This is a genomic window from Nostoc sp. KVJ20, assembly GCF_001712795.1.
In the GTDB taxonomy this organism is placed as follows: Bacteria; Cyanobacteriota; Cyanobacteriia; order Cyanobacteriales; family Nostocaceae; genus Nostoc.
Window position 1 is genome coordinate 1 of the sequence record NZ_KV757593.1, and the last position, 41,719, is coordinate 41,719.

The 41,719-nt window shown below is 41.4% G+C and carries 32 protein-coding genes; 19 read left to right on the forward strand and 13 right to left on the reverse strand.

From position 1 onward, the window contains the following. Positions 1–221 precede the first annotated feature (221 nt). On the forward strand, positions 222–896 hold the full coding sequence (locus A4S05_RS10730; protein WP_069069821.1) for a response regulator transcription factor: 675 nt from the start codon (positions 222–224) through the stop codon (positions 894–896). A 131-nt stretch (positions 897–1,027) separates the two neighbouring features. On the opposite strand, the gene A4S05_RS10735 is transcribed toward A4S05_RS10730, so the two are convergent. From A4S05_RS10735 to A4S05_RS41485, 6 genes are all read right to left on the reverse strand, one after another. Further along, on the reverse strand, positions 1,028–2,401 hold the full coding sequence (locus A4S05_RS10735; protein WP_069069822.1) for a hybrid sensor histidine kinase/response regulator: 1,374 nt from the start codon (positions 2,399–2,401) through the stop codon (positions 1,028–1,030). A 268-nt stretch (positions 2,402–2,669) separates the two neighbouring features. After that, a complete protein-coding gene (locus A4S05_RS10740) occupies positions 2,670–4,505 on the reverse strand; it encodes a GGDEF/EAL domain-containing response regulator (protein WP_069069823.1) in 1,836 nt (611 codons plus the stop codon). Then, positions 4,502–8,098, reverse strand: coding sequence for an ATP-binding protein (locus A4S05_RS10745; protein WP_069069824.1), 3,597 nt, complete (start codon positions 8,096–8,098; stop codon positions 4,502–4,504). The genes A4S05_RS10740 and A4S05_RS10745 overlap by 4 nt, the downstream gene beginning before the upstream one ends. 551 nt (positions 8,099–8,649) lie before the next feature. Next, a complete protein-coding gene (locus tag A4S05_RS10750) occupies positions 8,650–9,432 on the reverse strand; it encodes an MOSC domain-containing protein (RefSeq protein WP_069069825.1) in 783 nt (260 codons plus the stop codon). 239 nt (positions 9,433–9,671) lie between these two features. Next, a complete protein-coding gene (gene lepB / locus A4S05_RS10755; protein WP_069069826.1) occupies positions 9,672–10,313 on the reverse strand; it encodes a signal peptidase I in 642 nt (213 codons plus the stop codon). A 92-nt stretch (positions 10,314–10,405) separates the two neighbouring features. After that, complete coding sequence (locus A4S05_RS41485) at positions 10,406–10,582, reverse strand: hypothetical protein (RefSeq protein WP_176726970.1); 177 nt, start codon at positions 10,580–10,582, stop codon at positions 10,406–10,408. Positions 10,583–10,706: 124 nt separating this feature from the next. On the opposite strand from A4S05_RS41485, the gene A4S05_RS10760 reads away from it, so the two are divergent. Then, on the forward strand, positions 10,707–12,026 hold the full coding sequence (locus tag A4S05_RS10760; RefSeq protein WP_069069827.1) for a dihydroorotase: 1,320 nt from the start codon (positions 10,707–10,709) through the stop codon (positions 12,024–12,026). A gap of 557 nt (positions 12,027–12,583) precedes the next feature. Then, positions 12,584–13,759 (forward strand): patatin-like phospholipase family protein, encoded by a 1,176-nt coding sequence (locus tag A4S05_RS10765; RefSeq protein WP_069069828.1) that lies wholly within the window; start codon positions 12,584–12,586, stop codon positions 13,757–13,759. Positions 13,760–14,555: 796 nt separating this feature from the next. Here the strand turns inward: A4S05_RS10765 and tsaE are convergent. Next, on the reverse strand, positions 14,556–15,011 hold the full coding sequence (tsaE, locus tag A4S05_RS10770; protein ID WP_069069829.1) for a tRNA (adenosine(37)-N6)-threonylcarbamoyltransferase complex ATPase subunit type 1 TsaE: 456 nt from the start codon (positions 15,009–15,011) through the stop codon (positions 14,556–14,558). Positions 15,012–15,406: 395 nt separating this feature from the next. Here tsaE and A4S05_RS10775 point away from each other — a divergent pair, with 395 nt between their 5' ends. After that, entirely contained in the window at positions 15,407–17,602 is a 2,196-nt protein-coding gene (locus A4S05_RS10775) for a lytic transglycosylase domain-containing protein (RefSeq protein WP_069069830.1), read from the forward strand. 108 nt (positions 17,603–17,710) lie between these two features. Here A4S05_RS10775 and A4S05_RS10780 read toward each other — a convergent pair whose 3' ends face one another. Then, positions 17,711–18,334 carry a Uma2 family endonuclease gene (locus tag A4S05_RS10780; RefSeq protein WP_069069831.1) on the reverse strand — a complete coding sequence of 208 codons (624 nt, stop codon included), beginning with the start codon at positions 18,332–18,334 and terminating at the stop codon, positions 17,711–17,713. Positions 18,335–18,610: 276 nt separating this feature from the next. Here A4S05_RS10780 and A4S05_RS10785 point away from each other — a divergent pair, with 276 nt between their 5' ends. Together A4S05_RS10785 and A4S05_RS10790 are read left to right on the forward strand one after the other, a co-directional pair. Next, positions 18,611–18,844 carry an AbrB/MazE/SpoVT family DNA-binding domain-containing protein gene (locus A4S05_RS10785; RefSeq protein WP_069069832.1) on the forward strand — a complete coding sequence of 78 codons (234 nt, stop codon included), beginning with the start codon at positions 18,611–18,613 and terminating at the stop codon, positions 18,842–18,844. Beyond that, positions 18,841–19,245 (forward strand): type II toxin-antitoxin system VapC family toxin, encoded by a 405-nt coding sequence (locus A4S05_RS10790; protein ID WP_069069833.1) that lies wholly within the window; start codon positions 18,841–18,843, stop codon positions 19,243–19,245. Before A4S05_RS10785 ends, A4S05_RS10790 begins: the two co-directional genes overlap by 4 nt. Before the next feature lie 19 nt (positions 19,246–19,264). Here A4S05_RS10790 and A4S05_RS10795 read toward each other — a convergent pair whose 3' ends face one another. The 3 genes from A4S05_RS10795 to A4S05_RS10805 form a co-directional block, all read right to left on the reverse strand. Further along, complete coding sequence (locus A4S05_RS10795; protein ID WP_069069834.1) at positions 19,265–24,451, reverse strand: WD40 domain-containing protein; 5,187 nt, start codon at positions 24,449–24,451, stop codon at positions 19,265–19,267. Continuing rightward, positions 24,427–25,758, reverse strand: a complete 1,332-nt coding sequence (locus tag A4S05_RS10800; protein ID WP_069069835.1) for a P-loop NTPase fold protein — start codon at positions 25,756–25,758, stop codon at positions 24,427–24,429. The genes A4S05_RS10795 and A4S05_RS10800 overlap by 25 nt, the downstream gene beginning before the upstream one ends. A 1,021-nt stretch (positions 25,759–26,779) precedes the next feature. Beyond that, positions 26,780–27,013 (reverse strand): DUF4327 family protein, encoded by a 234-nt coding sequence (locus A4S05_RS10805; protein ID WP_069069836.1) that lies wholly within the window; start codon positions 27,011–27,013, stop codon positions 26,780–26,782. A 274-nt stretch (positions 27,014–27,287) separates the two neighbouring features. On the opposite strand from A4S05_RS10805, the gene A4S05_RS10810 reads away from it, so the two are divergent. Further along, positions 27,288–28,520 carry a cysteine desulfurase-like protein gene (locus A4S05_RS10810; protein WP_069069837.1) on the forward strand — a complete coding sequence of 411 codons (1,233 nt, stop codon included), beginning with the start codon at positions 27,288–27,290 and terminating at the stop codon, positions 28,518–28,520. Here A4S05_RS10810 and glp read toward each other — a convergent pair. Continuing rightward, a complete protein-coding gene (glp, locus tag A4S05_RS10815) occupies positions 28,517–29,800 on the reverse strand; it encodes a molybdopterin molybdotransferase MoeA (protein WP_069069838.1) in 1,284 nt (427 codons plus the stop codon). The two genes, A4S05_RS10810 and glp, sit on opposite strands and share 4 nt — an antisense overlap. Positions 29,801–29,862: 62 nt before the next feature. Continuing rightward, complete coding sequence (locus tag A4S05_RS10820; RefSeq protein ID WP_069069839.1) at positions 29,863–30,489, reverse strand: hypothetical protein; 627 nt, start codon at positions 30,487–30,489, stop codon at positions 29,863–29,865. A gap of 879 nt (positions 30,490–31,368) precedes the next feature. Here A4S05_RS10820 and A4S05_RS44205 point away from each other — a divergent pair. From A4S05_RS44205 to A4S05_RS43155, 12 genes are all read left to right on the forward strand, one after another. Further along, the gene (locus A4S05_RS44205) at positions 31,369–31,623 is read left to right on the forward strand and encodes a hypothetical protein (protein WP_069069840.1); all 255 of its coding nucleotides are present in this window, start codon (positions 31,369–31,371) and stop codon (positions 31,621–31,623) included. Next, positions 31,608–31,856: a hypothetical protein gene (locus tag A4S05_RS44210; protein WP_370684422.1), complete on the forward strand. Its 249-nt coding sequence runs from the start codon at positions 31,608–31,610 to the stop codon at positions 31,854–31,856. The genes A4S05_RS44205 and A4S05_RS44210 overlap by 16 nt, the downstream gene beginning before the upstream one ends. 76 nt (positions 31,857–31,932) lie before the next feature. Further along, positions 31,933–32,205, forward strand: coding sequence for a hypothetical protein (locus tag A4S05_RS44215; RefSeq protein WP_370684423.1), 273 nt, complete (start codon positions 31,933–31,935; stop codon positions 32,203–32,205). 259 nt (positions 32,206–32,464) lie between these two features. Then, positions 32,465–34,417, forward strand: coding sequence for a DCC1-like thiol-disulfide oxidoreductase family protein (locus A4S05_RS10835; protein WP_069069842.1), 1,953 nt, complete (start codon positions 32,465–32,467; stop codon positions 34,415–34,417). A gap of 146 nt (positions 34,418–34,563) precedes the next feature. After that, positions 34,564–35,121, forward strand: coding sequence for an RDD family protein (locus A4S05_RS10840; protein WP_069069843.1), 558 nt, complete (start codon positions 34,564–34,566; stop codon positions 35,119–35,121). A 43-nt stretch (positions 35,122–35,164) separates the two neighbouring features. Then, positions 35,165–35,359 (forward strand): 50S ribosomal protein L33, encoded by a 195-nt coding sequence (gene rpmG / locus A4S05_RS10845; protein ID WP_069069844.1) that lies wholly within the window; start codon positions 35,165–35,167, stop codon positions 35,357–35,359. A 2-nt stretch (positions 35,360–35,361) separates the two neighbouring features. Next, positions 35,362–35,577, forward strand: coding sequence for a 30S ribosomal protein S18 (gene rpsR / locus A4S05_RS10850; RefSeq protein WP_012411240.1), 216 nt, complete (start codon positions 35,362–35,364; stop codon positions 35,575–35,577). Positions 35,578–35,795: 218 nt separating this feature from the next. Further along, positions 35,796–37,856: a ribonuclease catalytic domain-containing protein gene (locus A4S05_RS10855; RefSeq protein WP_069069845.1), complete on the forward strand. Its 2,061-nt coding sequence runs from the start codon at positions 35,796–35,798 to the stop codon at positions 37,854–37,856. A gap of 930 nt (positions 37,857–38,786) precedes the next feature. Then, positions 38,787–39,383 carry a MiaE family protein gene (locus A4S05_RS10860; RefSeq protein ID WP_069069846.1) on the forward strand — a complete coding sequence of 199 codons (597 nt, stop codon included), beginning with the start codon at positions 38,787–38,789 and terminating at the stop codon, positions 39,381–39,383. Between the two features lie 18 nt (positions 39,384–39,401). Beyond that, a complete protein-coding gene (locus A4S05_RS10865; protein ID WP_069069847.1) occupies positions 39,402–39,806 on the forward strand; it encodes a VOC family protein in 405 nt (134 codons plus the stop codon). Between the two features lie 344 nt (positions 39,807–40,150). Continuing rightward, positions 40,151–40,798, forward strand: a complete 648-nt coding sequence (locus tag A4S05_RS10870; RefSeq protein WP_069069848.1) for a Uma2 family endonuclease — start codon at positions 40,151–40,153, stop codon at positions 40,796–40,798. Positions 40,799–41,426: 628 nt separating this feature from the next. Further along, positions 41,427–41,719, forward strand: a 293-nt coding sequence (locus tag A4S05_RS43155) for a leucine-rich repeat domain-containing protein (RefSeq protein WP_256090923.1), incomplete at its 3' end; no start/stop codon positions are given.

Sequence of the window (41,719 nt, forward strand, 5' to 3'; positions counted from 1 at the left end):
AAAGGATCATGTTTTCCAAACGAAATTCCCATAGAGCAACTGTATATCTAAGCGAAATTTTCAAAATCGGAAAAGGGATTGGGGACGAGGAATAGGGGTAGTGGAGAGCGGGGGAACAGGGGAGCAGGGGGAGCAGGGAGAGCAGGGGGAGAATAATAATGCCCAATGCCCAATGCCCAATAACAAATGACCAATGACCAATGACAAATGACCAATGACCAATGACAAAAATCTTACTAGTTGAAGATGATGAATTATTTCGGCTTGGTCTGCGGATGCGGTTGCAACAAGAAACCAGTTTGGAGATTGTCGCAGAAGCAGAAGATGGGGAACAAGCTGTAGAATTGGCAAATCGCTATCCTCTGGATTTGGTCTTACTGGATATAGGTTTACCAGGTATTGGCGGAATTGAGGCTTGTCGCCAAATCAAGCAGAAGCACCCAAATTTACCAATTCTCGTTTTAACATCTCGTTCTGAAAAACCCCTGATTTCGCGGTTAATTGCCGCCGGTGCCCAAGGTTACTGCCTTAAAGGTATTCCTGCTGAGTCTTTAATATTGGCTGTGCGATCGGTTGCAGCGGGCGCTTCTTGGTGGGATCAAACAGCAACAACAGAAATTAGAGCCGCTTTTGAGGGTAATTCTCTGGCGGTGCAGTCTACAAAAACTGACGGAGCTTTAGAAAATCCCTTAACCAAGCGGGAACAAGAAATTTTGGCACTGGTAGCAGCTGGCAAAAGCAATCAAGAAATTGCTGAGATACTCTACATTGCCCCTGGTACAGTACGGGTTCATGTCCATGCTATTTTACAGAAACTAGAAGTACGCGATCGCACTCAAGCCGCAGTCTTAGCTATCCAAAAAGGATTGGTAGCACCAGAATTGTTGATTAATTAGATTTATTGGTTATTTGTCATTTGTCATTTGTCATTTGTCATTTGTTATTGGGCATTGGGCATTGGGCATTATTATTCTCCCCCTGCTCCCCCTGCTCCCCCTGCTCCCCTGCTCCCCTGCTCTCCATCTCCCTAATCCCTAGTCCCCAATCCCTTTTCCGATTTTGAAAATTGCGATGAGATATCAGGTTGCTCTATGGGAATTTCGATCGCAAACTCTGCTCCTTTGCCAACATCTGAGGTACAAGTAATATTTCCTCGGTGTTTTTGCACGATAATCTGATAGCTAATGGATAATCCTAGTCCACTACCTTTACCCACAGGTTTTGTTGTAAAAAATGGGTCAAATAAACGCGATCGCAACGACTCTTCTATACCAAGACCATTATCAGCGATCGCAATTTTGACCATATTCAAGTCTGTCACCTCTGTATGAATCCGAATTTGGGGAGGCGTGAGTAGTGAGTAGGGAGTAAAAGATTGATTCCCCATTTCCCACTCCCCATTCACCATTCCCTCTTCTATTGCATCAATAGCATTATTCAACAGATGCATAAATACTTGGTTTAGTTCACTTGCATAACAAGTGACTAGGGGCAAGTTACCATAATCTTTGACTACAAGAATTGCCGGACGATCGGCTGCTTCCCTGAGTCGATGTTGTAACATCACTAAAGTATTTTCGATGTCTTCATGGATATTTACCCGCTTCATCTCTGCTTCATCATGTCGAGAGAAGTGTTGTAGGGCCAATACAATTTCCCGAATGCGATCGGAACCCCTATACATTGCACCTATCAGGCTTTGTAGATCCTTAATCATAAAATTCAGGTCTACGTCTTTGGCTATTTGCTGAATTTTTGGTGTGGGTTTGGGATATTCCTGTTGATAAACCTCAATAATATTCACTAGGTCTTGCACATATTGGCCAGCATATTGGAGATTCCCATAAATAAAACTGATAGGGTTATTAATCTCATGAGCCAGTCCAGACACTAACTGTCCCAAGGCCACCATCTTTTCGTTCTGAATTTGTTGAACTTGAGAGGCTTTCAAGTCGTCAAGGGCCTGTTGGAGTAAAAAGTTTTTTTCTTGTAGTTTAACTTGGAGCAAACGTAAATTAATCTGATTTTCAATTCGCAATACCACCTCTGCCCCATGAAAAGGTTTTGCAATATAATCTACACCACCAACATCAAAGGCTTTTACCTTATCTACAACATCATCCAGGGCGCTAATAAAAATTACTGGGACTTCACAAGTTTTATCATCAGCTTTCAGTTGTTGACAAACTTGATAGCCATCCATATCTGGCATATTGATATCCAGCAAAATCACATCAGGCAAAACCATTTGACACGCAGTTAGTGCCATTTTACCATTTAAGGCTTTGCGAACTTCAAAGCCTTGTGCAGTCAACATTGCCGATAAAAGCCGCAAATTATCTGGGGTATCATCGACCACCAAAACATTTCTTTTATTATGGTTAGTTTGATTAAAATGCATTATTATCAAAAGCTAGGCGTATTATTATTGAGCTTAGTAAATGCTTCTTTGAAATCCCCTGAAGTTTGTTGACCAATTTCACCGAAATATTTATATTTATAGTTTAACTCCCACGGTGTCTGGAGAGTTTTACAGACTATCAAATCTATGATCTAATTAGAGAGCGTTGTGAACCGAATAATCTGCTTACAGAAGTATAGTAGATAGCACGCGCAGATTATCTAACCGAGCGTCAACAATGGAATTTTTCTCAGGTGGTACTTGATAGCTACCATTGAGGTGCTGAGGCAATAAACTTAAGAACTAATTGTTGTTCCATAGGTTCAGAAAACAGATATCCTTGAGCAAAATTGCAGTTTAAACTTCTCAATTGGGTTAACTGTTCTTCTGTTTCGACACCTTCAGCGATCGCACTCATCCCCATTGAGTTGGCAATGCCAATCATTGCTGGTACTAACCCCATATTCTCTTTGTTCTCCTGCATACGTTTGACGAAAGATTTATCAATTTTTAGTGCATTTAAAGGAAAGCTGTGCAGATAACTCAAAGAGGAATATCCTGTACCAAAATCATCCATAATCAACTTGATTTTTCGTTGCTTTAGTTGCTTAAGAATTATTTTAATAGCATTAGTATTTTCCATAATTACACTTTCGGTAATTTCTAATTCTAAATATGCAGGATTTATTTTATTTTCATAAATTATTCGGTCAATTTGTTCTACTAAATTGGGCTGTAAAAATAACCTAGCACTCAAATTGACACTCATAGTTAGGGGTTCTGGTGTCACTGGATGATGTTGCCAGATGCTTAATTGACGACAAGCTGACTGTAATACCCAAGTATTGATGGCATTAATTAAACCTGTTTCTTCTGCCACAGGAATAAATTCTGTGGGAGAAATCAGACCACGAATCGGATGTTGCCAGCGTACCAAAGCTTCAAATCCAGAGATTCTGCCTGTAGTGAGAGAAATAATTGGTTGATAATAAACAAGAAATTCTTGTCTTTCGACAGCCCTTCGCAGGTCATTTTCTAACTCTAGAAGCTGAATAGCTTCCTGATGCATTGCTGGATTAAAAACGTGATATTTTGCTCTCCCTTGTGCCTTAGCCCGATACATTGCCGTATCAGCATCCCGCAGCAAATACTCTGGGCGATCGTAATCTTTATTGCCCCAACTAATACCAATACTGGCATTCATAAATACTTCATATCTTGACAGATTAAAAGCAAGTGATAGCTGTTGCATAATCCGTTCTGCAACTTGGATTGCTATGTTAATATCTGTGATATTTTCTAGGAGAATTCCAAATTCGTCCCCGCCCAATCGTGCTAAAGTATCAATAGGTATCAGACATGCTTGCAGGCGACGAGCGATGGCAATCAGCAATTCGTCTCCCACCAAATGACCAAGGGAATCGTTAACAACTTTGAAGCGATCGCAGTCCAAAAAAAGTACCGCAAACTGATAATTAGATTCTCGCTTGGCTCGATTGAGAGCATTTTCTAGTCGCCTGATAAATAAAACTCGGTTGGGTAATCCAGTCAGCGAATCATGCAGCGCTATATCTAACAGTTGACTTTGCAACTTTTGGCGGGAATTGATTTCTTGTTGGAGTTTTTGTAGAGTTTTTTCTAGCTCTCCAGTCCGCTGTTTTACCCGATGTTCCAGTTCAACATTTAGTTTCAATATTTCTAATCGCGCCGACCTCAATGCCAGTTGATTTTGCACGCGCACTAAAACTTCTTGAAACTCAAAAGGTTTGGTGATGTAGTCTACACCACCCACTTTAAATGCTTTAACTTTATCAAAAACATCATCTAAAGCACTAATAAAAATTACCGGAATATCTGCTGTTTGCTCCCAAGCTTTAAAAGTCTGACAAATTTCATAGCCATCTACTTCTGGCATCATAATATCGAGTAGAATCAAATCCGGTAATAGTGTTTGAGTGGCTGTCATTGCCATTTGCCAATTCAAGGCTTTACGAACGTTATACCCTTCCCTTGTCAATATGGAGGATAAAACCCGGAGGTTATCCGCCATATCGTCAATGATCAAAATATCTTTTTTATCAGGGTCTAAATGCTCGTAATTCATTCTACGTTTGTTCTAGTCAATTCCATGATTTTCTCAAACTGGTAGTTATTTGCTAAATCCTTAAGAACTTGGAAAACTTGACCACTATCTGATGGAGTTTGCTTGAGTAACTCTAAAATCAGTTCATCGCTACAGCTGGCTGCGGCATAATGGATCTTTTGAAGCCACTCAGGTGGCATTTGTGATAAATGGCTCAGAAGTTCGGCAACACTGACAAACATCTGTGTAGCTTGATCGACAACTGCTGTGTTTGTAGTTTCTATTTGGTTGGTATACTTTACACCCAGATGTTGGCTCAGTTTTTCCAATAATACTTCCTGTGTGAATGGCTTGCGAATAAAATCATCGCAACCAATGGACAAAATTTTCTGGCGTTCTTCCTCAAAGGCGCTAGCAGTTAGGGCAATAATGATCGTATCTGTATTGGAGCAACCCTGCGTTGCTCCAGAGAAGTCGCAAGGGGAAGCCAAGACTGTTGGCGTTGGCGTCCACGATCGCAAATTGGACACACCAGTAGCCTCTTCTGTGTGAGACGCTTTGCGTACAACTTGAAGAATCTCGCAGTCGCCTGAATCGGTTAATCCTGCCGCAAGTCCCTGGCTGCCCGATGACGCCAGTTGTTTCAATTTTGGGAACTTTCGCAACTTACTGGCTCCCCGATGCCCTATTTGTTTAGCTTTAATCATTCTTGTCGCTTCATAACCGTCCATAACCGGCATTCGCATATCCATAAAAATCAAGTGTGGTTGCCAAGATTCCCAATTAGCGATCGCTTCACTCCCATTTGTAGCTTCTTTAACTTCAAAGCCCAAAGATGTGAGAATTTTAAGCAGCAACAGACGGCTTTCTTGGGAGTCGTCAACTACTAAGATCCGGTATGCTTTTTCAGTAGATGCTAAAGCTAGAATTCTCGATTTAATATGGTTTGTCGGAATTTCTCTTGGGCAAGTTAGAGCAATCTGAATATCAAAGGCAAATGTACTACCGATACCAGGCAGACTGCTGACAGTAATATCTCCTCCCATTAGTTGCACATATTTGCGGCTAATTGCTAAACCTAGTCCCGTCCCTTGCTGTGATTTTTTGCCGATTTCGGTTTGCTCAAAAGCCTCAAACAGCAAGTCAATTTCTTGTGGGGTAATACCACAGCCAGTGTCTTGAACCTCGAAGATTAGGGATTGGGAAGAGACTTCTTCAATAATTCCCCCTTGTGCTTGATTCCCAGTCCCCAGTCCCCAATCCCCAGCCCCCAGTTTCACCCGTAGTATCACCATCCCTATATCAGTAAATTTGATGGCATTTCCCAAGAGGTTGATCAAAACTTGACACAGTTTATTTTCGTCAGTTTCTATATATTTAGGAATGTCTTGTGTATATTCAAACCGTAATTCTAAATTTTTAGACGCAGCACGCAAGTGAAACAACTCTTCTAAGTTCTTCAACAGATGAATTAAGTCAAAGCTGCTGCAATTTAATGTGATTCTGCCAGCTTCGATTTTGGACATTTCTAGAATGTCGTTAATTAAGTTGAGTAGGTGTTCGCCAGCACGATTAATAATTGCCAAGTTTTCTTGATGTTCACCAGATAGCGAATAATCCCGGCTCATGAATTGGGTGAAACCAAGAATGGCGTTGAGTGGGGTACGCAGTTCGTGGCTCATGTTAGCCAGAAATTCGCTTTTGGCGAGGTTAGCAGCAGCGCTGCGAGCCGCTTCCCGAATGGCTGCTTGTTGTTCCTGTGCGGCAATTTCTTGCGATTGAATCAGTTCTTCTTGGGTAGTTTGCAGTTGCTCAATAACTTGCTGAAACTCTTCAGTACGTTTTTTTACTTGAGCCTCTAAGGTGCGATTGTATTCTGCTAATAACTTTTCTGTTTGTTTGCGTTGGGTGATATCAAAAAATGTAGCCATCGCAAAAGCCAGATTTCCCGATTCATCATAGATGGGTTTTCCCAAAACTTCAATGGGAATAATCTTGTCACAACAGCGAATTTCCATATCATCAACCCTGGTGCTTTCCCCAAGCAATGCTCTCAAAATCGGCATGTGCTCGCTGGGGTAAAGTTGATCTGTCCCGGTAAGATAAGCTTGATATACCTCTGATAATTCTCCGGTGCTAACTTCTGCGATCGCTCCTTGACCAAGAATTTGCTGCCCAATTTGATTTGTATAATAAGGTTCCCCTTCAGCATCTATGATAAATACACCGACCGGCATGGCTTCTAAAAATTGAGTCAGCCGGCTTTGACTGTGAGATAGCGCCTCATTTAAAACTTGCATCTGAGCATTCTTGGCTTCCAAAGCACTAAAAGATGCTTGGAGTTGCTTTGCCATAGTTTCAAATGACTTGGCTAGTTCCCCAAGTTCATCGGAACGCTGAATTACTGGGGTTTGCTCCCATTCACCTTTAGCAATTTTCTTCGCTGATGTGTTTAATTGTAAAATCGGTTTAATTACCCAGCGAGCAGTCAAAATTCCAATTCTTGTAGCTACTACAAAAGCAATTATGCACAGCAAAATAGTGATTCGGGTGTTGGCGTTAATTTGTTCCATAAATTCGCCTTCAGGAATCACCGCCACGATTAGCCAATCTAAACCCAGTTCGTCCTTCCAGCTTTTTACCTGCACAAAATAATGTATTCCATCGGCGCTAAAGGTTAACTGTTGTTTTCCCACAACGAATCCAAGGCTGTCAAAGCGTTTGATCAAAGATTGTGTTGTGAGTCTAATTAAAGAATTTTGACTATCTAATGCTGATCGACGTTTTACTTCACCATTAATAATGGTATATGGTGGCTCACGAGTAGAAGAAGCCACTATATACCCGGAACGCTCTAAAATAAAAGTCCTACCTGACCGATTGGCATTTAATTTAGCTAAAAAAGTACCGATTTGTGACAATATCAAATCGACACCAATCACCCCAACAAGTTGGTTAGTTTTATCGTAAATAGGATAGCTGGAAGATATTGATAAAACTTCTGGTTTATCTTCCCATTGATAAATTTTACTCCAGACGGGTTTGCCACTCTTGACTGCATCTGCATACCACGCTTCTACACGAGGATCATAATTTTTGACTTGCTGAAGCTGGCGGCGATTCCCTTTCCGGTCTGAATTGTAAATATAAAGTTTCCCGATACCACGCTTTTCGGTAACTTCATTAATTAAGAGCGTGCCATTATCTAAACGTTCAATACCGATAAATTCACCTTTGGGGTTGGCAAAGTTGTTATAGCCAACATTAAAAACCTGCATTTGTTTCCAAAAGTAATTTCCGGTGGTTTCAAAATCAGAAAGGTTGAGCAAACCTAGCTCAACCGCATCTAAGTTAATTTGATTTATTTGTTTCGGAGTTGTTAAATAACTATCAAGATGTTGTTCAATGCGATCGCAGATTTCATTTTCTAATTGAGTAGCAAGCTCCTTTACCGCTTTTTGACCGTTTTGATACGAAAGATAGCCCACAAGTCCTACCGCCCCAAAAATTTGCAATATAAAGGGCACAATTAGAACATACCTCAGAGGCATCTTGGCATAAACTTTGCCAACTAAGCGATTAATAGATTTGACTGGCTGAAGTTTGGATAACATTGTTGTTTAATTCTTCCCCAACATATACTAGGGGCATTTTTGCCATATCAGCTACATTTTCAACTCAGCATAATTACGCCATATCTTCGCTTTAGCGATGACATATCTTTGCATTTTATAGTATAATAAAGCACTAAAACCCTAGTCTATACTTATTTTACTGGCTAAGTACCTCCAACGCTTAATTTTTAAACTTTGCGTAGGCATAGCCCATCGTAGACATCGACTAAGTTGGGCGGATACGCCATCGCACCTGAATTTGCTCAGTTTTATCTGGCAATGTGTCAACAGATTTTTTCGGATTAACTGAAATTTAACCGATAAGCTACAGTATGCCATTCTAAAACTCAGGTCGCCATTAGCACTCAATCCTAAATTTAATTTTTAATTGCTGATGTTTTGATTTCCCGGTCTTAAAACCTCTGGACTAGTACAAAAACTTATATTTAACTACAACAATTTTAAAATTTTCATGCAAACGCACACTATAAACAAAAAAAATCCAAGAAAATTTACTTTGTATTTTTTATTATGAAGAAATGTTAACTTTGTTATGGAAGTATGTCAATCTCATCGCCGATTTGTAAAATTTTTCCAGTTGAGGATGGGGATAATTGGGTATTGACACTCAATCTGTAAAAATGATTAAAAGGCGATGAAGCAACCCAATTTGGCAGAGTTGCTTGTCGCTGGGTTGCAAAGATTTTTTGAAAGTTTGGGTAAGCTTCTCCTAAGTAAGAATCGCGTGTTGGGACTATACAACGCTGACATGGGTTAATCCCAAGAAGGTGAACATCTCCCACTCGAAAGGAGACAACATTACCTTGTTCACCAAATAGCTGATCTTCCCAAAATGCTGGTACACCACCAATCTCGATATTGGCACGCATTCGACGGCGCATTTCATCTACACTTAAACCGGGAAACCAAGAAGCTACTTCTGCCAAAGTTGCTGTACTAATTACCGTTGGGCCTAATGAGTGTGTATCGTCAGGAAAACCCATCAGAGAGTTTTGTCTCAAGATGACAGAAAACTCAAAAAAATCACTCAAAGTTGCTTCTAATGCTTGCCGTTCCTCATCCAGATGAAAATTTTGTTGTGAGTCGCCGCCTGGAATTTGCAACGAGATGGTTCTATTTAAGAGTGCAAATTGCGCCCTTAGTAAATGGATTTTAGCATGACGCTTGCCATTGACAAATCTACCCTGTTCGTCAAAAATGGCAAACTCGCGGTCATGCTGTAATGCGCCACTGGCAAGAACTCTAGCGTTTTGAACTTCAACACCATCCAGTGACTTAACTGGATACAGTAAAATCTTTGCTAGGTAAGGCATCATAGCAATTTTGGATTTTAGATTTTGGACTTCGGCTTCTTTATGAGACGCTACGCTAATGCTCAGTCGAACGATTTTGGATTAAAGATTGGTGATTTAGTAGCCCCCAATCTAAAATCTAAAATTCTTTTGTGACTTATAGCGTTTCCTGCTCCGGAACGAAAGCTATTACTAGATAAGAGTTTTTGTGTATCTTATGCGAGTGAGAACCACTATATCCATTTGAGCAATATTGCTAATTATGGATATACTGGCGATTTATCTATTCCGCCAACATGATTTAGAGGCCAGAAGCGAACTACAGCACGTCCAATAATATTCTGGCGGGGGACAACACCCCAGCAGCGGCTATCGTAACTACTGTTACGATTATCACCTAGTACTAAATATGAATCTGCTGGTATGGTCTGGGGTTTTGCTAAAAAAGGTGGCTGCGGCCCTGATTGGCAAACATCAATGACTGTGCTTTGGTCAGAACTGAGGTAATTTGCTTCTGGGAGGGGTTTGTCGTTGATATAGACTTTGCCATTCCTAAGTTGGATTTTTTCTCCAGGTAAGGCGATTATGCGTTTAATAAAAGCATCGTGATATTGTTCTTTTTGGAGTTCTGCCGTAGGTGAAAATACTACGATATCCCCCCGTTGCGGGTCAGCAAATTTATACTTCAACTTATCGACAATGATTTTGTCTGCCTCCCACTGGTTTGGCGTACCATGCAGAGTTGGTTCCATCGATCCAGAAGGAATCCAGCGTGCTTCCGCAACAAAGGTACGAATTCCCAGAGCTAGAACAATGCTCAAGACAATTGTTCTACCTAGCTCTGCGATCCAGGAATTATCGGGTTGTTGACTAGAGTTGTTATCAGACACTTGATTTTGCATGAAATTACTGAACTGAACGAAAAATGTAGGTAATTAACTCGCCTAGTGAAACTTTATCTGTTAATCTTAACGGGAAAATTTTAATTTCCTATTCATGTTTGCATCCTGACTACCAATTTTAGATTGGAGATTTTAGATTGGGGCGTTTCTTCTGGGTTATGACTCGCCTCTAGTGGGTGGAACCAATGTAAAATACCCAAGCCGTATCCTGGAAAGGATACGGTCAATCCAAAATCTAAAATCCAAAATTGATTGACGGGGTTCTTCATAAATTAAAAATAAACTTTTTTTTTAACGCGCGGCAAAAATTGGTTACTCCGATCGCGAATAAGTTTAACCTAAAAGCATAGTTCTCTGTAATACATAGCTCCCTGTTTAAACAAAGTTAATCCTATGTCATCTCCAAAAAGTTTACTGATTCGCCGCGCTCGCATAATCTTACCCAATGGTGAACTGATGATTGGGGACGTGTTGACGCGCGATCGCCAAATAGTCGAAGTTGCGCCAGAAATCTCCGAAATACCACTAGCCACTGAAGTTGACGCAGAAGGGTTAACTTTGTTGCCAGGAGTTATTGATCCGCAAGTGCATTTCCGGGAACCTGGACTAGAATACAAGGAAGATTTATTCACCGCCAGTTGTGCTTGTGCTAAAGGGGGAGTCACTTCCTTTTTGGAAATGCCCAATACGCGTCCCCTGACAACGACACAGCAGGCTTTAGATGACAAGCTAGAACGTGCCTCACAAAAGTGCTTGGTTAATTATGGGTTTTTTATTGGGGCAACACCAGAGAATTTACCAGATTTGCTGTTAGCAAAACCAACACCAGGAATTAAGATTTTCATGGGGTCGATGCATGGTCAATTGCTAGTTGATGGTGAAACAGCCCTCTCTGCGATATTTGCCAAAGGCGATCGCTTGATTGCCGTTCATGCCGAAGACCAAGCTAGAATTAACCAACGCCGCCAAGAATTTGCCAACATTCACGATCCAGCTGTTCACTCGCAAATTCAAGATAATCAAGCGGCGCTGTTGGCGACTCAATTAGCATTAAAACTTTCTCAAAAATATCAACGTCGGTTGCATATTCTGCACATGTCAACTGCCGAAGAAGCAGATTTGCTGCGTCAGGAAAAACCTAGTTGGGTAACAGCAGAGGTAACGCCACAGCATTTGTTGTTAAATACCAGTGCATATCAGGAGATTGGTACCTTAGCACAGATGAATCCACCTTTGCGATCGCCCCACGATAACGAAGTTCTCTGGCAAGCTTTGCGCGATGGTGTGATTGATTTCATCGCTACAGATCATGCACCCCACACCTTAGAAGAAAAAGCTCAAGAATACCCCAATACTCCTTCGGGAATGCCTGGGGTGGAAACTTCCCTCGCGTTGATGTTAACTGCGGCAATGGAGGGAAAATGTACTGTTGCTCAAGTTGTGAACTGGATGTCTAAGAATGTGGCTGTAGCTTATGGTATTCCCAATAAAGGAGCGATCGCACCTGGTTACGATGCCGATTTAGTGCTTGTAGATTTAAACACATACCGCCCAGTCCGGCGTGAAGAACTTTTAACCAAATGCCGTTGGAGTCCCTTTGAAGGCTGGAACCTTACCGGCTGGGCTAAAACCACCATAGTCGGCGGTGAGATTGTTTATGACAAAGGCGAGGTAAATACGCAAGTGCGGGGTCAAGCTTTAACTTTCTTGTAGTAAATATTTATTTAAGCTTACGTAGTAGACAAATAAATATACGTCAAAGCCATACTTGAACTGGCAAGATTTTCATCTATCCAAAGTTAAGACTAGACCAATGGGTTTGGTTCAAGCTAAAAGACGAAAATCCTTGTTTTTCCTGCTTTACTCTTTTCACCAAAGGGTATTGACTTATTGCTGTATCAAAAATTGCAACTTGAAACCCTGAATTTATTCAGTGTCTCAAGTCAAATCTTCATTCATTGAAGAAGAATTCAAAAGCCAGAATTCAGGAGTAAAGCCGGAGACGTTTCTGTTAGCTCCGGTCAGAATCAAGACGCTCTCTACGAACGCGTTAGCGTCTCCAGACCAAAACACTTGTAGAGACGGCGATTTATCGCGTCTCAAAACCCACGATTTTGTATAAGTAGCGCTTAACCCAAGCGTATTGCGACAGGAGAAGAGAAGGCTTTACGCTGCGCTATCCGCTAGTCATACAGAATACCCGCCTGAATTCTGACTCCTGACTCCTGAATTCTGTTCGATAAGCATAGAAATAATCAAGGAGAATTGCTATGTCCTTCAAAATTTTGGCTTTAGACGGTGGCGGTATTCGTGGAGTCGTTGCAGCACGAATACTTCAACAAGTAGAACAAGAAATTAGAAATCAGGGTAAAGGAAACTTCTTACACGAATACTTTGACCTGATTGCTGGCACTTCTACCGGTTCAATATTAGCAGGAGGGATTGCTGTAGGAAAAGGGAGTGATGAGCTAATTAAACTGTATAGAGATCGGGGTAAAGATATATTCCCACCGGATAGAAAAGATCGCTACAAAAACTTTCCGTCCATCATCAAATCAATTATTGATGTATTTTCCGAATCTAAATATTCTCATGATGGAATTACTAATGTCCTCAAAGATGCCTATAAATCCACAAGAATAAAGGATATTGAAAACCCCATTATTTTGATTCTTGCTTACGATACGCTATATCGAAATACAACCTTTTTTACAAATTGTCATCCCGATTTAGGAGACAGATGGTACGATGACTGTTTTTTATGGGAAATATGTACCGCTTCTGCCTCAGCGCCCACTTTTTTCCCACCATATAAATTAGAACCTGTAGATAAACAAAAATTTGGTAATTGGGAATTCCCACATATTGATGGAGGAATTTCTGCTAATAACCCGGCTCTCGCAGCTTTGAGTCTAGTTATGAGGATTAGTCAGTCTTCAGTCCTTCCAACAATCAAGCAAAAATATAAGCTAGATAATCTCCGATTGGAAGATATTTCTATCCTTTCTATTGGTACAGGTCAAACTGGTGAACCATATCAATATAACCAAATAAGCAAATGGAGAGGCTTCGACTGGGTAAAAAATCTGACTAACATCTTTATGGAACCTACATCTGAGATTGATAGTACGATTTGCCGACAAATCATGGGTGGATACGATTCTAAACGTTATTTACGTCTTCAGTTTGACTTAAATGAGACATTTAAACCCAAGCCAAAAGAGACTTATAAAGATCCTCGCATTGTATTACCTCCAGAAGATCGAAAAAATCGATTTACAGGAGAAAAAGTCAGTGAAGAAATAGACAACACTAATTCCGAGATTCTTCAGCAGTTAATAGATACTACCTCTGCATTTATTGATCAAGGTCTTACGTACTATACCAGAGACAACTCCGGTTCTCCGATCAAAAAAGCGATCGCCTCTTTCATTAGAGATAACTAGTGCATCCACGTAGGCATATTAAGGTTAATTAATTTAGGAGAAAACATCTCGTATTTTTACAGAAATTATCGTAAAAATACGAGATGTTTTAGTTAATATTTTCTTCACATCAGTGCTAATTACAGATGTGAATACAAGAATTTGTTGCTAGTTAAAATTATTAAAATTAGTTTTACAGATTTATAAACTAGTTTCTTTTTTGTATAGATTACTAACCTAAGTTGGGAATACTAAGTGTAAGGGAAGTTAGAGGACTTATACAGAATTGATTATTGTTTAACTTTTCTCTGCTAGCTTTCGCTGCTAAATAATTCAGATTGCTTCTCCAAATGACAGTAGGGAAATAATCTGTTTAACCAAACTGACTAAATTCTGTAAAAACTCTCATTTAACCCAACAACAGTTTATTGACACTTGCTTGATTCGTACACAAACCATCTAAATCAGTTTTTAACTGCTTATTACAGCAATAAAGCTACTAGATGCTAATCCTGAATATATATCCCGTTTAGTTAAGAATTACTGTAGGTTCAATACTATTCGGATAAGATTCCCCCCTGGATTGACTCCCTTTTTAAAGAGAGCCAGGGCGTTGCAAACTTTCCCAAATTTATAGTAACCGGCGTCGGCTTTGCTGACTGCCAATTTTAGATTGAAGAAAAACTGATTTGAGATTTTTGGGTTGAGATAACAATGTTAGTGACTTATAGTGGTGAGCGTGGTAGTGGCAGATAGGACGAGTGTGGAATTCTCCCTCAACTATTTGCAGAAATTTTTTAGTGTTGCGATCAAAAAATTAAATCGCGGCTATGACTTTGCTAATGGCACAATTGAATGGTATTAGTTCGACTTGACGAGTGCCCCCATGCTCATAAGTCAAACTTACGCTTAGATAACTATCTGGCTTGTAGGGCAATCGTTCCGCCCATTCAACTGCCACAATTCCTGGTATGACTTCAACACCTTCCCAGTAAATTTCTAAATTCAGGGCTGCAACTTCTTGTGGTTCTAAGCGATATAAATCCAGATGGTAAAGGGGGAGGCGTCCTTCTGTGTACTCATTAATTAGCGTGAAAGTTGGACTAACAATGGGTTCAGCAATTCCCAAACCTTTGCCAATGCCTTGAACTAGGGTAGTTTTACCAGCGCCTAAATCACCTTCTAGTAGAATTACAGTGCCAGGGGTCAGGGATTCACCAAGAGTAATACCTAAGCGTAGCGTCGCCTCTGTATCTGCAAGAAAAGTTTTCATAATTAGTCATTGGTCATTGGTCATTGGTCATTGGTCATTGGTCATTGGTCATTTAACTAATTTTCATTTTCCGTGATGGCCTCTACCGTACCACCGCAATAACACTTGTGCTAGTTTCTGGAGATTGTGACGTACAGAACCCATTTTATCTTCATACAAAACATTAGCTGGAACAATTCTTCGCCCTAGCTGAATTACGGAGAGGCGGGTTTTTTAACCCAAGATAGATGTAATAGTATTTAATATGTGCTAGTAACTCAATACTGCCAACCGTAGGATTGAAAATTAGTATTTTTCTACATAAAATGAAAAATCTAAAATTAAAAATTGGACACACTGATGGTTAGGAGTGTTAGAGTTTCAGGAAATTCACCGGAACTTTTCAGCGGGTATTCATGCTGAAGAAACTACAAAAAAAGCAGATTTCGATAATTGCGGGTGCGGCACTGTTTGCCTTTTTAGCCGGGGCAATGGTATCAGCACCAGAGATTGGCAAATCCCTTGGACAATGGCTCAAACTGAGTCAGAATCAAGCAGAGTCAACATCAGAGGCTAGCATTGCCCAATCAGCGGTCTTTCCACTGATATCACAATCGCTGCCAGAACGGGCGGCAAAACTAGCAGCGATCGCCCAAGAATCGCGATCGCCAGACCGGAATCGCGCTCGTTATCTTTTGGCGAGTGATTACATTGAAAGAACCCAAGCGCAAAAAGCCTTAGCTTTACTCCAAGGATTAGAGAAAGAATATCCTGTTCTCGCGCCTTATATTTTGCTCAAACAAGCCCAGGCAGAGGATATGCTGGGCGAGGATGGCAAAGCTTCGGATCTGAGGCAAAGTGTGCTGAGACTGTATCCCAAAGAAGCGGCTACAGTAAAAGCGCTATATCTGATTGCCCAGCCAAAGCAACAAGAAACAGCGATCGCTCAATTTCCTTCCAATCCTCTAACTTGGGAAATTATCCGCAAACGCTTACAAGAAAATCCCAATCAGCCACAATTACAATTAATTTTGGCTAAATATGCCTACGATCAACCAGGCATAGTAGGCGTTTTAGATCAGCTAGTAAAACAGCCGAATCTCAAACCCGAAGACTGGGAAATCATTGGTACAAGCTATTGGGAAAATAGTCAATTTCTCAAAGCAGGTAATGCTTATGCCAAAGCACCTAAAACACCGCGCAACCTCTACCGTACTGCACGGGGGTTACAAGTAGGAGGCAAAGATCGAGAAAAAGCGATCGCTACCTATAAACAATTAGTCCAGCAATTTCCAGATACCGAAGAAGCTGGAACTGCCCTACTGCGGTTAGCAGAAACCGCAAAAACAGGTAAAGAAGGCTTACCCTATCTTGACCAGGTAATTAGGAAATTTCCGAAACAAGCTGGTACTGCACTGGTACAAAAAGCTAAAACTCTCCAAACTCTCAAAGACCAAAAATCAGCTAGCGCGGCGTGGCAATTACTCATAGCCAAATACGGCAATTCTGATGAAGCCGCAGAATACCGCTGGAAAATAGCCACAGATAAAGCCAAAGCCAAAGATTACGTCGGGGCTTGGCAATGGGCAGAACCAATTGTCACCAACAACCCCAACAGTATTTTGGCTCCAAGAGCCGGCTTTTGGGTAGGGAAATGGGCAGCTTCCCTAGGCAAACAGCAAGAGTCTAAAACTGCTTATGAGTATGTGATTAGTCAATTTCCTTACTCTTACTATGCATGGCGATCGGCGACGATGCTGGGGTTGAATGTCGGCAACTTTGACAATGTGCGCGTCATGAACCCAGAAGTAATCACACCCCAGCGCCCATTACCGCCTGCTGGTTCTGAAACTTTCAAAGAATTGTATCTGCTGGGTCAAGACCGTGATGCCTGGTTACAATGGCAAACAGAATTTCAAAACAAAGTTCAGCCAACGGTAGCAGAGCAATTTACTGAAGGGTTGATGCGGCTGGCCAGGGGAGAAAATCTCATCGGAATTGACAAAATTTCTAAATTGGAAGACCGGGAAATACCAGCTGAACAAACCCAATACGAGACTCTAAGTAAACAAATCATCTACTGGCAAGCCCGTTATCCATTTCCCTATTTTCGAGAAATTCAAAAGTGGTCTACCGAGCGTCAACTCAATCCTCTGCTAGTAACTGCTCTGATGCGTCAAGAGTCACGGTTTGAACCAAAAATCAAATCTGTGGCTGATGCTACTGGCTTAATGCAGGTGTTGCCGAGTACAGCTAAATGGATCGCTCCACAAATTAAAGTGGATTTCAAAACAATAAGTCTAGAAAATCCCAACGATAACATCATGATGGGTACATGGTATTTGGATCATACCCATGAGCAATATAACAATAATTCCTTGCTCGCGATCGCTAGTTACAATGCTGGCCCCGGTAATGTCTCCAAATGGCTGCAAACTCTAACGACACAAGATCCAGATGAGTTTGTGGAAGAAATTCCCTTTGATGAAACCAAAAATTATGTGCGTCAAGTATTTGGCAACTACTGGAATTATCTGAGGCTTTACAACCCTGAGATTTCTGGCATCGTAGCAAAATATTCGACTACACACCCGAAACTACCGACGCAGTGATTTTGCTGTTTGACGGTAGAAAGGAGGAGAGGGCCTGGGGGAGATTAATAACTCCCTACCAGTACCCAGCACTCCTGAATTCTGTTTGATAAATTTCTTCATTGCTAATCAGCGACTCATTGCAAAAATCTGTTCAGCCGTTAAGGGAATGTTCGGAAACAATCTAGAATCAATTCGATCATGCCCTCGAAACACCTTCGGGGGTAAATACTCTGCATCTTCAAGTTGGTAGATTGTAATGGTTGGCTGCTTGGGAGAGCCAATGAACCGAATGCCACCAAAAGCAGCATAGTCCACAATGATGTACTCGAAAACGCCCAAGTCCTCATATTCAGCAAGTTTTGTCAGATAGTAGTCTTTCCAGTTGTTGCTAACAACCTCAATGATTCCGGGTGGTGGAATATATGCAGCAGCAGAACTAGAGATCGTTTTCATCCTCTGCCATTCAACTCTTGCAAATATGACAATATCTGCTTTCCGGCTTTTTTCCTTTTCGCCTGGTGCTGTTTTGAGCCGAACCTGCTTGGACTGGCGCGATACGTAAGGCAGGTCATTTTCTTGGCAGTGATTTTCTAAGTAAGCACACAGTCGCTCGATCAAATCCTCATGATTTGCATTTGATTCTGATAATGGCACGGGAATCCCATCCAATAGTTCAAACTCTCTGCCTGAACCATCGTCCCAGGAAAGAAATTCTTCAAAAGTCAGTGGTTGTGTGACGGTTGCGTACATCGCCCTTGCTCTCTTGCTGACGGGTACTTTACTCAATGCTACCAAGATGTATAGCTTTGTCTATAAGTCCTGCTTGATTTTCCTGCCGTAGTTCTGAAACAACGGCTTGAGGTTGGGTAATGGAAGGCGATGTCTATGACGGGCTACGCCTACGCAATTGGTGAGTGTAGGTTTGGTTCTAATGAAAAGAGGAAAAAGAGAAATGCAGCGAAGCTATTAGCCAAACACTTCGATCTTAATATAAGAACATAAGAACGCTTGAACAACAAACACACGATGCGGATTACACCTGACGGTCAGATTACCATCCCTCCTGAAATCCGAGAGGTGCTAAACATTTCTCCTGACGTAGAATTAGCATTTGAAATCGAAGGTGATCGTCTCTACCTCAAGAAAATACAACCTACCGATAAAATCTCAACGTGGATTGACACTATGCGGGGTTGCGCTGCTGGAAACCTCACTACCGAACAAATTATAACCCTCACCCGTAGCGACAAAAATCCATGACCGTCTTGGTAGACAGCAACGTTATCCTCGACATTCTGACCAACGATCCCAACTGGTTTGATTGGTCAGCCTTTCAACTAACAACCTATGCCCGTCAAGACCAACTTGCCATCAATCCCATCATCTACGCTGAGATTGCCATCGGCTTTCCTAGAGAACAGGAACTCATCACTGCGTTGCCAGAAGATATGTTTCAACGTCTCTCTTTACCTTGGGATGCGGCATTCCTAGCAGGTCAAAGTTTTCTTAACTACCGTCGTCGTGGTGGCGCCAGAACCTCCCCATTGCCTGATTTTTACATTGGTGCCCATGCTAGTACTGCTAATTTGCCTCTCATTACCCGCGATGTCAATCGCTATTGCACCTACTTTCCCGACGTTAGGCTCATTTCACCTGAATAGCCATCCGCAAATTTCTCCATCATCTACCAGAACATAAGGCGCGTTCGCCCCTGGCGTTGGCGGAGCCATCGCTTTTCATTAGCTTCTGATTAGTCTGCAAATAATCATGCAGCAAATCGCAACCCCGTGCTAGTAATTTTTCCAGTTGGATATCTGCTAAATTCTGGAAAATCACTGTACCATTACCACTACCCGCAGCCAGAGTCTTTCCGTCAGGACTGAAACTAACGCTGGTTAACTCTTGCTTATCACCTTTCAAAGCAATCAGTAATGTCCCTTCTCGGTTCCAAATCCTCACTTTGTCATCACTGCTAGCTGCTAGAGTCTTGCCGTCGGGGCTAAAACTGACACTGATGAAACTATCACCATCGCCTGTAAGGTTACTTAGCAAATTACCGTCTCGATTCCAAATCTTCACCGTGCTATCAATACTAACTGAGGCAATGCTTTGACTATCAGGCGACCAAGCAACCCCATTTACTCGGCGGCTATGACCAGCTAATGTGTATAGTAATTTACCCTCTACACTCCAGATTTTCACGTTTTTATCATCACTGGCTGAGGCTAACAATTTCCCATCAGGGCTAAAACTTACCCAATTCACTGCATCTTGATGTCCTTGCAGGGTGTTAAGTAGTATACCGTTTCGACTCCAAAGTTTTACTGTTTTATCTTTACTAGCCGAGGCAATTATTTGACCATTAGGCGACCAAGCTACACTCAAGACGGTATCATTATGACCCTGTAATGTCTTGAGCAGTTTACCGTTGCGGCTCCAAAGCTTCACTGTTTTATCTTTACTAGCCGAAGCGATCGCTTTACCATCAGGACTGAAACTAACTCCCCAAACTTGACCCTGATGCCCCGTAAAACTACGGAGAAGTTTACCCTCTCGATTGAAAAGTTTTACAGTTTTGTCTCGACTGGCTGCGGCTAAAGTGCGACCTCCAGGGCTAAAACTGATGCTAGTAACCCAGTCATCATTAGCTTTGGGCTTTCGCAGTAACACATCGTCCCAACGCCAGAGTTTTACAGTTTTATCCCGACTGGCAGAAGCCAAGGTACGACCATCTGGGCTGAAACTGACACTGTTAACCCAATTATTATGTCCCTTCAGGGTTCCCAGCAGGACACCTTGAGAACTCCAAAGTCTGATTGTCTCGTCAGTACTTGCAGAAGCGATCGTGTTACCATCACGGCTAAAACTGACGCTGGTAACTCCAGCACTATGCCCCGACAAGGTTCGCACTAGCTTACCCTCTAGATTCCACAGTTTAATTGTTTGGTCTAAACTAGCAGAAGCAATAGTTTGACCATCAGTTGACCAAGCTAGACTCAAGACTGCATCATTATGCCCTGAGAAGGTTTTGAGCAACTCACCATTCCGACTCCAAAGCTTAATGGTGTTGTCAGCACTCCCGGAAGCAATAGTTTGACCATCAGTTGACCAAGCAACGCTCAAAACTGCACCATTATGTCCCTGCAAGGTTTTGAGTAATTTACCGTCCTGACTCCAAATTTTTACTGTCTTATCTGTACTCGCTGAAGCAATGAGTTGACCATCTTTACTGAAACTAACACTATTCACTACACCCTGATGCCCTAAAAGAGTAGCAAGCAGTTGACCCTCTCGACTCCAAAGTTTTACTGTCTTATCTTGGCTAGCGGAAGCAATGATTTGACTATCAGGGCTGAAACTGACGCTATTAACTACATCTTGATGCCCCGACAAGGTTTTGACCAAGCTGCCATCGGGACGCCAGAGATTGATTGTAGTGTCTGCACTAGCTGAGGCAATTAAAGACCGATGGCTTTGCCAACCCCAAGGGGGAACGCTACTAAACGTAGCACTATTTACCCCAGATATATGCCCGTCGAAACGATTATATTCTCTCAACCCGGAAACTGCTTGATAAAGCGCGGTCTGTACTTGCTCTTTTGTATAGGAATCTACCCAGACTGTTTGTTGTAATTTTCTCCCCGCTTTTAAACCTTCCTTTAAAGCATCAATACCTTTTTGGGATGCAAAGAGGGCTTCACTGGATGCACTAAGGGTTTTAATTTCGCTATCAACTGCTGTCACTATAGAAACACTCAATCCTAATATGGCCAGAACGGAAGCAGTTAGGGCTATTTTCAACGAACGATTTAATTGAGCTTCACTGAGTCTTTGTTTCTTTTGACTTTCTGCTAGTTTTGCTGTTAACTCTTTTTCTTTGAGTTCAGCTCGTAATTGCTCAATTTCTAATTGACTCAATTCTTCCCGCTTGTGTAATTCCCGCAATTCTGTTAATAAATCTAATCCCTGTTGGGGATGAGAATCTACCAATTTGGATCGCTGCTTATTTTGGCTAAGTTCGCTCTTAAGTCTCTCAATCTCAGCTTTACTTTGTTCTACTTTATAACGCAACTGATTTAGTTGTACTTGTAAGCTAGATTCTTGTTGTTGCAGGTAACGAATCAAGTCTACTAAATAATCATGAATCAATTGATAGCGTTCTGGTACATCTGGAAATAGAACCACTAAACCAGAGCGCACTAAAATGTCTAATACTAACTCTAATTTGCCAGCATCTTCTAACTCTGCTAGCTGCGCCGCTAATTCAGCACGAGTTTTAAAAGGTCGGTTGTTACTTTCATCTGTTAATAAGTATAAGACGAGTAACGCGGCTCGTTCATTTTCTGGGCCACAGTCTTTAATCAGTTCCTTAAGATATCGCTCAATGAGTTTGTTCGGTCTATACGGCTGATATTCTTCTAGTGTAGTAATGCGTTCATCTTGAATTTGCGCTCCCACAACTTGCAACTCAATGGGGCGAACTTCACCAAATTCTGTAGATAAATCTTCGATTAAAGCATCAATTAAAGCAGGTTCTAAATTAAACTGCGATCGCTCGGTCAATTTTCGGATAATTGCTTTGGCATATTCTGGCGAAAAATTATTTAACTGATAGCGGATATGCTTGTCGAGAATATTGTTATTAATCGCTTCTAGTGCCGAAAGATGTTTAAAGTCTAATAACCGATGTAAATAATCTTCTCGCAAGGAAAGGATGACTTTGACAAATGGTATTTTGAGGCAATCGCTAATAAATTTATCAAACTCTTGCTTCTGATTGCGATCGCTATAACCAAAGAAAAATTCTTCAAACTGGTCAAAAATGATAACTGTGATCAGATGGTTATCAGCATTTTCTTTGAGTTGTTGTAAAATTCTGACAATGGTAATAGGTGTTTCAGAGTAGGGCAAAGCCTCTGCTTCAATGGCTGCTTCTGGCTTGATATCAGCGTAAACGGCAAGGGATGCGTCACTAGACATCGCCTCACTCAAAGATTTGCCTAATTCCCGTGCCCAATCGGTATAAACTTGTAGTACCACAGGCACAGCTATTTGATCGCCAATGGCTCGATTTTGCAGGGCTGGAACTAAACCCGCTGTGACGGTAGAACTTTTACCCACCCCTGATTGACCATGAATCACCGTCAACTTTTGATCGGCGCGGCTAATTCTGCCAATTAAGTTATTAATATCACGCTCTCGACCAGAAGCCGCAATTTCTAAAGCGACGCTGCTGCTACCAGAATGTGACATCAATGCTGGGTTTGTCGCCTGTCTTTGGGGTTGCAAGCGACCTGCACCGATAAAAGCCCGAAAACCGTACTGCTGCTCAACAGAACGCCGTTTCTGTCGAATGTAATAGGCTTCCAAATAGCGCCCTTCTTCAAAGTATAGCGATCGCAGTGTCCGCAATAAGCGAATATAACGATGGGCATCGTATTGATGGGCACTACTTTCTAATGCTGATGACAGTTCTTTTGTTGCCTTGTCTAAATATTCACGAGCGACTTCTAGCTCACCTAAATTTCGCTGTGCTTTCGCCAATACTAAATAAGAAATTTGCCCCAGCAGTAAGGGAAATAAGCAGTTATAAGGGTCATTGTGCTTTTGCGCTTCACCTAATTTCAGCAGTGATACGTGTGCTAAGATACTCGCCTGTACCCACCGCGACTGCTGCACAGCCACTTGCGCGAGAAAACCGTAGTCACAAGCTAATTGGATTTGACTACCATAAGTTTGATGTAACTCCAAAGACTTTTGAGCAACAGTCTGCAACTCTTCCCACTCTTGCAGATATTGCAAAACCTCTGCAAGTTGATTAATAAATCCAGCAACTATATCTAAACGTCCAGCCACCTGCAAGATATTTAAGCATTGCTGAAAATAAGATTTTGCTGTGTACCAATGGCGGCGATTTTCTGTTTGATTTTGTTCTGCAAAACGGCAATAACACAGCCCAATATAAAATAGCAAAATTCCCTGTCGCAGAAGTAGAGGAGATGGGCGATTAGGAGGCATAGGGAAAGAAAATACTCCCTCTCCCTCCCCTGCTCCCCCTGCTTCCCCTGCTCTCTTATCCCCTATCTCCGCAAGCTTTTGCCAAACTTGCAAGCTTTGCTGAAAATGGCTTAAAGCTGTATTGATGCGATCACTAATATAATTATCTAGACCAAAAACAAATTCTAAACTAGCGTATAATTCTGGCTCTAAGGTAATACCACGATTGTGCAACTCTTTAATGGCAAAGTGCAGTTCATAACTATGTTTCCAGACTTGCTCCACAGTGGAATAATGCTTTGCAACTTGAGGAGGTTGGTGTTGTGCAGTATCGGTTGGTAATACCGTAGCAAATAAAGAGTCAGTTTCCTGTTGCAGAAATTGCCGCAATGATTGAGTTGTCATTTCAAACCGAATCGGTGTAGCCGCCCAACTAGCAAAATCTGGTGCTAAACGGACTACCTTTTGCAACACTTCTTCATTCACCCACAAAATCATTGGAAATGGGTGACGCTTGCGAAATTCATCCCGAATATGATTGATAGACCTCAGTAAATCATCGATTCCATCTACTGACTCTAAACCCAAAATCATCAACGCCGATGGCGGATTAGCTTCAGTTACCAGTTGTAAATGAATACTTGTGTAAAGGCTTCTAGCATTATGCGGCAGAACTACCTTTTGAATTTGGTGTACTCCTGAAGAGAGTTCTTCGAGTCGTTGCAGCATAAGTTCTTGCAAAACTCGATAATTGCAGCACACCAAAACCAGGGAGAATTGACCGCTAGAAAGGGCAATTGCTCTCCCCAAACTTCGCAAAGCTCGCTCGTTAGCTACTCTTACATCTACTTGTGGGTGTCGTTCAACCATGATTTAAATTTTTCCGTCTCTGCTAAAACTGGGTTGACGGCAAACCAAGCTCCCTGATGATCGCGGTATTCAAATACAAATAAACTTCGCAATAGAGTGTGGTATTCTATATCACCTCTAACCCTCTGCTGCTGCACTACCTGAAAGATTAATTCCCACTCATGGGGATCGATGGCGTTGGCTCGGTAATCTCGCTGTCTTTGAATCACCAAATCGACACATTCCCGTTCAAATGGTGGATCTTGTTCTCGCAGACAGTCAAATAACAACCCCAGTAAGTCGCGGACATGACCACCACTAATCAGGCATAACCGATCTAGGGTTTCCAGACTATCAAACACTTCTGTAATTAAGCCTAACCGATCGCTTGGCAAAATGTCTGGAAAAGCTCTAGCTAGCACCATTTGCCGCAACATTGTTAGCCCTTGCGGAAAAATCTCGCCAGAGCGTAGACGCACGGGTATCATCGGTAATACTTTTGGTGCGACTCCTCCCCCTAAACGATGCTGAAGTTCGGCGCTATCGTTGGAGAAAGTCAGAGCTAAAGGAATAGTATAGACTACATGACAATTTAGTTTGCGTAACTGTTCGCCACGCTGAATAAACAAGTATTCTGGTAGCGATCGCCCCGATGGTAAAGGTCGAATTGCAACTCTATCCAAGTTATCAACAATTACCACCAATCCTTTTTTTCCCCTGGTTTTCAGTTCCTTGGTGGCACGTTCTAGCAATTCTTGATTAATTGCCTGTAAAATATTTGCTGTTCGGGGTTCTAGATAATCTCTTAACCGCCGCCGCAATTGGGGACTTTCTTTAGTTTTAGCGGTAATTTTGGCAATCCCCACAGACAACTCTGCTTCTACTCCAAAGTCAATTGGTGTTTGCAGAAAATCCACAAGTTCACCAAATAACTTGGTAAAGTAGGTAGGCTTGAGACTGATTCTCATAGCTTCTAAGCTTTCACTTACCTGACCTGCGATCGCCAACAAAATATCAGTCACATCCACATCGGCCATTTCTAAGACATGGGTAGACTCAAAGTATACTACATGAAATTGCTGCACTTCTAATTCAGCTTTGAGGCGCAACAACTCCGTTGATTTACCACAGCCGAGATGTCCGGTAAATAGCTGACAAGTTGGTATATCCGGCGAAATTCTCGCGATCGTCCGCTGTAAAGCTTCGATGATTTTACCACCCCGCACCGCAGCAAAATCGATATAGTATCGGCGATCGCTAGGGTTTCCTATGATTAGAGGTCTGCTCGGATTGCAAGCCTGATAAAATCTTTCTAAATCTAGGAGCATAACTAATCTAGTTCACTCAGGAATAGGGATGACAAAATCTGCTGAATAAATATATTGATTTTAGGGAATTTATCTCTTAATTTAAGTACATTTCAATCAAACTACTAACTAAACTAGCAGCATTCCGGATAATTGTTCATATCTGAAGTTTGATATGACACATAATAATCCTGATATTTTAGTTGAAGTAAGCAGAAATACTACTATAAGTACAAATAGCAAAAATCCCTAATATTAAATAAGTTACTCTTATGAATATTAAAAATATCCAGCACAAAAAAAGGTACGTCAAGTACAATTTTGTAACGCTATTAAATATATAGCGGTACAAAATTGCATGTAATATAGACCATAAGCGGGATAAAAACACGCTAGCGCCAGAAAACGAAGCGATGCCTGTGGCAAACTTCTCTAGGAGAGGCTACACCAATACTAACGCCGCGCAGATGGAGGAGCTATTAACATTACTAATATAAAATAAACCGTCGTATTCCCAGCAGTTAGAACTACGCGACCGGATTCTGGGTTTACTTCTAAAAGGATGTTTTAAAAGTGGTTGGCTGTAATTTTAGGCACTTTTAGATCCCTCCAACCCCCTTAAAAAGGCTACGGTGTACATACAAGTCTAATTACCCCCCTTAATCCCCCCGATGCATTGGGGGGAAATAGAAAATCCAGTTCCCTCCCCTTTGCAAGGGGAGGGTTAGGGTGGGGTAAAAACTTGGTTAATCCGCTATTTCAGACTTGTGTGTACACCGTAGCCTTAAAAAGGGGGAAAATCTCTAAAAGTCCCCCTTTTTAAGGGGGATTTAGGGGGATCTAAAACATTTTGCTACCGACTAGAAGACTTTTTAAACATCCTCTAAAAGACTTGTGTACACTGTAATCTCTAATAGACAATTATTGCTTACTTTAATAATCTCTTATTTATAACCCCCGACTGAATGCGAGGGTTGTTAATGCTGAAAAATTGATTTGTAATTTTGATTTTATTGGGATGCTGCTAATGGGGGTTCAGCTTCTAAATGCAGCCATAATCGTCTTCCCACGATTCGTGATTCAGTAGATCGATAATTCTATCTCTGAGTAGAAATTCGTTTTTTTCTAACTCAAGTTCAAAATTAACCCAGTCACGATGAGGAATATATTTACAGAGGGTATAAATTGGCTGCTGACGGTTAATAAGTCCCTTTTTGACAAGTTGAAGTGCTTCTTCCTTGATAACCTCGATGTCGTATGTAATGGTAGTTTTCATAGGTCGTTCCTTTGTTTTCAATCAAGGAATTAAGAATCAAAACAATAGCTGCTTTGACTCTCCCTTAAACTTATCAAATAAAATTGGCGAGAATTGTGAAGAATCAAGACATTAATCCTTGCTGGAAGTTAGATATGTAAGTAGTATACTCTTTGGGGTTCCAAGTATACCCTCTCTAGATAGATTGTTACAGAGCAAGAAGGCTGGCACATCTAGGCAACTTGCCAAAAGCTAGGCTAGGGTAAAGAACATTCTCTAGAGGACTTATAATAGTATGCTCCTGAATCTTGATAAAGTCCGTCAATATTTTCCTGCTCTAGCTGGTGAATGGACTTTTTTTGATAATGCTGGCGGGTCACAAACTCTGAAAAAAGTAGTAGATAGAATTAGTGAATTTCTCTTAAGTTCTGATGTCCAGTTGGGAGCTTCGTATGGGGTTTCTCAACTTGCAGGAGAACGATTAGCCCTAGCAACTAGGGGAATGGCTAGTTTCATTAATGCCAATTCTTCTAAAGAAGTGGTCATGGGCCCATCTACTACAATGATGTTGAGAGTTCTCTCAATTTGTTTGGGTCAAACCTTCACACCTGGCGATGAGATTATTGTTACTAATTGTGACCATGAGGCTAATATTGGTGCTTGGGTCGCTCTTGAAAAACAAGGAATGAAGGTGAAAGTGTGGCAAGTTCGCCCAGATAGCTTGGAACTTCATTTAGCAGATTTAGAACCATTGATGAGTCAGCGTACCAAACTAGTAGCCTTGACTCATGCTTCTAATGTTCTGGGAACCATCAACCCAATTAAAGAAATCGCTGCATTTGTACACGATCGCAACGCGATGATTTGTGTGGATGGTGTAGCTTATGCACCCCACAGATTAGTTGATGTTCAAGATTTGGATGTAGATTTTTATGCTTTGAGTTGTTATAAAGTCTATGGGCCACATCATGCCTTACTTTATGGCAAAGAAGAACATTTATTAAGATTGCCTGGTCTTAACCATTATTTTATTGAACAGACAGATATACCTTACAAATTTCAGTTAGGGAATGTAAATTTTGAATTAAGTTATGGAATGTTAGGTTTATGTGATTACTTGAGTGAATTAGCACAACTGCACTATGGCAATGAAACTGCACCTGATTTGAGAAATCAAATGGTGCAGGCGTTTGATTTAATTAGCCTACATGAAGAAAAGATTAGCGATCGCCTCCTAAATTACCTCAACAGCAAGTCTAATGTACGAGTGATTGGTCAATCGAAGGCTGATCGTCAATGCCGTGTGCCGACTATATCTTTTATAGTAGATGGAATACATAGTTCAAGCATTCCAGAAAAAATTGACCAACATTTTATTGGAATTCGCTACGGAGACTTTTATGCCAAACGGCTAATTGAATACTTGGGGTTAGCATCCCAAGGTGGAATAGTCCGGGTGAGTATGGTACATTACAACACCCTGGAGGAAGTTAACAGCTTGATTGAGGCTTTTGAGCAGATATTTTAACAGTTACTAAGCTGCAAAACTTGTACCTCTTCTTGTGGGTAAATTAGTGTTTTACCCACCGGAAGAACAGCTAAGGCATTGGTTTGAGCTAAATTAATTAAATTGCCAGAACTATGACTACCACCAGCTTTGTGAAATTGGTAAACTCCATCAATTAAATGCAATTTACCCCAAAGGTAAGTTTCACGCTTACCGTCAGATCGCAATTCATCATGCGATCGCACTTTTAAAAACACTGGTTTCCAATTTTCAGTAATTCCCGAAACTTTCTTAATTGCTGGTAGCACAAACCGCCAAAATGTCACCAGCACAGCCGCAGGGTTTCCTGGTAAACCAAAATAAAGTGGGGAGTTTGTAGAGACGCGATTCATCGCGTCTGTAGGATTAATCGCGTTTCTACTGGGGAAAGTGGCGACAGTTATGGGTTTCCCTGGCCTCATTGCCACAGCCCGAATGTGAATTTTTGCTCCTAGCGATTCGAGAATTTTGTCAACATAGTCATAATCTCCCACTGAGACGCCACCAGAAGAGAGAACTATATCAGCGATCGCAACTGCGTGGGTAATGACTTTCTCCAGAGCAACTGGATTATCTTTCACAATGCCTAAAATTAACGGTTCTGCGCCACTTTGTCTCACCAAAGCTGCCAGTGCATATTGATTAGAATCCACAATTTGCCCTGATTGCAGCGGTTGATCAACTGTCACCAACTCATCACCAGTAGAAAAAATTGCTACACGTGGACGGCGGTAAACACTTAATTGCGGACATTGTGCTGCTGCCAATACGGCAATTTCTGGGGCATTTAACCTAATTCCTGCTGGTAATAGTTGTGTTCCAGCTTGGTAAAAAGATGCTTTGTGTCTGACAAATTCTTGTGGTTTTGGTGCATACAGGATGAATACGCGGTTTTCCTCCCGACGCGTCTTCTCTTGGATAACTATAGTATCTGCACCTGCTGGGATCACCGCACCTGTAAAAATTCGCGCGGCTTGACCTGTTTGAATCGTACACTTGGGCTGATACCCAGCCGGAATATCTTCAACAATTTCTAAAACGGCTGGTTGTTCAGCGTTAGAGTGCTGTACATCTTCGTAGCGAACTGCGTAGCCATCCATTGCCGAATTATCCCAATGGGGAAAATCTAACGGACTGGTGACAGGTGTTGCCAAAATCCGACTATCGGCTGCAAATAAATCTACAACTTCAGTATCCCGCTGATGATCTAACGGCTGCACCAAATTTAAAATAATTGCTTCTGCATCGCTGACTGATAACATAGCGATCGCCTCCGACTTTTTACCTTTATTCCCTGTAAAGTAACACTGACCAATTTTAGATTTTAGATTTTAAATTTTGGATTGAATTTCTGCTTGAGAGTAAATCCCAAACTACACATTGCTAGTAAACCTACAATTATGCTTCCTTCGGGGACTTTGGATACCCGAACCGAATTGTTGCTTAAATCTAGTATTTGCTTTGTGCCTGATACATCTCTATTGTTAAAACCAAATTCTTTAGTTAGAACCTCATCACTAAAACCTTCATCTATGAGTGCAAGATTATTATTAAGCCATGTGTCGCCAGGTAGCTCATCATCCTTGCCAACATCAAAAGGGCCAAAGATTTTCTCAGTCGTGTTATCAAACTTGAATCTCAAATAGCCGTAGTTGGATACACCACTAAGCACTGGAGTGAAACTATTTATGAGATTACTCAAGGGATCAAAGAAGGAAACTGATAGAGATTGCAAGTTCTTCGTAGCTCCCAAACCTGCTTCAGAAATAACGCTGGGAGCAGTTGTTGTATCGTAGTTAAATGAACCTTTAGCTGAATAACCAGTGTCTCCTTCCCAGCTAAAGTTGAACTCAGCAGCATTAGCTAGGTCGTTAGTAGGTATGGCGATCGCTAACGCTAAAGCAGTAGTCGTCACCATACCAATAGCTATTTTAGCAAATAAATGTGTCATAGTAAAACTTCCAAAATAATTAAGATTGAGTTGCCATAACAATATAATATGGCGGTTATCAGCTGAGTAAGGTACAAGAACCCCAACCCCATAAGAGCAAGCGATGAGCAGGGGTGATTCTATACAGGCAGAGAGAAACTAAAACCGGGTTTCAAAATCTCTCTCACCGTGGGTGAGAGGTTTGAAGAGCGGGAAAAAGCCATGCCACAAAAAGAGAAATCAAGACTTATATGTTTTTCTTTTTTTGTATAAAATTACCCAGCTAAGAGTAAGCAATGAGGGGACTATAGCGGTGTACATTCAGTGGGATACAAAAAGTTTGCTGAAATGATTTGACAGCAAGGACTTTGGTGTTCTCATCCAATCGATAACCGCTATATAATGTACATCATTTGATTAAGAAACGCGATACAGTAATTCTGTCTAATTTGTGATCAGGATTTTAGATAAAATCCTGATCACACGGGCTTCTCAGCTTCAGGATATTTTCAAAAATAAAATCGCAATTCTTCCCAAACCTACAATTATACCCCCTACAACTAGTCCAGCACGGCGGAAATGAACCACCCATTTCAAATCAATGAAAGCCTCGCGATATAAAAATTACAAATTACATAAAGCCTACAGTATAGTTCCGCTTAGAGCGCAGCCCATTACGAATTACGAATTCCCCCCTGCGGTACTAATCTAGACAAAAGTTTTACCTTTTATCAGTGTCATTCTAGTAAGTATGGTAATATTACTGTTGTTAACCGATACAGGTTTAACTTTTAAAAAATGAAAAACTAGTTAAAAACTGAAAAATCAGAATCTGCAATTATTTGGGCTAACTGCTACTTCATATCTAGCGGTAAATCGTAATTTACATTTATCAATTTCATGAATGTTACCCCTGCTCAAATTTATATTCTGGGTGGTGGATTTGGTGGACTATATACTGCTTTACAGTTAGATAGATTCTCCTGGAAGACATCGCTAAAACCTCAGATTATTCTGATTGATAAAAACGACCGTTTTCTATTTACACCCTTTCTTTATAAATTTGTTACGCAAGAACTCCAGCAGTGGGAAATCGCACCTCCCTATCTCAAGTTACTGGCAGGTACTCATATTCGGTTTTGTCGAGGTCAGTAGAGCAAGTTTATCTCGACAATCGTCAGTTACGATTGCAAACAGGGCAGTTATTAAACTACGATCAATTAGTTTTGGCAGTAGGAAGAGAGACTTCGCTAGACATTGTTCCTGGTGCTGCCACCTATGCTTTACCCTTTCGCACACTCGCTGATGCAAACCGACTTAAAAAAAAACTGCGATATCTAGAAACTTCTGAACAGTCTATTAGCTCAGTCTGCTTGTCAACAGGCTAATTGTGCTGTTTATAACCTCCGAGCTTCTCTTGCCAAGCATTCTCTGCGCCATTTTCACTATCTACATTTAGGAGAAATGCTCACCTTATGTATAAACACAGCGATTGTTTCTAGTCTCGGCTTTATTAATCTGAATGGATATATAGGACATCTAACTCGCCGATTAGTTTATCTGCTACTGCGAATGCCAACTCTTAGACATCGCATACAAGTAGGCAAGCATTGGTTATTCAAATTCTTTCAGATGTGGTTGTCTGGAAACAGAGCAAAGCGCAGAGTAAGCAAAAATCGCTGGCAGTCAGCTACTGATGCTGACGAAGACTCACACAAAAATGTAAATAACAGTTAAGTTAACCAACAGAAGTAGGCATTACAACTATTGAAGAAGAATGCAGAATTCAGAAGTAAAAGACCGATTTGCACAGAATTCAATTCCGAATTCTGGCAACTGATATTGTGTCTGCTTAAAGACTTAGCATCAAAACCGCACAGGGCAGAGGGGAAGGGAAGGGTTTTTGGGCTTTCTGCATGATTCGGGAATTATAAATTAGCCGGATATAATATTACTCCTGAGTTCTTGCTTGTTAAACCATTAAGGTAGGAAATTTATGATATATGACGTATCTTTAAAATTAAAAATAGAGAGATTTTATAAACAGCATAAAACTCTTTTACTGATTCATTCATCACTTGCTATTCTGTGGGCCATAGCCATTTGGTTGACGTACGTCCTTTTACCCAATGAACTGAAAATTAGAATACTGCTTTCAAGAGCCATCTTCAGCGGCATTTGCATCCAACTCCTTGTGCTGGCAGTTCAAAAACGCGATTACGCACTCAAAACAATTAGGGAGTTTTTTGCAGGAGCAACATATCCCATTAACCTAGCTATATTTCGGATTATTCATTTTGAAATAATATTTAGTTCCGATATTTCACAAGTTGTATGGTTTAGCCAATTACCTAAAGAGCTTCTATTTCCGCCCGCTGGCTTAGAATGGCTAATTAATTTTATTCCAATAAATGCAACAATAGCTCAGATAGCTAGTTTACTATTAAAAATCTGTTCATTTACAGCCATGATAGGACTTTTTACCCGTACCTCTGCATGGCTAACCGTAATCCTCTGTTTCTACGTTCTTGGTATCCCCCAGTTTTATGGAAAGGTAGATCACTACCATCATTTATTATGGTTTGCTGCCATTTTAGCTGCTAGTCGATGTGCCGATGTTCTATCATTAGATGCTATTCTTATGGCCTGGAAACGGGCTGATCGCGGTCAATTAGAGCCTCCTGGTTTATCTAGAGCCTATGCACTACCGTTACGTTTTATCTGGCTTTTACTAGGTATAATTTATCTTTTTCCAGGACTTTACAAATTATTTGTTGGTGGTTTTGATTGGGCATTCAGCGAGAATCTAAAGTATCGACTCTATGAAAAATGGCTGGAACTAGACGGGTGGACACCAGCATTTAGATTAGATCAATATCCGGTCTTGTATCAACTGTCAGCCTTTGGGTCAATCTTTTTTGAATTGTCTTTTATTATTCTAATATTCTTTCCTCGAACTCGATATGTAGCGTCTTTTTCAGGAATAGCTTTTCATTCTATGATTTATCAGTTAATGAACATTAACTTCGTAAGTCTTATGAAAGTTTACGTGACATTCTTTGATTTAAATGCTATTTTTCATGGGATTGGGCATCGACTTTTCCCCAAAGATATGTATGTTGTCTACGACGGAAACTGCCAACTCTGTCGTCGAACAATTGCTACTTTAAGAGTATTTGATATTTTTGGACGGTTAACATTTGTCAATGCTTTGGATAATCAAGCTCTAAGCACCCACAATCTCCTTTGGTTAGACTCCCAGGCACTGATGGCTGATATGCACACAGTTCTCGAAACAAAGTCTTGGAAGGGTTTTTTAGCCTATCGTGTCTTATTACAGAGAATGCCGATTCTGTGGCCAATCTTACCTTTGCTGTATGTTTGGCCTATACCAATAATTGCCAAAGGAATTTATCGGCGTGTTGCTGATTCTCGTACTTGTAGTCTGCATCAGGCAGAGATTTCTAAGATTTCAAGACCAAATTACCAACCACGAACTTCTTCGGCAGTACTTATGGTAGTTGGCATTTCATTGTGTATCGGCAATCTTCTAACTGGGTTTGCTGGGGTTTACACTGGTTGGCCCTTTTCCGCTTATCCCCCATTTGCCAAACTTTCAGGCCCCCAAGCAGTAATTCTTGAAATTGTCCCTCTAAGCTCAACTGCTATACCTATTCCTTTTAATCTAAAAGATGTAAAAACAGAATTCGCGCCTCATAAATTTACCGGTTTGACTAAATCCATTCTTGAAAAAACTCACGACCCAATTAAGAAACAGCAAAAACTCAGCGCACTTTGGCAGGCGCTTACCCGTAGTTACCCCGACTTCCAGCAAGCCAAGTCAGTTCAATTTTATGAAAACACAATATGGAAAGCTCCTCAAAAGCGACTAGAAAAGCCGATTAAGCGATCGCTAATATTTGAACTAACTTTAAACTCATCTGAGTAAGTTGGCGGGAAAATTTTACAAGTAGGCAACGAAATGTTAAGCAGAGCTATTGAATGCATTAGCGCTGCAAGTAGCCAAGTCATCACCTTAATATTAAAAACAGGAGCAATTATTTCCCAACCCCTAACTAAAAATACCTATTTTGTATGACTATCGAACGACTTCCCCAAAAACACTATCCCAAGGCTGAAATTGGGCGGCGAGGTATGGCATTGGGACTTGATTTCCTTGGTGTCTGGTTAGTCAGTTCCCTACTGGGAGGCGGTGATATCGGTATTCAATTTGTGCAAATCCTAGTTTTTGTCATACTTTGGCTATTTTTGCGGGTGTTAGTGGTATACAACAATCAAGGGCAAAGTTTAGGGCGTTGGGCATTCGACTTAAAGGTGTTGGAAGTCGAAGATGGGGAAATAATGGGCAGAATTCCAGCTTTACTCTCGCTGATGAAGCGAGAGACAATCATCGGCTTGGGTGCGCTTTTAGTATCAATTGCCCTGAGCAATATTAGAGCCAATCCCACTGCTATACTGCTAGTACTTCCCCTAGCAATTGATTGTGGGACTGCCTTATCTGATGCTCAGATGCGGCAGGCTTTACACGATCGCTATTGTGGAACTTTCATCGTTTCGTCGCGTCGTGGCTACTCGCTCGATATAAAAATCAAAAGATTAGTTGAAAATATGCGGCAGAATGTGAGAAGATAGTCATTTGTGTTAATTCTCTTCAGGCTTCACTGTTTGTAAGATTATGGCTAAGAGTAAAGGTGCCCGCATTATTATCACACTAGAGTGTACTGAGTGCCGGACAAATCCAGATAAGCGTTCTGCTGGTGTTAACCGTTATACCAGTACCAAGAATCGCCGCAACACCACTAATCGGCTAGAACTGAAAAAGTTCTGCACCCACTGCAACAAACATACTGTTCACAAGGAAATTAAGTAGAGATGAGTTATTTCCGTCGTCGCCTTTCTCCAATCAAACCAGGAGAACCAATCGATTATAAAGATGTTGATTTATTGCGTAAGTTTGTCACCGAGCGGGGTAAAATATTGCCACGTCGGATTACTGGGCTTACATCTCAGCAACAGCGAGAGTTGACATTAGCAATTAAGCGTTCGCGGATTGTGGCCTTGTTGCCATTTATCAATGCGGAAGGCTAAAACAATTTTAGATTTGGGATTTTAGATTTTGGATTATATAAGAGAAGCTGTATCTCAAGAAATATTTAGCTTTGTCTGTGTGAGTCCAAAATCTCAAATCTGAATCAAAGAGTGTAAAATAGTTGCTGCATGAAAAACGGATGGATTTAGGATTTAACACCAGTTATAAAATCCAAAATCCAAAATCTAAAATCTAAAATTATTAGAGTGCGAGAGTTGTGGAGAAGGGGACGCTAGTTGAATTTAGGGTTCAAGGCGATCGCCGTCTGGGCATCGTAGAACGTCCAGACGGTAAAACCCGCTGGTTTGTGGTAGACGAACGTGGTCAATCCCACAGCCTCGCGCCTAGACAAATAACTTATACAGTTACCGGACAGACTTACAAGCCCTCTGACATTGCCAGTTTTTTGGAACAGGTCAAGCCTTATGTAGACCCATCTAGCTTAGAGGTAGCTTGGGAATTACTGGTTGAAGATGGGGAAACAGTCACCCCAAACCTGATGGCGAATCTGCTATTTTCGGAATCAGCCGCGCCTCATTGTTACGCCGCCTACTGCTTGTTATCAGACGACAAACTTTATTTCAAGCAAAAAGGAGACGCTTATGAAGCCCGAACTGCTTCTCAAGTGGCAGAACGCAAGCACCAACTGGAAGTAGAGGCATTAAAAGCTAAGGGACAGCAGGAATTTTTAATTCGTGTAGAGCAGGCGCTCAAAGGTGAAGCAGTAGAATGGCAGCGCCACGATCGCCAGCGCTTAGAAGGACTAGAAAAATACGCAGCGCTACTTGCTGACACCGTGCGGACGGGAGTAAATTATGACTCCTTGGCTCGTGCTTATCCGCCAAGCGCTCCAGTATTAGAAACTATGACCATGCTGGGACGACCCACAACACCCCAAGGAGCCTTTCAATTATTGGTAGATTTGGGTTGGTGGAGTCCTTATGAAAACTTGTTCCTGCGTCGTTCTTCAATTCCGATTCAGTTTCCTAATAAGGTATTAGAAGTGGCGCAACAGCGTTTGGATTTCCCACCGATTGACTCAGATGCAAACCGCCTGGATCTGACTCACCTGAAGGTCTACACCATTGATGATGAAACTACCACAGAGATCGACGATGGTCTAAGTTGGGAAGTACTCCCCGATGGACGGGAACGGATTTGGGCGCATATCGCCGATCCTACTAGATGGTTAGTGCCGGAAGATGAATTAGATTTGGAAGCTAGAAAGCGGGGTAGTACAGTCTATTTACCTACGGGGATGATTCCCATGTTTCCAGAGGTATTGGCAACTGGGCCAATGAGTCTGATACAGGGAAAGGTTTGTTGCGCCCTCAGTTTCGGGATTATTTTAGGTAGTACTGGGGTAGTAGAAGATTACAGCATTCATACCAGCTTGATTAAGCCGACTTATCGCCTCACCTACGAAGATGTAGATGAAATGCTGCAATTACGAGTACAAGCAGAACCAGAAATTGCAGCGATCGCTACTTGGGCACAGCGGCGCAAAGCTTGGCGCTACGCCCAAGGGGCAATTAGCATCACCATGCCCGAAGCAACGATCAAAGTCAAAGGTGACGAGATCAACATTGACATTTTGGACGATTCCCCGTCGCGGCAACTGGTAGCAGAAATGATGATTGTTGCCGGTGAAGTTGCGGCTCGTTATGGTAAAGCTCACAACATTCCTTTGCCATTTCGCGGTCAGCCGCAACCGGAATTACCCCCAGACGAAGAATTACTCCTACTTCCGGCTGGATTCGTTCGCGCCTGCGCCATGCGTCGTTGTATGCCCAAGAGTGAAATGAGCATTACGCCTCTGCGTCATGCTGGTTTGGGTTTGGATACTTATACCCAAGCAACCTCTCCCATTCGTCGCTACAGTGACTTGCTTACCCACTTCCAACTGAAAGCTCATTTGCGGGGTGAAGTTTTACCATTTTCCGCAGAACAACTTAAAGAAGTGATGATGACTGTCACCAGCATCACCCAAGAGTTGACGATGGTGGAACGGCAAACTAATAGATATTATGCTCTAGAATACTTACGTCGTCATCCAGAGGAAACTTGGGATGTCACAGTGTTGATGTGGTTGCGGGAAGACAGCAACTTAGCCCTAATTTTGTTAGAAGATTTGGGCTTGCAGTTACCAATGACTTTCAAACGTTCTGTGAACTTAGGCGAACAGATAGTAGTGAAAGTTAGCCACGCCGATCCACAAAAAGATATGATCCAGTTTCAAGAAATAATTTATCAAGAAGCCCAAACAGCGGCGAATTAACCTTGCTGCAAATCCTTTGAGTTAACATATAGCCCTCTTTCAAGAAACACATTCCGTGGAGTGAGAAATAGGGATAGAAAATCACACTTCAGTAACTTTGCTAGGTATTGCAGACCGGTTTTGTAATTATTTTCCGTCAAGAATAGCTCTCAAAAGACATATTCAGGAAATCATAGAGGAAGTGCAAACTTTTAAGCACTGCTTATCTGAATATGGAATATCCAATTTTATCTATAGGAATCCGCTTTTATTTCTGAACTAATTTGCATAGACAGGCAATAGGCAATAGGCAATAGGCAACAGTCAAGAAGGCTTCTTAGTTGTACTGAGTTTTTTCAGAAATAAAATATGAGTCCCAATACTTTTCGGTTAAGGGGGAAAGGGGAAGGAGAAAAGGAGAAAGAAAAACCTTTAACCCAAACCCAGTAACCTTTTCCCAAAACCCAATTCCAAGTTAAAAATGCTTAACCGAACAGTATTGATATGAGTCCTATATCTCTGTAAATATGTGAAAATTGAGTTAACAAAAACAGAAAAAGAGCTACTCCAATACAATACTTGTCGGTTAAGGGGAAGGGGAAAGAAAAAACCTTTAACCTTTTCCCAAACCCTATTCCGAGTTAAAAATGCACAAAGCGTGCAGTATTGTACTCCAATATGATTGGAGCATCTCAATTTTGCAAAGTGATTCCCGAATATTTGATGTTGAGTAAAACCAATGGCAGGAATGCGACAATGAAAGCATTTCGTGCGTGGACAAGCCAGCAAATAAGAGCCATTTAGAGATATTTTCAGCTTTTGGTAATCAATGACGTGCTGACTAAGAGAGAGAGAGCAAAAGGTATAAAAGCAACAAATTGCCCCATCCACGATTAAAATCAATTTGTTAGGGTACTCAGCCAAATTTAAATTCTGGAGTTTTGTGACTTTGTGCTTACTCAGTTATCGACTATCAACGCCCTAAAACAGCCCACAAGCTCTGCTTGGGTTGAACAAGCGATCGCTAACTTAGACATCATCTTACTCGACCACTCCCACTGTGAACGCAAAGCAGCGGGCGTGGCCTTAAATATGATGTTTCGTTACCCTTCCAATACTAAGATGGTACGGGAACTAACTGCGATCGCCCGCGAAGAACTAGAACACTTTGAGCTAGTTAACCAATGGTTAGAACGCCGAAATATTCCCCTAGCTCCCCTACCACCGCCTCCCTACGGTGCAGGTTTAAAAGCTCAAGTCCGCCCCAAAGAACCTGAGCGATTTCTGGATTCCTTACTAGTAACTGGTTTAATAGAAGCTCGCTCTCACGAACGCCTGGGATTATTAGCTGCTCACTGTCCAGAGCCAGAGTTAGCAAAATTTTATCGTGGGCTAATGGCATCCGAAGCGCGACACTACGGTATATATTGGGTTTTAGCTGCTACTTATTTCGACCGAGAAATTGTCATGCAACGGCTTGATGAATTGGCAATTGTCGAAAGCGAGTTGCTAGCGACTTTGCATCCAGAACCTAGAATTCACAGTTAGTAGACTAAGGTAACAGATATGAAGCTTCAGTTAACACACCTGAGACTGCTTGTCTCCAACTATAAAGATTCTTTTCTGTTCTACCGGGATCTGCTGAAATTTGATGTCGATTGGGGCGATGAAGATAGCGGATATGCTGAGTTTAATACCGGATATCTCAAGCTGGGTTTGTTCAAAAAAGAATTAATGGCTGAAGTAGTCCCCAGAATCGAACAACCTTCGTATGTTGTCAATCGAGATAAAACTGTCTTGATTTTCGCAGTCGATAACGTGGATGAGGTTTATGAACAAGTAAAAACGCAGAATGCGATCGTTGTAACAGAACCACAAGATCGCCCAGACTGGGGAATCCGCACAGCTTATTTTCGCGATCCTGATGGCAATCTCATCGAAATATACAACAATCTAGGAATTGTTAGTTAAAAGTTCGCTACTAACAACTATGGCAATCCCAAATCATTCGTGAGAAACAAGATCCCCAGTTTTGCACCCTTTTACCTTGCTTTAAACGTCAAAAATGCGATCGCTCCACTGCAACATATTTTGTTTCCATTTTTACCCCTAGGAAATTATATAATTTTTCGTTTCCTGGATTTGACAGATAACACAATTCAGGAAACTCTTCCCTTTATTCTAATTAACAAAATACATAAGCCTTAAAGAGTACTGCATTCCTGGCAGAACTTGAAAACGAGAAAAAACCCTTTCCTGTGTCGGGGAGAAGTTTGGAAAGGGGTCAAATTTGACATAAAGCAAAGAGGCAAAGTATGACTCAAGCCTTAACCAAACAAGTAACATTTGATGAATTTATCGCTTGGTATCCAGAAAACTCACAACGACGCTATGAACTGCATGACGGAGTAATTGTAGAAATGGCTCCTCCCACAGGTGATCATGAACAGATTGTTGGATTTTTAGTTGGGGAAATAGTTACAGAATACAAACGTTTAAAACTACCTTATTTCATCCCCAAAACAGCATTCGTTAAACCGAATCAGAGCGAAGCAGCTTACTCACCAGATGTACTGTTGTTGAATAACTCTAATTTAGTCAATGAACCTCTGTGGAAAAAAGAATCTACTGTAAGCCAAGCGGCATCAATTCCTTTAGTAATTGAGGTGGTAAGTACCAACTGGCGAGACGACTATTTTACCAAAGCAGGTAAATATGAAGAGGTTGGAATACCTGAATACTGGATTGTAGACTATCTAGGTTTAGGTGGTAGGCGCTTTATTGGCAATCCTAAACAACCAACTATCTCGATTTACCAATTGATTGAAGGTGAGTATCAAGTTAGGCAATTTAGGGGAAGCGATGCCTGCGGCAACCCCTGCGGGGAACGCATTCAATCCCCAGCGTTCCCAGAGTTGAATTTAACTGCTGAACAGATTTTTCGGGCTGGAGAAGTCGTGTAAAAAACGGCTAAAGAAGTAAAAGAACTATCAAAGACTCGTCCGCGAGTATTAAAGACTCATCCGCGAGTATCAAAGGCTCGTCCACGAGTATCAAAGACTCGTCCACGAGTATCAAAGACTCATCCACGAGTGTCAAAGACTCGTCCGCGAGTATCAAAGACTCATCCACGAGTATCAAAGGCTCATCGGCGAGTATCAAAGGCTCATCGGCGAGTATCAAAGACTCATTAATGGAGTTCCAAACCTCATTAATGAGTATCAAAGACTCGTTGACAAGCCAATCTGAACCATTGGTAATGATAAATTCTTTTTAGATTCAGTAAAAATTATTAGGACTCATGTAGTACTACACAGAATAGTAAATTGCTTTGATATCTTGCAGCATTCTTAATTAACACCCACCTTTGCCTGGAACTCGAATTTCCTTTCTCATAGCCAAAGTCCACTCAATGTGGACTAAAACCCAAACCTGGAAAGAATTTAGCCCTCTTAAGAGGACTTTTGCTATCAACCAGAGGTTTCTAACCTTTGGCGATTGTTGGGATTAGTGCAAAATATTAATGGTTGCGAAATTGTCCAGCGAATCAGGGGCATTACATGTAGTTTTCGTTAACAGGTGAACCTCAGTATGGTAAACACGCCTCAACGTTTCCTTGAAAAAATCCGAGAAGCGAAAAATAAACAGCTTAAAGAATTAGATTTAAGTAATCATTGGTTTATTTATGACAAGGAAAAATTAACAGAGATTCCTGTTGAGGTGTTTGAACTGGAATGGTTGGAGGTTTTGGATTTAAGCGGCAACAAATTAACGACGCTGCCAGAAGCGATCGCCCGCCTGCAACAACTCACTTCTCTGGATTTAAGCAGCAACCAATTAACGACACTGCCAGAAGCGATCGCCAGTCTCCAACAACTCACCTC

Coding starts and splice junctions, on each gene's coding strand:
- A4S05_RS10730 (WP_069069821.1), top strand. CDS start 222: ATGACAAAAATCTTACTAGTTGAAGATGATGAATTATTTCGGCTTGGT.
- A4S05_RS10735 (WP_069069822.1), bottom strand. CDS start 2,401: ATGCATTTTAATCAAACTAACCATAATAAAAGAAATGTTTTGGTGGTC.
- A4S05_RS10740 (WP_069069823.1), bottom strand. CDS start 4,505: ATGAATTACGAGCATTTAGACCCTGATAAAAAAGATATTTTGATCATT.
- A4S05_RS10745 (WP_069069824.1), bottom strand. CDS start 8,098: ATGTTATCCAAACTTCAGCCAGTCAAATCTATTAATCGCTTAGTTGGC.
- A4S05_RS10750 (WP_069069825.1), bottom strand. CDS start 9,432: ATGCCTTACCTAGCAAAGATTTTACTGTATCCAGTTAAGTCACTGGAT.
- lepB (WP_069069826.1), bottom strand. CDS start 10,313: ATGCAAAATCAAGTGTCTGATAACAACTCTAGTCAACAACCCGATAAT.
- A4S05_RS41485 (WP_176726970.1), bottom strand. CDS start 10,582: ATGAAGAACCCCGTCAATCAATTTTGGATTTTAGATTTTGGATTGACC.
- A4S05_RS10760 (WP_069069827.1), top strand. CDS start 10,707: ATGTCATCTCCAAAAAGTTTACTGATTCGCCGCGCTCGCATAATCTTA.
- A4S05_RS10765 (WP_069069828.1), top strand. CDS start 12,584: ATGTCCTTCAAAATTTTGGCTTTAGACGGTGGCGGTATTCGTGGAGTC.
- tsaE (WP_069069829.1), bottom strand. CDS start 15,011: ATGAAAACTTTTCTTGCAGATACAGAGGCGACGCTACGCTTAGGTATT.
- A4S05_RS10775 (WP_069069830.1), top strand. CDS start 15,407: ATGCTGAAGAAACTACAAAAAAAGCAGATTTCGATAATTGCGGGTGCG.
- A4S05_RS10780 (WP_069069831.1), bottom strand. CDS start 18,334: ATGTACGCAACCGTCACACAACCACTGACTTTTGAAGAATTTCTTTCC.
- A4S05_RS10785 (WP_069069832.1), top strand. CDS start 18,611: ATGCGGATTACACCTGACGGTCAGATTACCATCCCTCCTGAAATCCGA.
- A4S05_RS10790 (WP_069069833.1), top strand. CDS start 18,841: ATGACCGTCTTGGTAGACAGCAACGTTATCCTCGACATTCTGACCAAC.
- A4S05_RS10795 (WP_069069834.1), bottom strand. CDS start 24,451: ATGGTTGAACGACACCCACAAGTAGATGTAAGAGTAGCTAACGAGCGA.
- A4S05_RS10800 (WP_069069835.1), bottom strand. CDS start 25,758: ATGCTCCTAGATTTAGAAAGATTTTATCAGGCTTGCAATCCGAGCAGA.
- A4S05_RS10805 (WP_069069836.1), bottom strand. CDS start 27,013: ATGAAAACTACCATTACATACGACATCGAGGTTATCAAGGAAGAAGCA.
- A4S05_RS10810 (WP_069069837.1), top strand. CDS start 27,288: ATGCTCCTGAATCTTGATAAAGTCCGTCAATATTTTCCTGCTCTAGCT.
- glp (WP_069069838.1), bottom strand. CDS start 29,800: ATGTTATCAGTCAGCGATGCAGAAGCAATTATTTTAAATTTGGTGCAG.
- A4S05_RS10820 (WP_069069839.1), bottom strand. CDS start 30,489: ATGACACATTTATTTGCTAAAATAGCTATTGGTATGGTGACGACTACT.
- A4S05_RS44205 (WP_069069840.1), top strand. CDS start 31,369: ATGAATGTTACCCCTGCTCAAATTTATATTCTGGGTGGTGGATTTGGT.
- A4S05_RS44215 (WP_370684423.1), top strand. CDS start 31,933: ATGCTCACCTTATGTATAAACACAGCGATTGTTTCTAGTCTCGGCTTT.
- A4S05_RS10835 (WP_069069842.1), top strand. CDS start 32,465: ATGATATATGACGTATCTTTAAAATTAAAAATAGAGAGATTTTATAAA.
- A4S05_RS10840 (WP_069069843.1), top strand. CDS start 34,564: ATGACTATCGAACGACTTCCCCAAAAACACTATCCCAAGGCTGAAATT.
- rpmG (WP_069069844.1), top strand. CDS start 35,165: ATGGCTAAGAGTAAAGGTGCCCGCATTATTATCACACTAGAGTGTACT.
- rpsR (WP_012411240.1), top strand. CDS start 35,362: ATGAGTTATTTCCGTCGTCGCCTTTCTCCAATCAAACCAGGAGAACCA.
- A4S05_RS10865 (WP_069069847.1), top strand. CDS start 39,402: ATGAAGCTTCAGTTAACACACCTGAGACTGCTTGTCTCCAACTATAAA.
- A4S05_RS10870 (WP_069069848.1), top strand. CDS start 40,151: ATGACTCAAGCCTTAACCAAACAAGTAACATTTGATGAATTTATCGCT.